Annotated in this window: 55 protein-coding genes, 1 tRNA gene and 3 pseudogenes (1 of these 59 only partly in view); 31 read left to right on the top strand and 28 right to left on the bottom strand. The window is 67.1% G+C overall.

What is annotated here, in order from left to right:
* Both sufC and E3O22_RS08855 read left to right on the top strand, forming a co-directional pair.
* Positions 1-177, top strand: a pseudogene (gene sufC, locus E3O22_RS16345) (Fe-S cluster assembly ATPase SufC); the annotation flags it as partial.
* Between the two features lie 4 nt (positions 178-181).
* Positions 182-511, top strand: a complete 330-nt coding sequence (locus tag E3O22_RS08855) for a metal-sulfur cluster assembly factor (RefSeq protein ID WP_134395521.1) — start codon at positions 182-184, stop codon at positions 509-511.
* 56 nt (positions 512-567) lie between these two features.
* Here the strand turns inward: E3O22_RS08855 and E3O22_RS08860 are convergent, their stop codons facing one another.
* Both E3O22_RS08860 and E3O22_RS08865 read right to left on the bottom strand, forming a co-directional pair.
* Entirely contained in the window at positions 568-2,247 is a 1,680-nt protein-coding gene (locus E3O22_RS08860) for a molybdopterin-dependent oxidoreductase (RefSeq protein WP_241976584.1), read from the bottom strand.
* Positions 2,248-3,085: 838 nt separating this feature from the next.
* Positions 3,086-3,637, bottom strand: coding sequence for an OsmC family protein (locus E3O22_RS08865; protein WP_134395523.1), 552 nt, complete (start codon positions 3,635-3,637; stop codon positions 3,086-3,088).
* 157 nt (positions 3,638-3,794) lie between these two features.
* Between E3O22_RS08865 and E3O22_RS08870 the strand changes: the two genes are divergently transcribed.
* Positions 3,795-4,445: a TetR/AcrR family transcriptional regulator gene (locus E3O22_RS08870; protein ID WP_134395524.1), complete on the top strand. Its 651-nt coding sequence runs from the start codon at positions 3,795-3,797 to the stop codon at positions 4,443-4,445.
* Between the two features lie 59 nt (positions 4,446-4,504).
* A complete protein-coding gene (locus E3O22_RS08875; protein WP_104102190.1) occupies positions 4,505-6,103 on the top strand; it encodes an ABC-F family ATP-binding cassette domain-containing protein in 1,599 nt (532 codons plus the stop codon).
* A gap of 78 nt (positions 6,104-6,181) precedes the next feature.
* Here the strand turns inward: E3O22_RS08875 and E3O22_RS08880 are convergent, their stop codons facing one another.
* Genes E3O22_RS08880 through E3O22_RS08890 form a run of 3 tightly spaced genes read right to left on the bottom strand, consistent with a single transcriptional unit; the run spans position 6,182 to position 7,568 of the window.
* Positions 6,182-7,021 (bottom strand): SURF1 family protein, encoded by an 840-nt coding sequence (locus E3O22_RS08880; protein ID WP_134395525.1) that lies wholly within the window; start codon positions 7,019-7,021, stop codon positions 6,182-6,184.
* Positions 7,018-7,266, bottom strand: coding sequence for a hypothetical protein (locus tag E3O22_RS08885; RefSeq protein ID WP_134395526.1), 249 nt, complete (start codon positions 7,264-7,266; stop codon positions 7,018-7,020). Before E3O22_RS08885 ends, E3O22_RS08880 begins: the two co-directional genes overlap by 4 nt.
* Positions 7,263-7,568 carry a DUF3099 domain-containing protein gene (locus tag E3O22_RS08890; RefSeq protein WP_370448428.1) on the bottom strand — a complete coding sequence of 102 codons (306 nt, stop codon included), beginning with the start codon at positions 7,566-7,568 and terminating at the stop codon, positions 7,263-7,265. Before E3O22_RS08890 ends, E3O22_RS08885 begins: the two co-directional genes overlap by 4 nt.
* Positions 7,569-7,697: 129 nt before the next feature.
* Between E3O22_RS08890 and fabG the strand changes: the two genes are divergently transcribed.
* The gene (gene fabG, locus E3O22_RS08895; protein ID WP_104169936.1) at positions 7,698-8,408 is read left to right on the top strand and encodes a 3-oxoacyl-ACP reductase FabG; all 711 of its coding nucleotides are present in this window, start codon (positions 7,698-7,700) and stop codon (positions 8,406-8,408) included.
* Here fabG and serB read toward each other — a convergent pair.
* Positions 8,405-9,052, bottom strand: a complete 648-nt coding sequence (gene serB, locus E3O22_RS08900) for a phosphoserine phosphatase SerB (protein ID WP_134395527.1) — start codon at positions 9,050-9,052, stop codon at positions 8,405-8,407. The genes fabG and serB overlap by 4 nt on opposite strands.
* Positions 9,049-10,293 carry a glucose-1-phosphate adenylyltransferase gene (glgC, locus tag E3O22_RS08905; RefSeq protein WP_134395528.1) on the bottom strand — a complete coding sequence of 415 codons (1,245 nt, stop codon included), beginning with the start codon at positions 10,291-10,293 and terminating at the stop codon, positions 9,049-9,051. Before glgC ends, serB begins: the two co-directional genes overlap by 4 nt.
* An 80-nt stretch (positions 10,294-10,373) precedes the next feature.
* Here glgC and glgA point away from each other — a divergent pair, with 80 nt between their 5' ends.
* The 3 genes from glgA (at position 10,374) to E3O22_RS08920 (ending at position 12,835) form a co-directional block, all read left to right on the top strand.
* On the top strand, positions 10,374-11,555 hold the full coding sequence (gene glgA / locus E3O22_RS08910; RefSeq protein WP_134395529.1) for a glycogen synthase: 1,182 nt from the start codon (positions 10,374-10,376) through the stop codon (positions 11,553-11,555).
* A gap of 96 nt (positions 11,556-11,651) precedes the next feature.
* Entirely contained in the window at positions 11,652-12,434 is a 783-nt protein-coding gene (locus E3O22_RS08915; protein ID WP_134395530.1) for an ABC transporter ATP-binding protein, read from the top strand.
* 149 nt (positions 12,435-12,583) lie between these two features.
* Entirely contained in the window at positions 12,584-12,835 is a 252-nt protein-coding gene (locus E3O22_RS08920) for a type B 50S ribosomal protein L31 (protein WP_104102169.1), read from the top strand.
* 114 nt (positions 12,836-12,949) lie between these two features.
* Here the strand turns inward: E3O22_RS08920 and E3O22_RS08925 are convergent, their stop codons facing one another.
* A complete protein-coding gene (locus E3O22_RS08925; RefSeq protein WP_134395531.1) occupies positions 12,950-13,636 on the bottom strand; it encodes a 3'-5' exonuclease in 687 nt (228 codons plus the stop codon).
* Positions 13,637-13,832: 196 nt separating this feature from the next.
* Between E3O22_RS08925 and E3O22_RS08930 the strand changes: the two genes are divergently transcribed.
* Together E3O22_RS08930 and E3O22_RS08935 are read left to right on the top strand one after the other, a co-directional pair.
* Positions 13,833-14,732, top strand: coding sequence for an alpha/beta fold hydrolase (locus E3O22_RS08930; RefSeq protein ID WP_134395532.1), 900 nt, complete (start codon positions 13,833-13,835; stop codon positions 14,730-14,732).
* Positions 14,729-15,883 carry a glycosyltransferase family 1 protein gene (locus tag E3O22_RS08935; RefSeq protein ID WP_134395533.1) on the top strand — a complete coding sequence of 385 codons (1,155 nt, stop codon included), beginning with the start codon at positions 14,729-14,731 and terminating at the stop codon, positions 15,881-15,883. Before E3O22_RS08930 ends, E3O22_RS08935 begins: the two co-directional genes overlap by 4 nt.
* On the opposite strand, the gene E3O22_RS08940 is transcribed toward E3O22_RS08935, so the two are convergent.
* Positions 15,871-16,470 carry a histidine phosphatase family protein gene (locus E3O22_RS08940; RefSeq protein WP_134395534.1) on the bottom strand — a complete coding sequence of 200 codons (600 nt, stop codon included), beginning with the start codon at positions 16,468-16,470 and terminating at the stop codon, positions 15,871-15,873. The genes E3O22_RS08935 and E3O22_RS08940 overlap by 13 nt on opposite strands.
* Before the next feature lie 52 nt (positions 16,471-16,522).
* On the bottom strand, positions 16,523-17,383 hold the full coding sequence (locus E3O22_RS08945) for a Sir2 family NAD-dependent protein deacetylase (protein ID WP_134395535.1): 861 nt from the start codon (positions 17,381-17,383) through the stop codon (positions 16,523-16,525).
* 101 nt (positions 17,384-17,484) lie between these two features.
* Here E3O22_RS08945 and E3O22_RS08950 point away from each other — a divergent pair, with 101 nt between their 5' ends.
* Both E3O22_RS08950 and E3O22_RS08955 read left to right on the top strand, forming a co-directional pair.
* Positions 17,485-18,288 carry an RNA methyltransferase gene (locus tag E3O22_RS08950; protein ID WP_134395536.1) on the top strand — a complete coding sequence of 268 codons (804 nt, stop codon included), beginning with the start codon at positions 17,485-17,487 and terminating at the stop codon, positions 18,286-18,288.
* A 26-nt stretch (positions 18,289-18,314) separates the two neighbouring features.
* Positions 18,315-19,547, top strand: coding sequence for a D-alanyl-D-alanine carboxypeptidase family protein (locus tag E3O22_RS08955; protein WP_134395537.1), 1,233 nt, complete (start codon positions 18,315-18,317; stop codon positions 19,545-19,547).
* Between the two features lie 262 nt (positions 19,548-19,809).
* Here the strand turns inward: E3O22_RS08955 and E3O22_RS08960 are convergent, their stop codons facing one another.
* Positions 19,810-20,598, bottom strand: coding sequence for an SGNH/GDSL hydrolase family protein (locus tag E3O22_RS08960; RefSeq protein ID WP_134395538.1), 789 nt, complete (start codon positions 20,596-20,598; stop codon positions 19,810-19,812).
* Positions 20,599-20,654: 56 nt separating this feature from the next.
* Between E3O22_RS08960 and E3O22_RS08965 the strand changes: the two genes are divergently transcribed.
* Positions 20,655-22,469 carry a DEAD/DEAH box helicase gene (locus E3O22_RS08965; RefSeq protein ID WP_134395539.1) on the top strand — a complete coding sequence of 605 codons (1,815 nt, stop codon included), beginning with the start codon at positions 20,655-20,657 and terminating at the stop codon, positions 22,467-22,469.
* An 89-nt stretch (positions 22,470-22,558) separates the two neighbouring features.
* Here the strand turns inward: E3O22_RS08965 and E3O22_RS08970 are convergent, their stop codons facing one another.
* Positions 22,559-23,860, bottom strand: coding sequence for a PLP-dependent aspartate aminotransferase family protein (locus E3O22_RS08970; RefSeq protein ID WP_134395540.1), 1,302 nt, complete (start codon positions 23,858-23,860; stop codon positions 22,559-22,561).
* 106 nt (positions 23,861-23,966) lie between these two features.
* Here E3O22_RS08970 and E3O22_RS08975 point away from each other — a divergent pair, with 106 nt between their 5' ends.
* Complete coding sequence (locus E3O22_RS08975) at positions 23,967-24,446, top strand: Lrp/AsnC family transcriptional regulator (protein ID WP_104102139.1); 480 nt, start codon at positions 23,967-23,969, stop codon at positions 24,444-24,446.
* A 103-nt stretch (positions 24,447-24,549) separates the two neighbouring features.
* On the opposite strand, the gene E3O22_RS08980 is transcribed toward E3O22_RS08975, so the two are convergent.
* Together E3O22_RS08980 and E3O22_RS08985 are read right to left on the bottom strand one after the other, a co-directional pair.
* Positions 24,550-24,753 (bottom strand): cold-shock protein, encoded by a 204-nt coding sequence (locus tag E3O22_RS08980; protein WP_035840308.1) that lies wholly within the window; start codon positions 24,751-24,753, stop codon positions 24,550-24,552.
* Between the two features lie 248 nt (positions 24,754-25,001).
* On the bottom strand, positions 25,002-25,838 hold the full coding sequence (locus tag E3O22_RS08985) for a DUF3097 domain-containing protein (RefSeq protein ID WP_134395599.1): 837 nt from the start codon (positions 25,836-25,838) through the stop codon (positions 25,002-25,004).
* Between the two features lie 126 nt (positions 25,839-25,964).
* On the opposite strand from E3O22_RS08985, the gene E3O22_RS08990 reads away from it, so the two are divergent.
* The 3 genes from E3O22_RS08990 to E3O22_RS16735 all read left to right on the top strand — a co-directional run bounded on the left by E3O22_RS08990 (position 25,965) and on the right by E3O22_RS16735 (position 27,134).
* Positions 25,965-26,678, top strand: a complete 714-nt coding sequence (locus tag E3O22_RS08990) for an SOS response-associated peptidase (RefSeq protein ID WP_134395541.1) — start codon at positions 25,965-25,967, stop codon at positions 26,676-26,678.
* Positions 26,679-26,747: 69 nt separating this feature from the next.
* On the top strand, positions 26,748-26,912 hold the full coding sequence (locus E3O22_RS15905; RefSeq protein WP_158250294.1) for a hypothetical protein: 165 nt from the start codon (positions 26,748-26,750) through the stop codon (positions 26,910-26,912).
* A 117-nt stretch (positions 26,913-27,029) separates the two neighbouring features.
* Positions 27,030-27,134, top strand: coding sequence for a hypothetical protein (locus tag E3O22_RS16735; protein WP_198410590.1), 105 nt, complete (start codon positions 27,030-27,032; stop codon positions 27,132-27,134).
* 9 nt (positions 27,135-27,143) lie between these two features.
* Here E3O22_RS16735 and E3O22_RS09000 read toward each other — a convergent pair whose 3' ends face one another.
* Positions 27,144-27,740 (bottom strand): DUF1345 domain-containing protein, encoded by a 597-nt coding sequence (locus E3O22_RS09000; protein ID WP_241976586.1) that lies wholly within the window; start codon positions 27,738-27,740, stop codon positions 27,144-27,146.
* 196 nt (positions 27,741-27,936) lie between these two features.
* On the opposite strand from E3O22_RS09000, the gene E3O22_RS09005 reads away from it, so the two are divergent.
* Positions 27,937-28,872, top strand: a complete 936-nt coding sequence (locus E3O22_RS09005; RefSeq protein ID WP_134395544.1) for a DnaJ domain-containing protein — start codon at positions 27,937-27,939, stop codon at positions 28,870-28,872.
* Here E3O22_RS09005 and E3O22_RS09010 read toward each other — a convergent pair.
* Positions 28,859-29,767: a hypothetical protein gene (locus E3O22_RS09010; protein ID WP_347232338.1), complete on the bottom strand. Its 909-nt coding sequence runs from the start codon at positions 29,765-29,767 to the stop codon at positions 28,859-28,861. The two genes, E3O22_RS09005 and E3O22_RS09010, sit on opposite strands and share 14 nt — an antisense overlap.
* 280 nt (positions 29,768-30,047) lie before the next feature.
* Between E3O22_RS09010 and E3O22_RS09015 the strand changes: the two genes are divergently transcribed.
* On the top strand, positions 30,048-30,410 hold the full coding sequence (locus E3O22_RS09015) for a hypothetical protein (protein ID WP_134395545.1): 363 nt from the start codon (positions 30,048-30,050) through the stop codon (positions 30,408-30,410).
* Positions 30,411-30,758: 348 nt separating this feature from the next.
* Positions 30,759-32,987 carry an MMPL family transporter gene (locus E3O22_RS09020; RefSeq protein WP_134395546.1) on the top strand — a complete coding sequence of 743 codons (2,229 nt, stop codon included), beginning with the start codon at positions 30,759-30,761 and terminating at the stop codon, positions 32,985-32,987.
* An 8-nt stretch (positions 32,988-32,995) separates the two neighbouring features.
* On the opposite strand, the gene E3O22_RS09025 is transcribed toward E3O22_RS09020, so the two are convergent.
* The 10 genes and pseudogenes from E3O22_RS09025 to E3O22_RS09075 all read right to left on the bottom strand — a co-directional run bounded on the left by E3O22_RS09025 (position 32,996) and on the right by E3O22_RS09075 (position 42,961).
* A complete protein-coding gene (locus E3O22_RS09025; protein ID WP_134395547.1) occupies positions 32,996-34,138 on the bottom strand; it encodes an XdhC family protein in 1,143 nt (380 codons plus the stop codon).
* A 34-nt stretch (positions 34,139-34,172) separates the two neighbouring features.
* The gene (locus E3O22_RS09030) at positions 34,173-34,910 is read right to left on the bottom strand and encodes an SRPBCC family protein (RefSeq protein WP_134395548.1); all 738 of its coding nucleotides are present in this window, start codon (positions 34,908-34,910) and stop codon (positions 34,173-34,175) included.
* Positions 34,910-35,776, bottom strand: a complete 867-nt coding sequence (locus E3O22_RS09035) for a VWA domain-containing protein (protein WP_241976587.1) — start codon at positions 35,774-35,776, stop codon at positions 34,910-34,912. Before E3O22_RS09035 ends, E3O22_RS09030 begins: the two co-directional genes overlap by 1 nt.
* Entirely contained in the window at positions 35,707-37,104 is a 1,398-nt protein-coding gene (locus E3O22_RS16350; protein ID WP_241976588.1) for a MoxR family ATPase, read from the bottom strand. The genes E3O22_RS09035 and E3O22_RS16350 overlap by 70 nt, the downstream gene beginning before the upstream one ends.
* A complete protein-coding gene (locus tag E3O22_RS09045; protein ID WP_370448433.1) occupies positions 37,101-37,595 on the bottom strand; it encodes an NTP transferase domain-containing protein in 495 nt (164 codons plus the stop codon). Before E3O22_RS09045 ends, E3O22_RS16350 begins: the two co-directional genes overlap by 4 nt.
* Positions 37,493-40,609, bottom strand: a pseudogene (locus E3O22_RS09060) (aerobic carbon-monoxide dehydrogenase large subunit); the annotation flags it as partial. The pseudogene E3O22_RS09060 and the gene E3O22_RS09045, both read right to left, overlap by 103 nt.
* The gene (locus tag E3O22_RS09065) at positions 40,606-41,112 is read right to left on the bottom strand and encodes a (2Fe-2S)-binding protein (protein ID WP_134395551.1); all 507 of its coding nucleotides are present in this window, start codon (positions 41,110-41,112) and stop codon (positions 40,606-40,608) included. The pseudogene E3O22_RS09060 and the gene E3O22_RS09065, both read right to left, overlap by 4 nt.
* Positions 41,113-41,116: 4 nt before the next feature.
* Positions 41,117-41,725: a xanthine dehydrogenase family protein subunit M gene (locus tag E3O22_RS09070; protein ID WP_241976589.1), complete on the bottom strand. Its 609-nt coding sequence runs from the start codon at positions 41,723-41,725 to the stop codon at positions 41,117-41,119.
* Positions 41,726-41,807: 82 nt separating this feature from the next.
* Positions 41,808-42,041: pseudogene (locus E3O22_RS16355) on the bottom strand (FAD binding domain-containing protein); the annotation flags it as partial.
* Positions 42,042-42,274: 233 nt separating this feature from the next.
* The gene (locus tag E3O22_RS09075) at positions 42,275-42,961 is read right to left on the bottom strand and encodes a TetR/AcrR family transcriptional regulator (RefSeq protein ID WP_134395552.1); all 687 of its coding nucleotides are present in this window, start codon (positions 42,959-42,961) and stop codon (positions 42,275-42,277) included.
* A 74-nt stretch (positions 42,962-43,035) separates the two neighbouring features.
* Here E3O22_RS09075 and E3O22_RS09080 point away from each other — a divergent pair, with 74 nt between their 5' ends.
* From E3O22_RS09080 to E3O22_RS09095, 4 genes are all read left to right on the top strand, one after another.
* Positions 43,036-44,028, top strand: coding sequence for a nitrilase-related carbon-nitrogen hydrolase (locus tag E3O22_RS09080; RefSeq protein WP_134395553.1), 993 nt, complete (start codon positions 43,036-43,038; stop codon positions 44,026-44,028).
* On the top strand, positions 44,025-45,050 hold the full coding sequence (locus E3O22_RS09085; RefSeq protein ID WP_134395554.1) for an agmatine/peptidylarginine deiminase: 1,026 nt from the start codon (positions 44,025-44,027) through the stop codon (positions 45,048-45,050). Before E3O22_RS09080 ends, E3O22_RS09085 begins: the two co-directional genes overlap by 4 nt.
* Positions 45,051-45,184: 134 nt before the next feature.
* A complete protein-coding gene (locus E3O22_RS09090) occupies positions 45,185-45,685 on the top strand; it encodes a CarD family transcriptional regulator (protein ID WP_104102105.1) in 501 nt (166 codons plus the stop codon).
* A gap of 230 nt (positions 45,686-45,915) precedes the next feature.
* Entirely contained in the window at positions 45,916-46,224 is a 309-nt protein-coding gene (locus E3O22_RS09095) for a hypothetical protein (RefSeq protein WP_104102102.1), read from the top strand.
* Between the two features lie 503 nt (positions 46,225-46,727).
* Here the strand turns inward: E3O22_RS09095 and E3O22_RS09100 are convergent.
* A tRNA-Leu gene (locus E3O22_RS09100) sits at positions 46,728-46,810 on the bottom strand.
* 116 nt (positions 46,811-46,926) lie between these two features.
* On the opposite strand from E3O22_RS09100, the gene E3O22_RS09105 reads away from it, so the two are divergent.
* From E3O22_RS09105 to mshC, 3 genes are read left to right on the top strand one after another with little or no spacing between them, the layout of a single operon-like run.
* On the top strand, positions 46,927-48,252 hold the full coding sequence (locus tag E3O22_RS09105) for a M20/M25/M40 family metallo-hydrolase (RefSeq protein WP_134395555.1): 1,326 nt from the start codon (positions 46,927-46,929) through the stop codon (positions 48,250-48,252).
* An 18-nt stretch (positions 48,253-48,270) separates the two neighbouring features.
* Positions 48,271-49,125 carry an undecaprenyl-diphosphate phosphatase gene (locus E3O22_RS09110; protein ID WP_134395556.1) on the top strand — a complete coding sequence of 285 codons (855 nt, stop codon included), beginning with the start codon at positions 48,271-48,273 and terminating at the stop codon, positions 49,123-49,125.
* Between the two features lie 13 nt (positions 49,126-49,138).
* Positions 49,139-50,419: a cysteine--1-D-myo-inosityl 2-amino-2-deoxy-alpha-D-glucopyranoside ligase gene (mshC, locus tag E3O22_RS09115; RefSeq protein ID WP_134395557.1), complete on the top strand. Its 1,281-nt coding sequence runs from the start codon at positions 49,139-49,141 to the stop codon at positions 50,417-50,419.
* Here the strand turns inward: mshC and E3O22_RS09120 are convergent.
* The gene (locus E3O22_RS09120; RefSeq protein WP_241976590.1) at positions 50,416-51,360 is read right to left on the bottom strand and encodes a proteasome assembly chaperone family protein; all 945 of its coding nucleotides are present in this window, start codon (positions 51,358-51,360) and stop codon (positions 50,416-50,418) included. The two genes, mshC and E3O22_RS09120, sit on opposite strands and share 4 nt — an antisense overlap.
* A gap of 132 nt (positions 51,361-51,492) precedes the next feature.
* On the opposite strand from E3O22_RS09120, the gene E3O22_RS09125 reads away from it, so the two are divergent.
* The 4 genes from E3O22_RS09125 to E3O22_RS09140 all read left to right on the top strand — a co-directional run.
* Positions 51,493-52,161 (top strand): HAD-IA family hydrolase, encoded by a 669-nt coding sequence (locus E3O22_RS09125; RefSeq protein ID WP_174722054.1) that lies wholly within the window; start codon positions 51,493-51,495, stop codon positions 52,159-52,161.
* 25 nt (positions 52,162-52,186) lie between these two features.
* Positions 52,187-53,218, top strand: a complete 1,032-nt coding sequence (locus tag E3O22_RS09130) for a tRNA (adenine-N1)-methyltransferase (protein ID WP_134395559.1) — start codon at positions 52,187-52,189, stop codon at positions 53,216-53,218.
* 80 nt (positions 53,219-53,298) lie between these two features.
* On the top strand, positions 53,299-54,267 hold the full coding sequence (locus E3O22_RS09135; protein ID WP_134395560.1) for an FKBP-type peptidyl-prolyl cis-trans isomerase: 969 nt from the start codon (positions 53,299-53,301) through the stop codon (positions 54,265-54,267).
* A gap of 34 nt (positions 54,268-54,301) precedes the next feature.
* Positions 54,302-55,203 carry the 5' portion of a YafY family protein gene (locus E3O22_RS09140; RefSeq protein WP_241976591.1) on the top strand. 160 nt of this gene lie beyond the right edge of the window, so 902 of the gene's 1,062 nt are visible here — the first part of the coding sequence; the start codon lies at positions 54,302-54,304; its stop codon lies beyond the right edge, outside the window.

Below are 55,203 nucleotides of genomic sequence, written 5' to 3' on the forward strand. Positions count from 1 at the left end.
ACCGGCCTGGGTCTGCTCCTGATCACGCACTACACCCGCATCCTGCGCTACATCAAGCCGGACTTCGTGCACGTCTTCGTCGACGGCCGCATCGCCGAACAGGGCGGCCGCGAACTCGCCGACCGCCTCGAAGACGAGGGCTACGATCGCTTTCTCACCGAAACGAACGTAGGTTAGGCGCATGGTTTCCACGCTGCCCCCGGCGCGCTTCGATGAAATCGAAGAGGCGCTCAAAGACGTCATGGACCCGGAACTCGGTATCAACGTGGTCGACCTCGGGCTCATCTACGACCTGGGCTGGGACGATGAGAACAATGCCCTGATCATCCACATGACCCTGACCTCGGCCGGCTGCCCGCTGACCGATGTCCTCGAGGAACAGACCGCCGAGGCGTTGGACGGCGTCGTCGACCAGTTCCGCATCAACTGGGTCTGGATGCCGCCGTGGGGTCCCGAGAAGATTACGGACGACGGCCGTGACATGATGCGAGCCCTCGGCTTTTCTATCTAATCTTCCCCGAACGCACGCGAAAACCCCGATTTCCTCCGGAAATCGGGGTTTTCGCGTTAGATGGACTGCCGGTAGCCGAAGAACTCATGGTCGTTGTGGTAACCACCAAACCCCGCACCGATCTCCGAGAAGTCCTCAACGAACTCGATTCCCTTGATCCACTTCACCATCTTGAAACCCAGCTGCGTTTCGTTGCGCAACCGAAGCGGTGCTCCATGCCCGAAAGATAGGGTCTGCCCGTTGAGGTCATAGGCGAGCATGGTCAGCTTGTAACTCATCTGCTCGATGGGTTGGGCGTCGTAGTACGTGCCACCGTCCGGACCCGCGGCGAAGGAATAGAAAATGACCCATTTCGCCTCGGGTTTCGGCTGCACCAGATCCAGGATCGTCTGCATGGAGATTCCGCCCCACTTCGCCACCCCTGACCACCCCTGAATACAGAAGTGCTGGGTGATCTGATCGTGATAGGGGAGACCCTGCAACTGTGCGAGGTTCAAATCGACGGGGTTCTCGACGAGCCCGTTGACCCGCAGTGTGTAGTCCGCGAAGTTGCCCGCTCGAAGCGCCTGGTATTCCTCGGAGTCCGGGTATTTGCCGTTGTGCCAGAAGTACGGCGAAATGTCCTTCTCCGTGTATTGGCCGGGGTTCGCGTCGATGTGTTCAAATAGGCGCTGCGCGCGACCGATCAGCGCGAAACCGACCTTCTGCACCACACGAGGATGCCGATAGGTGAAAGGCGTGGCTGCGAGCCATCCTCCGATGACGACGACCATCGAAGCCGCGAAGATCCCGATGCCGACCCACGATTCACTGTCCTGAGACGCATACATGTGATTGAGGTTGCGCAGGGCCCCTGTGGTCATCACCAGGGTGACGTGCACAACGATGAACATGACGAACCAGCAGAGCACGAAGAAGTGCAGCGAACGGGCCACCTGGATGCTGAACACCGAGCTGATTCTACGGAAGCGGGTCGACAGCGCGGGGGACATGCCGAGGCCGGTGACCAGGGCGAGAGGCGCCGCGATGAAAACGGTGATGAAGTAGGCGATCAGCTGCAGACTGTTGTAGTTGGTCCACCCGCTCTCGGCCGGCCAGTCCAAAGACAGGTACTGAAGGGCGGCCGACGCGGCGTTGGGGACGACGTCCCAGCTCAGCGGGACCAAGCGCATCCACTGCCCCGTCGCAAAGATAAGAACACAGAAGATGATTCCGTTGAGCAGCCAGACCGTATCGACGCCGAGGTGCCACCACCGTGCGAGACCGATGGAGTGACGGCGCCCCGGCAGGCCGACACCATCGGGCAAGGTGATTGAGTCCTCCTTCGCCGTGTAGAGCGGATCGCTCGGCACCGGCTTCTGCATGCGAAACCAGTCCTTACCCGGTGTCGAGTGCCGGGTCCAGTACAGCCGCGGATGGTCAGCCATGATGCTGACACCGGACCGGATGATGAAGATCATCATGAAGAGGTTCAGGAAGTGTTGCCAACCGACCCACGCCGGGAACCCGACCGGGGCGTTGTCGGGCAGTGCAGTCGCACCCGGATACTGGCTCATGAAGTCCTGCACCGCGGGCATCTCCCGCAGCCCCTTGGCAATGGCGATCCCCACGATCAGCAGGACCAGTCCAATGGGAATCAACCACAGCAGATTGAACCACTTGTCCGTGCCGATCCGCACCCGCGGGGCAACGCCGTACTGGGCAGGGACCCGGCCGGCCCAGTGGTCATCCACCACGTGGTACCGCGTCGTGTCCAGTTCCTCTCGAAAACTTCTCCGCGTCCCCCCTGCTCCAATGTCTGTTGCAGGAATATTTCGATCAATCGAGTTTGTATCCATACCGTCCCCATTTGAGAAGCAGGATGCCTCCCCAACCGTGTCGGGAGTGCGATATACAGCACCGTTATGCCCATTTCCTGCTTGCTGCCTGCAAGTATCCTCCTATTAAACGGAATATATTCCGCATTAATCCGGTTAAGGCCCCGAACGAGTCGATCCGTGCCCTCGGTGTCTCCCTTTGATCCGCATTTGATCCGCATCCGATTTAGTCCTGATCCACCCACGTCGACGGGGCACCGGCCATCTGGCCGGCGCCCCGTCGACGTGTCCTGGTCGATGATCCGATCCTGGTCACTCGGACGATGTATTCTCCTCAGCGCCCGTTTCCCGAGCGCCCGTTTCAGCGGACGACGCCAACTCAGACGGCTCCCAATTCTCCAAATCGATCAGGGACGGGTGCGGCCCGATGTCGGTTTCACCCTCCTCGAACATGTCGCCCACAGGGCTGGCGCTTTCCTGTTCCTCATCTGAGTCGGACGGGGGAGGCCCGTCCGGGTTCGGTGGGGTGGTGTGGCTGATTCGTGGTCCATCGTCGACCTCCTCGCATTCGTGCAGCAACCGGTGCGGCTGCAGCTGCAGCCGACGGTAGGCCTCCGCCCTGTTCGCCGCTAGACGAGTGGGTGACTGCGTCACGGCGCACGTCCTGGAGGCCGGCGGACGGCCTATCGTGCGCCAGCTTCCACACGGTGCGCCGCGGGACGCGACAGGCCTGGCCACCGGTCGGCTTCGGATCCGGCTACGCCTTGGTGACGATGACGGACACGGGAGTGGGGTTCGCGAACAGGTCGAGAACCGGGCAGTGCGCGTCGACGGTTGCCCGCAGCTCCTGGTAGCGCTCATCGGATTCGGGACCGGTGATGGTGATGTGCAGGCGGATCGCTGCGAAGCCGGCCCGCACGTCCTCGCTCATGTCGAACAGCCTCCGAACGTCAAGGTCGCCCTCCGCGACAATCTCGATCTCGTCGACCCGGATGCCCAGCCCCTGGGTGTAGAGGCGGTAGACGACCACCTGGCACGAGAGCAGGGCGCCGAGCGCAATCTCGACGGGGCTGGCTGCCACATCGTCTCCGGCCAGGGCTCCGGGCTCGTCGACGAGGAAGACATGCTTGCCGGCCGTGATGCGGGTGGCAACCGAGCCCTCGCCGGCGGCCGTGACGCGGTAGGTCAGCTTCGCTTTCGACGCGTCAGCGCTGATGCGCTCACTCCAAGCGGTTCCGGCGGCGATGAGGCGGCTGGCACAATCTTCGGCACGGGGGGAGAGGGCGGCGGGCGTCTGCACGAGTGTCATGCCGAAACCATAGGAGGCCAGTCCGGCCCGGGCACCCCTCCCGATCACACAACGTCATGGTCGAACGCTGCCGCATGGTCCCCGAACCGAAATACCGCCTGCTAGAACACCATTCCAGTGTGTAGAATAACATTCTAAAAAGAAGGTTGAAGTCCTGATGAGCATCGAATCCCGCCGGGAGGCCCAGTCGCAAGAGACCCGCACCTTGATCGTGCGGGCCGCGCTCCAGCTAATGCTTGAGCGGGGGTACATTTCCACCACTCTCGGCTCGATCGCCGCCGAGGCAGGCGTCGCGGTGCAGACCATCTACAACTCGGTCGGTGGCAAAGCCGCCGTTCTCTCCGCCGTGCTCGACCGCGCGGCCGCACGTGCGTACGAACCGCAAGCCGGCCCCCCACCGCTGCGCAGTCAGATCGCCGAAGCGCGCACGGCCGCCGAGATCGTCCGAATCCTGACCGGCTGGATCGCCGACCTGAACGCCCAGACGTCCGGGGTGCACCGCGTGATCGCCCAGGCGGCCGGAGTCGATGCAGACATCGCGGAGCTGGAGATGCGGCGTTCCGCCCAGCGACTTCTCCAGTACGGCGAGGTCGCGAGCGCGCTGCGCTCACGGCACAGCCTGCGCGGGGGAGTGAGCGACCACGAGGCGGCGGCAACGGTGTGGGCGCTCGGGCATCCACAGGCCTACCGGTCTCTGGTCCTCGACCTCGGCTGGTCGGATGCCGCTTACCGGGACTGGCTGGCGAAGGCACTTCAGGGGGCACTTTCGCTTGCCGGCGCACACCGAGGCGGAACCGATCAAATATAGTGGAGAGTTGGCCCGCTTCGGCCAGAAAATTCTACGACTCCCCTGAACGGACTGTTGCTGTGCTGAGTGTGCAAAATCTCGAAATCCGAGTTGGGGCGCGCGTGCTCATGGAAGACGTCAGTTTCCGCGTTTCCGCCGGTGACAAGATCGGCCTGGTTGGCCGCAACGGGGCTGGTAAGACGACACTGACGAAGACTCTGGCGGGTGAGACAGTTCCGACCAACGGTTCGATCGACCGCACCGGCGAGATCGGCTATCTGCCCCAGGACCCCCGCTCGGGCGACCCGGACATGCTCGCTCGGACCCGCATCCTGGATGCCCGCGGCCTCGGAACGATCTCCCTGGGTCTTGCCCAGGCCGGTATCGACATGGGCAGCGACGATCCCAAGACCAGCGCCAAGGCCATGCGCACCTACGGCAACCTCACGGATGAGTTCAACGCCCTCGGCGGCTACGCGGCCGAGGCGGAAGCCGCGTCGATCGCCAGCAACCTGAACCTTCCCGACCGCATCCTCGACCAGCAGCTGCGAACCCTGTCCGGCGGACAGCGCCGCCGCATCGAACTCGCCCGTATCCTGTTCTCGGCCGCGGAAACGATGATCCTCGACGAGCCCACCAACCACCTCGACGCCGACTCCGTGGTCTGGCTGCGGGAGTTCGTCAAGAACTATCGCGGCGGATGCATCATCATCAGCCACGACATCGAGCTGGTCGGCGACACGGTGAACCGGGTGTTCTACCTCGACGCCAACCGCATGGTCATCGACATCTACAACATGAACTGGAGGAACTACCAGCGGCAGCGCGTGGCCGACGCGGACCGCCGCAAGAAGGAACGCGCCAACGCCGAGAAGAAGGCGTCGACCCTCCAGCTGCAGGCCGCGAAGTTCGGCGCTAAGGCAAGCAAGGCTGCCGCCGCCCACCAGATGGTCGCGCGCGCCGAGAAGCTCCTGTCCGGACTGGACGCCGTGCGGGCAGTCGACCGAGTCGCCAAACTGCGCTTCCCCGAGCCCGCCCCGTGCGGACGCACCCCGTTGATGGCCACCGACCTCTCCAAGAGCTACGGCTCGCTGGAGATCTTCGCGGCCGTGGATCTGGCCATCGACCGCGGCTCGAAGGTGGTCATCCTCGGCCTCAACGGTGCGGGCAAGACCACACTGCTGCGCATGCTCGCGGGCGTGGATAAGCCGGACACCGGAGAGATCGTGCCCGGCCACGGTCTGCGGATCGGCTACTACGCGCAAGAGCACGAGACGATCGACGTCAAGCGCAGCGTGCTGGAGAATATGGTGTCCTCCTCGCCCAACATCACTGAGATGGAGGCGCGCCGGGTTCTGGGCTCGTTCCTGTTCACCGGCGACGACTCGCACAAGCCGGCCGGGGTTCTGTCCGGTGGCGAGAAGACCCGGCTGGCCCTGGCCATGATCGTGGTGTCAGGCGCCAATGTTCTGCTGCTCGATGAACCGACTAACAACCTCGACCCGGCCAGCCGCGAGGAAATCCTCGACGCCCTGGCGCACTATGCCGGGGCTGTCGTCCTCGTAAGCCACGACGAGGGCGCTGTCGAGGCGCTGAACCCCGAGCGCGTGTTGATCATGCCCGATGGCACCGAGGATCACTGGAACAAGGACTACCTTGATCTGATCATGCTCGCCTGATCACCTTCCTGCACCCAGCACACTGCCCGGGCCCGCTGGCCCGGGCATTCGTGTTTCCGAATCCCTCTGACCTGTCGATCACCTGCCGTCGATGAGCTCATCCTCGATCTCCGAGTCGCTGCGGGGTTTGGCAGCCTGCCGGCGGGCACGCTCGGCGGCGCGAACGCGCTCGTCCGGGTCGTCGAAGTTCACGGCTCGGTACTCCTGCCGGATGGCCCAGCCCAGACCGACGAAGCCCATCAGGGCGAACACGAACCATTGGAATGCGTAGGACAGGTGAGGCCCCTCGTCTTTGACCGGGCGGGTGACCGCCACGGGACGTTCGTCCGGCGTCGGATCTTCGGAAGCCATCAGCCCGTACGCGCCGGTATACGTCGGAAGGTCCAGCCGGGTGGACACCTCGTCGAGGTTGATCGTCGCGATCTGGTCGCCCGTGGCCGACCGCCCGGCCAACGAAGGCTCACCGGCCTTGAGCCGGGCGATGACGGTGACCACCCCCGAGGGGGCGGTTGGCACGGATGCCGGGGCGTCGGGGGTCTGCCCGGTCGGCAACCAGCCCCGGTTCACGATGAAGACCGAGCCATCGGCGAGCAGCAGGGGAGTGAGAACCTCGAAACCCGGGTGGATATTGAGCGGGCGGTTGCGCACGATCAGCTCGTCGTCCGTCAAATACGTGCCGGTCACGACAACGGGCAGCCACTTCTGAGACGCGGAGAACGCGTCCAGACCAGGCAGAGCCTCGGCCAAGGGAACCGGATCCGCCGCATAGTTGGTCTCCACTTTGTCCATTTCAGAGAGGGCATCGGAGCGTCGCGCGAGCTGCCAGAGACCGAGCCCGGAGCACACGGCCGCAAAGAGGATGGTCAGCGCGAGATATCCGGCCCAGCGCCGGGTGAACGCAAACTTCCAGCCGATCACGCCGGCCCGGCTTCCGGGTCTACAGCCTCAAGGAAGACCGGCAGAGGCGAGACGGCCAATGGGAAGTCTCGACTGGCCAGGAAATCGCGGAGGTAATCGACGTGCAGGTCGCAGGCCAGCCAGGTCTTCACGCGGTCTTGAGCGTGAATACGGGGATTGCGCCAGTTCAACCGCCAGTCGGCGTTTTCACGACAGCCGGCGCGAGAGCAATTCGTCGTTTCGAGATCGGCGCCGAGGCCGATCACGTTCCGCTCTCGTCATTATTCGGTCCGCGAGGCGGCGCCCGGAACACCTGCACGGCTCCCGGTCGGACGACCGTGGACGCCACGGCGCTGCTCTGAACATTCGCAAAGACGACCGCGAAGTAGGGAAGGGCGATTGCGCCGACGGCGCAGACGAGAAGCCACCAACCCTGGACGAAGAGCATCAGCACGATGCAGACCATCCGGATGCCCATGGCGATCAAGTATTTGATCATCCGGGCTCGACGCTCCTCCTCGGGTGAAGGGGGGAGCGAGGTGATCGACTGCTGTTTCATGGATGCCATCGATTCGGTCAGTCGGGGAGTTTCTCTCTACAAATTCTACGTCTCGTCGGACATAAACGTAGACGCCCTAAACTGGAAAACACGCGCGTACGGCTGTTCGTTCGCTGAGAAAAAGAGATTGGACCCAGCATGACGACTGGCAGAACTGTCCTTGTCACCGGGGGAAACCGCGGCATCGGATTTTCTATCGCGGAGGAGTTCATCAGGCAGGGACACCGCGTCGCGGTCACCGCCCGCTCCGGGGACGGTCCGAGCGGCAGCTTGACGGTGCGCGCGGATGTGACGGACGCCGCATCCATCGACGCCGCGTTCACCGAGATCGAGGCGGCGCTCGGCCCCGTCGAGGTGGTTGTCGCCAACGCGGGCATCACCAGGGACATGCTGCTGATGCGCATGAGCGAGGACGACTTCACCTCGGTCATCGACACCAACCTGAGCGGCGCATTCCGAGTCGTGAAGCGTGCGTCCAAGGGGATGCTCAAGGCTCGGTTCGGCCGCATCGTGCTGATTTCCAGCGTGGTCGGCCTGTACGGCTCCGCGGGACAGGTCAACTACTCCTCGTCGAAGAGCGGTCTGATCGGCCTCGCCCGTTCGGTGACCCGTGAACTGGGCGGGAGGGGCATCACGGCCAACGTCGTCGCACCGGGTTTCATTGAAACCGACATGACCGCAAAACTCTCCGAGTCGCAGCAGGCCGACTACAAGCGCAGCATCCCGGCGGGACGCTTCGCGACCCCGGTCGAGGTGGCTCGGGTCGTCACCTGGCTTGCCGGGGACGACGCCGGGTACATCTCCGGCGCGGTCATCCCCGTCGACGGCGGGCTGGGGATGGGGCACTAACCGCGCAGACCGAGTATCGGCAGGATCTGGCTGAGATCGCGGGTATCCAGGGCCAGGTCCGCCTGCGCCCTCACGATCGGTTTCGCGTTGAAAGCGATGCCCAGACCGGCTGCCCGCATCATCGTGAGGTCGTTCGCTCCGTCGCCGACGGCGACGGTCTGGGGCAGGGCTACGCCCTCGAGGGCGGCCCACTCCCGCAGGGCCGCGGCCTTGGCGGCGGCGTCGATGACGGGTCCGACCAGGCCGCCGGTGAGGCGACCGTCGGCCACCTCCAGCCGGTTCGCCCGCCAGTGATCGAGGCCGAAGGCGGCAGCCAGCGGGTCGAGCACCTCGTGGAAGCCGCCCGATACCACCCCGATTCTGCTGCCCTGGGCGTGCAGGCCGTCGATGAGTTCCTGCACCCCGGGAGTCGGGCGGACGAGCCGCCCGACCTCCGCGAAAACATCCGTGGACAGTCCGGCCAGCGTCTTGACCCGGAGCCGTAGACTCTGCGCGAAATCGATCTCGCCGCGCATGGCCTGCTCGGTCACCTCGGCGACGAGGGCCAGCGAGCCGGCCGCATCAGCGAGCAACTCAATGACCTCGTCTTCGATCAGGGTGGAATCGGCGTCCAAGACGACGAGGAAACGAACGAACACGGTCACGGGTGGACGTGGACTCCCTTGCCGACGACGGTGATGCCGGACTCGGTGACGCTGAACCCCCGTGCGCGGTCACGCTCACGATCAACGCCGACTTCCGCTCCGGCGGCGACCACCACGTCCTTGTCCAGAATCGCCCGACGCACGGTCGCACCCGGTTTGATCTGCACCCGGTCGAAGACGATCGAGTCCACCACCTGGGCACCGGAATCGATGGCGGCCCAGGGGCCGAGAACGCTGCGTTCGATGTGCGCTCCCGAAATGACGCAGCCGAGGGAAACGATCGAGTCGATCATGGTGCCGAGGAAGCCGCGTCCGTCCCGGACGAACTTCGCCGGCGGAGAGTTGAGCTGCTGGCTGAAGATAGGCCACTTCTGGTTGTAGAGGTTGAAAACGGGCAGTGCGCTGATCAGGTCCTGGTGCGCCTCGAAGAAGGAGTCGATGGTACCCACGTCGCGCCAGTAGTCGCAGTCTCGGTCGGTGGATCCGGGGACGTCATTGAGCTTGAGGTCGTAGACGCCGGCCTCACCGCGGGACACGAAATCGGGAATGATGTCGCCACCCATGTCGTGGCTCGAGTCGGCGCGTTCGCCGTCGCGCAGGACGGCCTCGATCAGCGCCTCCGTGTTGAAAACGTAGTTGCCCATGGACGCGAAGACCTCGTGCGGGGCATCGGCGAGGCCGACGGCATCCTTCGGCTTCTCGCGAAAATCACGAATGCGGTCCGGCGTCGCCGCGTCGACCTCGATGACGCCGAACTGGTCGGCCAGACCGATCGGCTGACGGATGGCCGCGACGGTTGCGGCGGCTCCGGAGGCGATGTGAGCCTCGATCATCTGGCTGAAGTCCATCCGGTAGACGTGGTCGGCTCCCACGACGACGACGATGTCGGGCTTCTCGTCATGGATCAGGTTGAGGCTCTGCAGGATCGCGTCCGCGGATCCGCTGAACCAGCGCTTGCCGAGACGCTGCTGCGCCGGCACCGATGCGATATAAGAGTTGAAGAGGCCACCAGAAACGTGCCAGGTCTGGGAGACGTGACGGTCAAGGCTGTGGGACTTGTACTGAGTGAGAACCACGATCTGGGTGAGGCCCGAATTAATCAAATTCGACAACGCGAAGTCGATCAGCCGGTAATGACCCCCGAAAGGAACGGCCGGTTTCGCACGGTCCTCCGTCAACGGCATGAGCCGTTTTCCTTCTCCGCCGGCGAGCACGATTCCAAAGATCTTCTTTGACTGCATGTCTTTACAGTAGGGCCATTCGTCACGTCGATCCAGCACGAGTGGGTGTGCCTCCGGCCAGCCTGCGATAGCTTTGCCTCATGCGAGTGGATCTGTTGACCAAGGAATACCCCCCGGAGATTTACGGCGGAGCAGGCGTGCATGTGGCGGAGCTTGTGAAGGCCCTTCGCACCGACATCGACGTCTCCGTGCGATGCTTCGGCGCGCCCCGCGACGCCGTCGACACCCACGCGTATGAGGTGCCGGCGGAACTGGCGGGCGCGAATGCGACGCTGGCCACGCTCGGCGTCGACCTCCAGATGGCGCAGGACGTGCACGGCGCCGACATCGTGCACTCGCACACCTGGTACGCCAACGGCGCCGGCCACCTCGCGAAGCTCCTGCACGGGATTCCGCACGTTGTGACCGCGCACAGCCTCGAGCCGCTCCGCCCCTGGAAAGCCGAGCAGCTCGGCGGAGGCTACCGGGTCTCCAGCTGGATCGAACGCAGCGCCTTCGAAGCCGCGGATGCCGTCATCGCCGTCAGCGGTGGGATGCGCCGCGACATCCTGCGCAGCTACCCAGCACTTGACGCGGCTCGGGTGCACGTCGTCTACAACGGCATCGACCTCGAACGGTGGAAGCCCACGGACGACCGGGACACCGTGCGGGCACTGGGCATCGACCCGGACCGACCGGCCGTGGTCTTCGTGGGCCGCATCACCCGGCAGAAGGGGCTTCCGTACCTGCTCCGCGCGGCTGCCCTGCTGCCACCGGAGGTGCAGCTGGTGCTCTGCGCCGGCGCCCCCGACACCCCGGGCATCCTGGCCGAGGTCACGGCCGGAGTCGAGGCCCTCCAGCGCGAACGCTCCGGCGTGGTCTGGATCGATCGCCTCCTGTCGCAGCACGACCTGGCCGCCGTGCTCACTGCCGGCACCGTCTTCGTCTGTCCGTCGGTCTACGAACCGCTCGGCATCGTCAATCTGGAGGCCATGGCCTGCGGGCTGCCGGTCGTCGGAACTGCGACCGGGGGCATCCCCGAGGTGGTCGCCGACGGCGTGACCGGCCGGCTCGTGCCCATCGACCAGGCCACCGACGGAACCGGAACCCCCATCGATGCCGACCTCTTCGTCTCGGACCTGTCGCGCACCCTGATCGAGGTCCTCGCCGACCCGGCCAACGCCGCCGCGATGGGCCGAGCCGGCCGGGTCAGGGCCGAGCAGATGTTCAGCTGGACCCAAATCGCCACCCGCACCCGGGAGATCTACGCCGCACTGCTCTAAGTCGGGCTCTGACTAACCGCCCCAACGGGTGCTGCAGGAATGCGCGGCACCCGTTTCGCGTGTGTGGGCATCGGCGGCGGCAGATAACATGGCCTTATGGTCAACGTTCTCCACTTCACCGACGTCTCCGTCGTCCGGGATGGCACACCCATCCTCGACTCAGTGAACTGGAGTGTTGATGACGACCAGCGCTGGGTGATCCTGGGCCCGAACGGCGCCGGCAAGACCACGCTGCTGCAGATCGCCGCCGCCCTCATCCACCCGTCGAGCGGAAGTGCCGTCGTTCTCGACGAACCGATCGGACGCACCGACCTCTTCGAGCTGCGGCCGCGGATCGGCTTCGCCTCGACGGCGATGGCCCGCCGGGTCCCCGCGAACGAGAAGGTCCTCGATGTGGTGATGACGGCCGCGTACTCCGTCACCGGGCGCTGGACCGAAGAGTACGAAGCCATCGACGAGCGCCGCGCCCAGCGGGTGCTGGGCGAGTGGAAGCTGGATGCTCTGTCCGACCGCAAGTTCGGCACGCTGAGCGACGGCGAGCAGAAGCGGGTGCAGATCGCGCGGTCCATCATGACCGACCCCGAGGTTCTGCTTCTGGATGAGCCGGCCGCGAGCCTCGACCTCGGCGCGCGCGAGGAACTGCTGCAGCTCCTCGGCGGCTACGCGAGCGAGTCGGGGTCGCCGGCGATCATCATGGTCACCCACCACGTCGAGGAAATCCCCCTCGGCTTCACGCACGTCCTGCTCCTGTCCAACGGCCGCATCGTCAGCGCCGGGCCCATCGCCGACGCGCTGACCGCGGAGTCACTGACCGAGGCGTTCGGTCTGTCCATCGAGTTGCACGAGGCCGACGGACGTTTCAGCGCTCGCGCGATCTGACCGCCACCGGATGGCGGTCACAGCCAGTGGATTCTGCTAAACTCGACAGTCGGTCCTTGGACCGTATAGTTTTTCCTGCCGCACCTGGCGAGTCTGTACTCGCTAATCGAAGCGCAACTCACCAATCGAACAGCAATAAGGAAGTCTTCATGAAGTCTGACATTCACCCCACGTACGCTCCCGTGGTTTTCCGCGACCTCGCGTCGGGTGCGACGTTCCTTACCCGTTCGACGGTCTCCAGCTCCAAGACCATCGAGTGGACCGACGGAACCACGTACCCGGTCATCGACGTCGAGATCTCGTCGGAGTCGCACCCCTTCTACACCGGCAAGCAGCGGATCATGGACTCCGCCGGCCGCGTCGAGAAGTTCAACTCACGCTACAAGGGCTTCGGCAAGTAAAACCGCGCCACACCGTAGCATCCTGCACAACGAAAGGGCGACCAGCTTCGGCTGGCCGCCCTTTCGATGTTGCGGAACTGGGTCAGGTGTCGCTGTCGCCCGGGTGCTGCCGGGTCAGCGTTCGGGCCAGCCGCCCGCCGCGACGAACGCGGGGTCGCGTTCGCGGCGCATGTAGGCCTGGAAGCTCTCCGCCTGCTGCAGGGACCACTGTGCCTGGAGCTGGTGCAGCTCGCCGACGGTGACCGGCAGGGTCTTCTCATGCGCCCGGGCGATGGCCTGGGCCACCCGGCCGGCCGCGATCGCATCCGCCCCGGAGTCGTGCGCGTCATCGAGGGGCACACCGTAGAACGCACTGGTCACTGCGAGGGTGCGCTTTCCCTTGCGGTACCGGTCGAGGGCCTTGTCGATGACGAGAGGGTCGACCACCGGCGACGGTGAGACCAGCGGGGCAACCCCGTAGCGGATCGACTCGCGGTTGAGCAGGGTGAGGTCGTAGGGCGCGTTGTACGCCACCAGAGGAAGACCCCGGGTGAGGTGCTCCCGGATCGTCGCGACGATCTCGGCCACCCCGTCGGCGGCGACCCGGCCGTTCGCGGCGGCATGCTCGGTCGTGATGCCGTGCACGGTGGTGGCCTGGGCCGGGATCTCGATTCCGGGATCCAGGAGCCAGTCCACGCGTTCGAGCACCTCCCCGCTCACATCGATGATCGCGACGGTGGCCGACACAATGCGGCTTGTCTCCACGTCGATGCCGGTCGTCTCAAGGTCGAAAACGGCGAGGGTGTCACTCCAGTTGCTCATGGGGAAAGCCTAGGGGCGACCACCGTCATCCCCGGGCGCCTCGGGTTATGGGGAAGGCAGTTCAGGTCCGGCTGGTTCACGAAGAAGCGGTGGTCGGCGAACTGGCGCCGCACGGAGTCGAGGGCCCAGTTCGAGTTCTTCGTGTCTCTGTGGAGGGCGTCCGGCGACAGCCGTCGGCCGGCCTAAACTTGGGACGATGAATGTTCCTTCGCCCTACGATTCACAGCTCGCCCAGATCCCTGTCAGGGTCCGCGACGTCCCGGTGCTGGGCGGCGAAACGCGGTATTGGGAGTACGGCGATCCAACCGCGCACACCACCATCGTGATGGTGCACGGCTTCCGCGGCGACCACCACGGCTTGGAGCCCGTGGTCGCCCAGCTTCCCGGATTCCGCATGATCTCACCGGACCTTCCCGGTTTCGGCGAGTCCGGGGTGCTCCAGGGGTGCCGGCACGACATCGCGGGCTACGGCCGGTGGCTGGCCGAGTTCGTGGCAGCTCTGGGTCTGACCGGGCGCAAAGTGGTGCTCGGGCACTCGTTCGGATCGATTATCGTCGCGGCATCCGTCGCAGGGGGACTGCACGCCGACGATGTGGTTCTGGTGAACCCCATCGCCGCACCTGCCCTGGCCGGTCCGCGCGGCATCCTCACCCGCTTGGCGATGTTCTACTACTGGGTGGCCGCGCGTCTGCCCGAACGGCTCGGCTTCGCCCTGCTGCGCAACCGCGTCATCGTCCGCGTGATGAGCGTGACCATGGCAAAGACGGGGGATCCCGGGTTGCGCCGTTGGATCCACAACCAGCACGACCGCTACTTCTCCGCCTTCGCGGATCGCCGGGTTGTGCTGGAAGCCTTCACCGCATCGGTCGGCTCCGACGTCAGCGAGTTCGCCGGTCGCATCCCGCAGCGCACGCTGCTGATCGCGGCGGAGAAAGACGACATCACGCCGGTCGCAGCCCAGTACCGGCTGCAGAAGCTGTTCCCCGATGCCACCCTGCAGGTGATCCCCGACGTCGGCCACCTGATCCACTACGAGGTGCCGGCGCAGGCGGCGGACGCCCTGCGCCACTTCCTCGGCGAAACGGAGACGAAATGAGAATCGTCTTCGATTGCCGTTACACCCGATTCGACCGGCACGACGGCATCAGCCGGTACACGGCCGGGCTGGTCACGGAACTGGGCAAGCTCCACCCGGTCACCATGCTGATCCATGACCACCGGCAGCTCGACCTGCTTCCGGATCTGCCCTGGCAGCTCGTGAGCGCCCCGACCAGCGTCCGGGAGCCGTTCATCGCCCTCCAGGTCAACCAGCTGAAGCCCGACGTCGTGTTCTCCCCGATGCAGACGATGGGCTCTTGGGGCCGGAAGTACCGGCTGTTCCTCACCGTGCACGACCTGATCTACTACCGCAATCGCACCCCGCCGCGGGACCTGCCCGGTTTGCTGCGCCTGATCTGGCGGCTGTATCACCTGTCGTGGTGGCCGCAGCGGATGCTCCTGAACCGGGCGGACGGCGTCGTCACCGTCTCCGAGACTACCCGGGACCTGATCCGGGACAACCGTCTGACACGGCGGCCGGTCACGGTCGTCCACAACGCCGCCGACACGCGGTCGACGCCGCCCGCCGGACGTGCCGCTGCGGAAACGGGTCGCCTGGTCTACATGGGCTCGTTCATGCCGTACAAGAACGTGGACACCCTGGTGCGCGCAGCCGCGGAACTGCCGGGCCATGAGCTGCACCTGATGAGCCAGGTGAGCGACCGGGAACGGGAACGCCTGACCGCCCTCGCGCCGCAGGCGACGCTGGTGTTCCACAACGGCGTCACCGACGAGGAGTACCTGCGGGTGCTGGGCTCCGCGACCGCGCTGGTCACGGCGTCTCTGGACGAAGGATTCGGCATCCCGCTTGTCGAGGCGATGAGCCTCGGCATCCCCGTCGTGGTGAGCGACATCCCGATCTTTCGCGAGATCGGCGGCGACGCTGCGCTCTACTTCGACCCGGCCAGCACCGACGCGCTCGCCCTGGCCGTTCGGCGGCTGGGCGCGGGGGAGTGGGCGGCCCGCTCCACAGCCTCCGTCATCGAGGCGGAACGCTTCACCTGGCGCGATTCGGCCCGGCGGCTCCTGAAACTGCTTACCGGCACCGATACCGATACCGATACCGATACCGCGGATGATGCCGGTACCCGGACCGAGACGTCTACGGGCCCCGGCATCGACGCGGAGCAGCCGGCTCAGCCTGTGTAGTGCGTGTTCTCGGCTCGGCCGCGCAGTGTGGCGTCGAAATGCGTCAGCTCGAGCCGACCGTCCCGCCAGACGAAGTCGTGCACGGAGCCGTTGGCGATGATCTCGTTCTGGCGCGGCCGTTCCCCGGCCGTGCTATGGCGCAGCAGGGTTCCGATCACCCCGCCGTGACAGACGACCAGCACGGACTGTCCGGGGCGCGCGGCGGCCAGCAACCCGAAGGCCGGCAGCACCCGGTCGAGCACCTCCTGGCGCGTCTCGAGGCCGGGAACGGGCACGCCGTCGGGAAAGCGGCGCTGTCGTTCGGCGAACGTGAGTCCCTCGATCTGGCCGTGATGGCGCTCGGTGAGTTCCGGGATGACCTCCGGGCTCGGCAGGCCGAGCTCACCGGCGATGATCCGGGCCGTCTCGTGGGCACGGTCCAACGGGCTCGTCACGATGGTGTCCCAGCGCCGGGCTCGCAACCTCAGCCCCGCCTCGGCGGCCTGCGCCCGGCCGGTCGAGTTGAGGGGGATGTCTGTGCTGCCCTGGATCCGCGTGCGCAGGTTCCACTCGGTCTGTCCGTGCCGCACGATCGAAAGTCTGGTCATCCTGCCGTTTCCGTTGTCGCGGGGGTGGGAGTGGTGATGGACCGGGTCTGTTTCACGCCGATGCGCCGGCGAGGCGGTCGGCCAGCCCCGCCAGCGACTCCGACGTGCCCGCCTCCAGCTTGAGCAGTGCCCGGCCGTCGCCCTTGGTCTCGCCGCGGTTGATCACGACGATCGGCAGCTTGCGGCGCCGGGCCTGTTCCAGCAGACGGATGCCCGAGTTCACAAACAGGGACGAGCCGGCGATGACCAGGGCCTCCGCACCGGTGACGAGCGCCGTGGCCTCGGTGAACTTCACTGTCGGCACCAGCTCGCCGAAGAAGACGACGTTGGGCTTGAGCATACCGCCGCAGACCGTGCAGTCGGGAATGGTGAAACCGTCGATGTCGGACACCTCCGCATCACCGTCGGGGGCTGTGCGCACGTCACCCGGTAACATCAGTGTCGGGTTGGCCGCTTCGAGGCGCGCGGCCACGCTGTCGCGGCCGAATGCCTGACCGCAGTCCAGGCAGACGACGAGGTCCAACGACCCGTGCAGGTCCACGACGTGCCGCGACCCGGCCCGGGTGTGCAGGCCATCCACGTTCTGCGTGATGACCCCGCTGATCAGTCCGCTCTGCTCCAGCCGGGCGAGGGACCGGTGCCCGAGGTTGGGCTCCGCAGAGCGGAACCGGTGCCAGCCGAGGTGGCTGCCGGCCCAGTAACGCTTGCGCGCCCGCTCGTCGCCGATGAAGGTCTGAAAGTTCATCGGGGTACGCACGGGGGCCCCCTTCCCACGGTAATCGGGAATGCCGGAATCGGTGCTCAGACCGGCTCCGGTCAGCACCGCGATGTGGCGACCGCGGAGCACCTCGGCCACGGCATCCAGAGCGGCGGCAGTGGCGCCGACGGCGACCGGAAGCGTTTCGGTGGTCATGAAGCTCCATCCTGTGTACACCGAGTCTAAACTCGCCGGTTTTCGACTGGGGGAGGGAACTGGCAGGCTGGACGGATCATCCCCGTGAAAGGCGTCCCGCTGTGCAGATCGTCCCCATCGAAAACCTTGACCTGCCCGGTCTCGCCGACTACTCGCGCTTGACGGATGTCGCGCTCCGCCGTGTCTCCGAACCGGCCGGCGGGCTGTACATCGCCGAGTCCAGCAAAGTCATCACCCGCGCCCTCGCGGCCGGCCACCGCCCACGGTCCGTGCTTCTGCAGCAGCAGTGGCTGCCCGACGTGCTGCCGCTGCTCGTCGACTGGCCGGACGTGCCCGTGTACGTCGGCGCGGCATCCGTTCTCGAACGGCTCACCGGCTATAACCTGCACCGCGGTGCGCTGGCGGCGATGCACCGCCCGGATCTGGCGCCGGTGCACGAGGTGATCCGGGACGCGCGGCGCATTGTGATCCTCGAGGACATCGTGGACCACACCAACGTGGGCGCCATTTTCCGCTCGGTTGCCGGCCTCGGCGCGGACGCCGTCCTGATCACGCCGCGCTGCGCGGACCCGCTCTACCGGCGCAGTGTGCGGGTGAGCATGGGCACGGTGCTTCAGGTGCCGTGGACCCGACTGCCGGAATGGAGCGAGGCCGCCCCGATGCTGCACGGGGCCGGTTTTCACCTCGCGGCCCTGGCACTGTCCGACGACGCCGTCAGCCTCCCGCAGTTCGCCGGGAACGCGCCGGAACGGCTGGCCCTGATTCTCGGCGCCGAGGGCGACGGGCTCAGCACCCAGGCTCTCTCGGCCGCCGACACCGTCGTGACGATCCCCATGCTCCACGGCGTCGACTCGCTCAATGTGGCCTCGGCCAGCGCCGTCGCGCTGTACGCTCTGCGCGTCTGAACGCGGGCGCTTGGTAGAGTCGTCGGATGCCACTGACCCGACGCCAAACGTTCCTTCGCCGTCGGGTTGCCTTTGCGGCGGCCCTGGTTCTCACCCTGGGCGGGATCGGCTACCTAACCGGCACGGGGTTGGCCCCGGTTCCGGCCGCGGCCGTCGAACTGATCGAACCGGCCGCGCTCACCCAACCGGCCGCCGAGCTGATCTGGCCGGATGCCGGTGCGGGCGCCATCGGTGCGGTCGGCTACCCGGGGCTGCTCGGTTCCACCGGCGACCAGGAGTCGATGCCGATCGCGAGCATCACGAAGATGGTCACCGCACTCGTGCTGCTCGAGGAGAAACCCCTGAGCCTGAACGAACCCGGCCCGGACATCCGTTTCACCGACGACGACGTCGACATCTACTACGACGTGCTGGCCGAGGACGGCTCGGTCGCGCCCGTGTCCGCCGGCATGGTGCTCAGCCAGCGTGAGGCCTTCGAGGCCATGCTCCTGCCCTCCGCGAACAATTACAGCATTTCATTGGCGATCTGGGCATTCGGTTCCGTGGATGCCTACCTGGCGGAGGCTGAAACCTGGCTGGCCGCGAATGGTCTGACCGACACCACGGTGGCCGACACCAGTGGGCTGTCGCCGGCCAGCGTGAGCAGCCCGGGCGACCTGGTCACGATCGGCGAGCTTGTCTTGGCCGAACCCGTCCTGGCCGAGATCGTGTCCATGGAGACGTCCGACCTGCCGACCATCGGCACGGTCACCAACACCAACAAGCTCCTCGGCACCAATGGTGTCACCGGGATGAAGACCGGAACCACGGACGAGGCCGGCGCCTGCCTCCTGTACTCGGCCGAGTTCACGGTCGGCGGCGAGACCATCACCCTGGTCGGCGTCATGCTCGGCGGCGACACTCATCCCGAACTGAATGCGTCGATCGTGGACCTGCTCGACAGCGTCGAACCCGGTTTCCGCGCGGTAAGCCTGGCCGACAAGGGTGCCGCCTACGCGACTTACGCCACCCAGTGGGGGCAGAAGAGTCGGGCGGTCGCCGCGGAGGCGGCATCAGCCGTGGTCTGGTCGGACACGCCCATCACGGCCCTTCCGGCGGCGCGCCCGGTCACCCTCGGGGAGGTCGGCGACTCGGCCGGTGCAATTGACTTCCAGGTGGGGGAGACCACGGTGAGCGTGCCGCTGGTGCTCGAGCGCGAGCTGACCGACCCGGGGGCCGCCTGGCGCTTCACCCACCCGGCCGAGCTGGCCGCGGGCTAGTCGCACGTGAGGCCGGGCCGAGCCAGCGCGTGTGGCCAACTCAGGACATCCGTCGCCCGCACTCACCGGCCACTGCGGACCAGTGCGGAGCCGGTGCCGATGCCCGTCCCAGCCGGTCGGATCTCCTGAGTTAGCCACAACACCGGCCGGATCCGAGGCAGCGCCTACCGGGAACCCGCATTTTCTTCAGAATCTCCGTCGAATTGGTTCGACACCGGATGCTGGTGACCGAGCGGCGCCGGCTCGCCGCCGCCGAGCCGGTCTAGTGCCGGGGCTGGCTGAACGGCCGTGCATCTGGGCGCTTGGGCAGCACGTGGTCGCCGGAGGACTGGTGCCGGATACGGCGCAGAACCCACGGCAACAGGTACTCCCGCGCCCACTGCATGTCCTCCGTGCGGGCCTCCCGGAAGGTACGCCCTGGCATTGGCTCGGGCTTCCGGGGTTCGAGGGCATTGAGCACGTTGAGATCGGAAAGCACCATCCGTGCGACGGTGTGGTGGCCGAGAGCGTTCAGGTGCAGCCGGTCCGCAGACCACATGCCGGCATCTTGAATCTCGGTCAGCGACCAGAGGTCGGCGACGACGCAGTCATACTTCGTCGCGACCGCGCGCAGGTTCTCGTTATAGATCGCAATCTTGCCCCGAATACCACGGAATACGGGGGAGAAGCCCACATCGGCGCCCGTGAACAGCACGATGGTGGCGTTATCGCGACTCAGCCGGCGCACCTGCTCCTCGACCTGGGCGGCGATGTGGTCGGGGTCGGATCCCGGCCGGAGGACGTCGTTGCCGCCCCCGGAGAAGGTGATCAGATCCGGATGCAGAGCGAGCGCCGTCTCCACCTGCTCCACGCTGATCTGGCGGATCAGCTTGCCGCGCACGGCGAGGTTCGCGTAGGCGAAGTCCGGTGTGCCCTGGCTGAGCACCTCGGCGACCCGGTCCGACCAGCCCCGGTTCCCACCCGGGCTCGTCGGCTCGGGATCACCCACCCCCTCCGTGAAGGAGTCGCCGAGGGCGACATAGCGGGACCACGGATGCATCGGCGTCGTCATTGCTCCATTCTCCCCCCGCATCCCGGCAGTCCGTTCACCGGGTAAGTTCGTATGACGTGAATACTCCACCCCCTTTCGGTCCTGCCCAGGGGACGAGTGCAGCCGAGCATCTCTCGCCTTCGTTCCCGGAGCGTGCCGCGTGGGGCACAGCCGGCAAATTGCGGGCCTGGCAGGCGGAAGCGCTGGAAGCATATTTCGTGCACCAGCCACGTGATTTCCTCGCCGCGGCGACGCCGGGCGCCGGCAAGACCACCTTCGCCCTGCGGCTCGCGGCCGAGCTGAAGGCCCGCCGACTGATCGACAGCATCACGGTAGTCGCGCCCACCGAGCACCTCAAGCGCCAGTGGGCGGATGCCGCGGCGCGGGCGGGCATCCGGCTCGACCCTAACTTCAAGAACGCCAACGGGCGCTACGGCAACCACTACCACGGCATTGCCGTCACCTACGCCCAGGTGGCCAGCCGGGCAGCCCTGCACCGGCAGCTGACCCAGTCCAGCCGCACCCTTGTAATCCTGGATGAGGTGCACCACGGCGGGGACGCGCTGAGCTGGGGTGACGCAATCCGGGAGGCGTTCGAGCCGGCCACCCGCCGCCTCTCGCTCACCGGCACCCCGTTCCGATCGGACACCTCGCCGATCCCGTTCGTGAGTTACCTGCCCGACGAGCACGGCATCCGCCTGTCCCAGAGCGACTACAACTACGGGTATGGCCGAGCCCTCGAAGACGGCGTCGTGCGCCCGGTCATGTTCATGGTCTACGCCGGACATATGAAGTGGCGCACCCGCGCCGGCGACGAGATGGAAGCCAAACTCGGCGAGGGTAACACCAAGGACATCACCTCCCAGGCCTGGCGCACCGCCCTGGAACCCACCGGGCAGTGGATCCCCGCAGTGCTGCGCGCCGCCGATTTGCGCCTCACCCAGGTGCGCCACGGCATCCCGGATGCCGGTGGCCTCGTCATCGCCACCGACCAGACCATGGCGCGCGCGTACGCGGCCGTCCTGCAGGAGATCTCGGGGGAGTCGGTGACCGTCGTACTCTCCGATGAGAAGGAGTCGAGCGACCGGATCGACGAGTTCGCGCACAACACCTCGCGCTGGATGGTGGCCGTGCGGATGGTGTCGGAGGGGGTCGACGTGCCGCGCCTGGCCGTGGGCGTCTACGCGACCAGCGCCTCCACACCGCTTTTCTTCGCGCAGGCCATTGGCCGGTTCGTGCGGGCCCGGCGCCGCGGTGAGACGGCGTCCATCTTCCTGCCCAATGTGCCCAGCTTGCTCAGCCTGGCCAACGCGCTCGAGCTGGAGCGCGACCACGCCCTCGACCGCAGCAACCGCGACGACGGCGACGACGGCATGTACAACCCCGAAGACGCCATGGTCGCCGACGCCAACACGTCGGAGAAGGCCTCCGACGACCTCGGCGAGGAATTCACCTGGCAGGCCATCGACTCCCAGGCCACCTTCGACATGGTGATGTTCAACGGCGACGAGTTCGGCGAGCTGGCGGAACCGGGCACCGACGAGGAGTTCGACTTCATCGGCATCCCCGGTCTGCTCGAGCCCGAGCAGGTCTCCGAGCTGCTGCGCCAGCGCCAGCACCGGCAAGCCAAGCGCTCCACCGACCGACGCAAGGATCCCGTCACCGGCGAGGTCACCCCGGTGGACCCGCCACCGCTCTATCGCACGCTCAAGGAGCAGCGCACACTGCTGGCGAGCCTGGTAGGCATGTGGTCGAAGCTCGCCGGTGAGCCCCACGGCATGGTGCATGCCGAACTCCGGCGCGAGTGCGGCGGGCCCGCCGTCGCGCAGGCCAGCGTCACGCAGCTGCAGAACCGGATCGACTTGCTCCGCCGCCGCCTCGGCCGCAGCTGACCCGCGGCGGAGCCGCATCTGATCATCGCGGGTGCCCGTTCCGGGCGGGAGCGCCCCGCTGAACGGCTACTCTCGACCGAAACGGCCGCTCAGACAACGGCGTCCTGAGGTTCGGCAGCCGCGGTGTTCGGCACCCCGACCTTCGCCACGTCGGGAGTGACATCCATCGCCACGTCCAAGGCGGCGAGGATGTCGGCGAGCAGGTCGTCGACGTGCTCGAGGCCGATCGAAAGGCGCACGATCCCGGCACCGGGCCGGGCGCCGGCCTCGACCGGGCGGTGGGTCAGGGAGGCCGGATGCTGCACGAGTGAGTCCACGCCGCCGAGGGAGACCGCGTGCGTGATCAGCGTGCACGCCTCGGTGAACCGCACGGCCGCATCGAAGCCGCCCGCGAGGTCGAGGGCGATGATAGACCCGGCCCCGTTCGCCTGACGGCCCAAAAGCCCCAGCGGGTCCTGCCCGGGCAGCCCCGGGTACAGGACCCGGGCCAGTGCGGGGTGACCCGCGAGGCGCTCCGCGACGGCGCCCGCGGTTGCTTGCTGGGCGCGCACACGCACCGGCAGCGTGCGCAGCCCCCGGTGCAGCAGATACGCGGCGAACGGATGCAGCACACCGCCGGTCAGGGCCCGCACCTGGCGCAGGCGCGCCATCCAGTGCTCGGGGCCGGAGACCGTGCCGCCCATCACGTCTCCGTGGCCGCCCAAAAATTTGGTCGCACTGTGCAGCACCAACGCGGCGCCCGAATCTACCGGGCGCTGGAGCACCGGGGTGGCGAACGTGTTGTCGACCAGCACCGGCACGCTGCCGGCCGCCGCGACCACGGCACGGATGTCGGTCAGCGCCAGCGTCGGGTTCGCTGGGGACTCCAGGATGACCAGTCCGGTGTCCGGCCGGATTGCCTGGGCAACCCCGTCGGGATCGACCCACGACACGGTCGTGCCGAGCAGACCGGTGGCGAGCACATGGTCGGTACCGCCGTAGATCGGCCGGAGGGCCACCACGTGGGGCGTGCCGCCGGCCACGGATGCGATCAGCACGGCCGCCAGCGCGGCCATTCCGCTCGCGAAGGCGACGGTGCCCTCGGTGCCCTCCAGGGCCGACAGTGCCGTTTCGAACCGGGCGACTCCGGGCTGCCAGAGTCGCTGGTACACCGCGGAATCGCCCTCGCGGATCGTACCTCCGGTGGCGAGGTTCTCGTAGGAGTCCCCGCCGCACTCGACTCCCGCCAGCGGATTGGTCGTGGAGAGGTCGATCACGGGCACATGCGAACCGGCCGCTGTCAGCCCGGCCATCCCGCCGTGCACGGCAACCGTGTCCGGGTGCGGGGCCGATGGCCGCAGGGCAGGTCCGCGGGGAGGCAGGGGCGGCAGCAGCGGAAGCGTTGGCGTCATGCACAGACCCAAACAGAATCTGCCGCACGGCGCAATCATCCTTGCAGACCCTTGCGAATCAGCGGAAGCTTTCGCATAAACTGCTCACGGAAGAAAGAGTAGGCCGATGGAACCGAAGAAAGCCGAAATCGACCGGGTCGACCGGGCGCTCCTGCGTGCGCTGTCCGTGAACGCCCGTGCCTCCGGTGCGGCGCTGGCCGCGGAGATCGGCGTCGCCGAGTCGACCGTGTCGCTGCGTCTGCGCCGGCTGCAGCAGCTGGGGCACATCCGAGGCTATCGCGCGAATATCGATCTGGCCGCGCTGGGCGCGTCCCTGCAGGCGTTGATCTCGGTTCGCCTGGTCAAGCACGCCCGCGTGCAGATCGACGCGTTCCGGGCGGCGGCGCCGCACTGGCCCGGGGTGATCGGCCTGTTCCACACCGCCGGCGCCGACGACTATCTGCTGCACGTGGCCGCGGCGGACGCGTCGGACCTGCGGGACTTCGTCCTGCAGCATCTGGCGGAGCATCCGGCGGTTGCGCACACCGAAACCAACCTTATCTTCGAGTACGTCGACGGTGACGGCTGGCAGGACCTCGTCAAGTAGTTCGCTTAACGCAGACAACGCCCCTGCCGAAGCAGGGGCGTTGTCGAAGCTCGTGAGCTATGCGACTCGGAAAGCCGCCTCGCTGGTTGAGCAGTTGCGCACTTTAGAGGGCGCGGATGTTCTCGGCCTGAGGACCCTTCGGGCCCTGGGTTACCTCGAACTCGACCTTCTGGTTCTCGTCGAGAGACTTGTAGCCGTTCGATGCGATCGCGGAGTAGTGCGCGAACACGTCGGCGCTTCCGTCGTCGGGAGCGATGAAGCCGAAGCCCTTTTCAGCGTTGAACCATTTCACGGTACCTGTTGCCATTATGAAACTCCTCCAGGAGTGTTAGAAAGGCCCCGACTTTCGAGGCCGTTCGTCGCGGTATTCGTCGTCCGCTTCCGAAAGGAATACGCCGCGGCGACCGGGGTCACCGCGTTTTAAGACGTGCAAGCACTACAACTACTGAGATAACCCTAGCCCACATCGCCGCGGTGCATCCAGATTCCGTGGCAATTCGGTTCCAAAGCGTTACGTTGATTGCAGGTGATGAGTCGATCGGGGCGCACCCTGCACTACTCGGTCGTGACGAAGTCGATCAGTTGTTCCACCCGGCCCAGCAGTTCCGGCTCCAGATCGGCGAATGTGCGCACCCGTCCCAGGATCCGTTGCCAGGCCCGGGCGATATCGGCCTGGTCCTCGTGAGGCCAGCCGAGGGCCTCGCAGATCCCGTGCTTCCATTCGATGCTGCGCGGAATCGCGGGCCACGTCGTGATTCCCACGCGGTTCGGCTTCACGGACTGCCAGACGTCGATATATGGATGCCCGACCACGAGCACATTCCGGCCGTGCGGTCCGCGCGCCACGGCGTCGGCGATCCGGCTTTCCTTCGATCCGGGCACCAGGTGGTCGACCAACACCCCGACCCGCCGGGTGGGTCCCGGGCGGAACTCTCGCAGGAGCTCCTCGAGGTTGTCGACGCCCTCGATGTACTCGACGACGACCCCCTCGAGCCGTAGATCGGCTCCCCAGACCTTCTCCACAAGCTCGGCGTCGTGCCGGCCCTCGACGAAGATGCGGCTTGCTCGGGCCACCCGCGCCGGGGCATCCCGCACGGCCATCGATCCCGAGGCGGTACGGGCGCGGCCCTGCGGCGCCGCCCTGACCGGGACGACGAGCACCACCGGGTCGCCGTCAATCAAGAATCCGCCGCCGAGCGGAAACAGGCGTAGTTGACCGTGGCGGTCCTCCAGGGTGACGATCTTCTTCTCGATCCGCACCACGGCACCGCAGAAACCGGTCGCGACCTCCTCGACGACCAGGTCGGGCGTGGCTTCCCGCGGCGGGATGACCTTCCGGCCAGCGTCCCGCCAGCCGGGGGAGAGTACATCCGCACTGTACCGATCCTGCATATTCCGCTCGTCCATCGACGCTTCCTCGCTCCTACGCCTCGCCGACGCCGGAATCGACGCTAGCGGATGCCGGCACGGTCTGCGCTCTCAGACCGGGGTGTCGGCGTCCGGTAGTAACCTGTCCCCATGTGCGGTCGATTCATCATCACGGACACGGCGTCCGATCTCGCCGCGATGTTCGACGTCGAGCACGAGGGCGAGAACCTGCCGGAACCGTCGTGGAACATCAAACCCACCGAAAAGATCCCGATCGTGCTCGAGTCAGCCAAGGCCGGGCCGGTCGTGCGCCGGCTCGAGGGCGCGCGCTGGTCCCTGGTCCCCTCATTCGCGACCGAGCTGCAGTCGTCCTTCGCCACCTTCAACGCCCGTGCCGAAACGGCGGCGGAGAAGCCCACCTTCAAGAGTTCGGTCGCGTCCCGGCGCGCGCTGGTCCCGGCCACCGGCTACTACGAGTGGCACACGGACGGCACCGTGAAGACTCCGTACTTCATCCACTCAGACGACGGTCTTCCACTGGCCTTCGCCGGCCTCTACTCCTGGTGGCGCAATCCGGCCCTGGCCGACGACGACCCGGCCCGGTGGGTCCTGTCCGCGACGATTCTCACCCAGGACGCCGAGGGTCCCCTGGCCGCCCTCCACAACCGGATGCCCGTGATTCTGGCGGAAGAGTGGTGGGATCAGTGGCTTGACCCCCATACTCCGGGTGACCAGGCGCTGGTCGACGCCGCGGTGGCCGCCTCGCGGGAGGCCGTCGAGAGCCTGAGCTACCACGAGGTCGCCCCGGTGCGTGGTGACGGTCCGGAACTCATCGAGCCCGTCGGGGCGCCGTCGCCGGTCTGACGCTCGACCGGGTACGCTCGACTCATCGGCCCGGCGTTTAGTGCGGGCATCGCTCGAAAGGACCGCACCATGAACGCCGTCGCCTTCACCGTCGCAATGGCCATCTTCGTCTTCGGTCTCTGGCTGTTCGGGTTCGCGTTCGAGGTGACGGCCTGGCAGTTGCCGATCTTCCTCAGCGGCATCCTCTGCGTTTCGCTGGCCGTGGCCATCCCGGTGCAGATCCTCCGCGACTAGGTCGCAGCCCCCGGCACCGCGTCGGCTCGATCGCGGAGGCCCTCCGGCCCCGAAGTGTCGAAGGAGCCGTCATCGCGCACGAACGAGGGTTCGCGCTCGAGGGAGGTTGCGACCCGGATGGCCGGCTCCCCCGACGGGCTGACCGTGGACAGCGACGGTGGCGTGTGGGTGGCCGTCGACAGTGGGAGTGCCGTGCGCTCGGTCCGGGAGTGCGCCGGCTGACGGGCCGCGTCAGCGCAACAGGCCGGCCACCAGGTTGATCAGGGTAGCCAGAATGAACGAGCCGAACAGGTACGAGAGCAGGCTGTGACGCAGCGCCGTCATCCGAATTGCGTGCGTTTGCAGACTGGTGTCTGAGACTTGGAACGTCATCCCGATCGTGAAGGCCAGGTAGGCGAAATCCCCGTAACTCGGTGGCACCGCCTGGTTAAAATCCACCCCGCCGTCGCGCCCGGAGTAGTAGAGCGAGGCATAGCGGAGCGTGAACAGGGTGTGCACCAGAATCCAGGAGAGTCCGACGCTGAGCACCGCCGCCGCCGCCAGGATTCCCGGTGCGGCGACCGAGGTGGTGTCGGTCCCCACCAGTAGGAACACCAGAGCGCCGAGGCTGCCGAGGCTGCTGAGAACAATCAGGATGTCCGCGGCACCTCGGGACGAATCCTCCCGGGTGGCATGGCTGGCTGTGTTCTGGACGTCCATGGGGCCGATGGTGATCCACACCCAGGTGACATACGTCACGCAGGCGGCCGCCCAGCCCGCGATCGGAGCCAGGGTCCAGCTCCCGTACACCCCGGCCAGAACGGCCACGACGACACCCGCCGCCAACATGCCGATAAGTCGGGTACTCGAGCGGTGGAGGCGTTGGCCGTGCGTCGTCATATGCTGATCGTGCCATGAAGTCGGGTCTCTGCGGGCCGAGGCCCTGGGAGCATCCGGTGTTATGCCAGCCAGGGTCGGTAGTGTGAGGGAACGATTGGCTGGCTGTTCCATTGCCGGCCGCACTAACGCTGAAAGAGAACGCTGGATGTCAGATAGCCCGGCCGCGGCGTCGCCCTACGAGGTACTCGGCGTCAGCCCGTCGGCGAGTGACGACGAACTTCGTCGTGCCTACCGTCGCCTGCTGCGCCACACGCATCCGGATGTCGGCGGAGACGCCGCCGCCTTCCACCTCGTTCAGATCGCGTGGGAGCGGGTGGGAACCCCGGAGGGGCGCGCCGACTATGACCGCCGCCGATACCCGGACGCGGTCCCCGACCCGGAGCGCCCCGCCTACGCCTCCGGAGCCGGCCGTGCGCAGGCCACGCAGGCCGGGCCGCGCGCGCGCATGTACGGCCATCCGGGTGGCGAGGCGCGCCAGCGTTACCTCGAACTCCTCCGGGAATGGGCCGGGCGCGGAACCTCCATCGATGACCCGTATGCCCCGACGCTGATCCGTTCGGCGCCGCGGGAGATCCGGCATTGGCTGGCGAAGGCACTGGCCGAGGAATCAACGGCGCAACTCGTCTCCGCCCTCGGGATCGGCTTCACGGCCTGGCATGATGTGGCGGCCGGCACGCAGGGCGGCAAGGTCGATCACGTCGTGCTCGGCCCGGCGGGACTGTTCGCGGTCCTGTCCGAGGACTGGGGCGGGCCGGTGCAGCTTCGGCGCGGGGAGCTCGTCGGTGACGCCCTTGGCCCCGATGCTCGTCCGATTGAAGACGTCGAGGGCGTCGTGCGGGCTCTGGCGAAGTCGGTCCGGGTGAGGTTCACCGCTGTGCTGATCGTGCTGCCCGACGAGGCCCTGGCCGACCCTCTGACGGTCCCCGGCCGTGGCCGGCGCCCGACCGTGATCACGCTGCCGAGGTCACGGCTGATCGGGGTGCTGCGCAGCGGGCTGCCCGGAATGGACCGCGGCAGCTTTGAAAAGGTGTTCGAGTTGCGGAGCCGCCTGCAGGACGGCATCCGCTTCAGTTCGGTGTAACCGCTTCGCGCAGGCCCAGCTTGTCGACCCAGTACCGGAGGAATTCTGCGCCGGCCGCGTCGTGGATCAGGGACCCCTCGACGATTACGGGGTAGGGGCGTTCGAGGATGCCGTCGGACGGCCGCACATCCACATGCGAGACGTCATAGCCGGCGGCATGCAGGTGGTCGGCCATCAGGTAGTCGCTGCGCGAGTCGCCGACCGAGCGCCAGACCCGGGGGAGTGTTCCCGATTCGGAGAAAAAGGCCAGCGCCCGCTCCGCGCCACGGTCCTTGTCCAGGGTGACCGACTCGATGTCGGTCGAGATGATCGTCGGGTCGATCCGGAATCCCACGCTACCGGCCTGGTCCGGAACGACTCGATCACCGAAACGGATGCCCAGCCCGAGTTCAACCATCACCCCGAATGCGGCCTCGTTGAATTCCACCGCGGCGGCCTGGTACCGGCCGTGGTCGGCATCCGTGCGCTGCTCGACCGAGACCATCGCCTGCTTGGTCTCGTCGAAGAACATCGTGTCGCTGAACCGGTCGGCGACGAGGTTGCGCAGCCGATCGACGGCGGCGGCCGGCAGGGCCACGCTGTCATCGACGACGATCTCGCCCATCCCCGCGGCCGTGATCGGAAACCAGACGGCTCCCTTCTCGCAGACCCCGTACATCCGCATCGACTCGGGCAATCCGGCTGCACGGAGCGGTGCGACAACCTGCTCGCGGATGAACGTCGACGACCGCCCGGTGATGAATGCGATCGGAACGTTGGCTCCGGCCAGGCTGATCAGATCCGTGATGATGCTCGGTGTGGCGATGGTCCGGGACACCGGACTGGCGATCGGCCCGTCCACGTCGAGCAGCAGGCCGAGGGGGGAGGAGGTATCGCGCATACCCCAGTGTTTCACGGGCGTGCCCCTTCGACCGTCACCTTCCCGTTGGTGGTCGCCGCGGTGATGGAGCGGCGGAAGGAGGGGGCACTCGGGACCGGCCCGCTGTCACTCTCGCCATTGGTCGTGCCGGCGTCCACCCGGCAGGTCACCCCGTCCGCCGGCAGCCCCACCGTGATCGCACCGTTGGTGCTCCGGTCCTCGGCCGACGTCGGCGGGTCGAGAAAGTCGAGTTTGACGCAGGGAGCGCCGTAAGCGACGAGGCTACCCGGCCCGGGAACGCCTATCCTTGATCGAGATGATTACCCGACGAATGGCCGCCCTACGCCTGGATATCCCGATCGAAATGGCGCAGCGCCACGAACTGCCCTCCCGGATGTCGGAGGCTGAACTGGCCGAGATCGAGCGCAACCCGCCGGCGTGGCTCGCGCAGTCTCGGGCCAACCGCACCGGTAAGAAACCGGTCTGGGTGGAACTTCGTTGCGATGTCTGCGGGTTCTCCGAAGCCGCGCGTCCCAAGAAGTGGTGGCCCGCCTTCACCTATCTGACCTGTGACTACCACGGATCCGAGGAACTCCCAGAAGCCGCCGCCGGCCTCAGTCGCACCGAGGTCGACGGCATCGGCAACGCATTCATCGGCATCGTCGACGAGGCACCCTAGGTGAGTGTGAGTCCTCGTCGTATCCGGTCTCGAACCAATTCGACGGAGATTTTGGGTCAAACTCCCGTTTTTTAGCCCACAGGCGCTGTTTTGAGCAGAATCTCCGTCGAATTCGTTCGGGATGAAGTTGTCGCAGAGCCCCGGACTCGACCGACAAGGATCTTGCGGCGCACGTTCGTCCCAAGTGGCAGCGATCAGGCCAACCCGGATTATACCCCCATGGGTATCCGGGGCATGACTCCGAGCGTACACCTCGCGCGGTGTGTCCCGGCACCCGACAGGTGTCGGTCCGCCGGCGCCGGGTGGAGTAATTTGGCGGTAGCCGCCTGAGACCGGAGGACTTCTGCCATGCTGCGCACACTGGGCGTTTTCATCGCCCGTCACCGGTTCACCTCTCTGCTGGTGTGGGCGCTCACGATCGCCGCGTGCGTGGCGACGGCACTGATCGGGGTGACGGGGGAGAACCTCTTCCAGCGGCTCGCCAGCGCCGGCCCCACCGTTGAAGGCGAGGCCAGCCAGGCCGCCGATCTGCTGCAGGGAACCGAGGGCGCGGACACGGAGTCTCTCTCTCTGCTGATCCACGACGTCGACCTGTCCTCCCCGGACCTGGGCTTGATCCTCACCGCGGCCACGACCGATTTGTTGGAAGTCGACGGGGTAACCGAGGTCATCAACCCGCTCGCCATCCCACCGCTCCCTGACGGCTCGCCGAACCCGGCTGCGATGCCTCTCCTGGCACCCGACGGCACCGGACTGTTGCTGAACGCCCAGATGGTGGCACCAGGCGGTGACATCAGTGAGGACCTGCTGGGCGAGGTGGAAGAACGGCTCGGCGTGGCGGCCGACGAGGTCCGGCAGCTGGAGCCGGACGCGACCGTGGAAGTCGGCGGAACCCCGCTCCTGGTGGAATCCCTGGTGGCGGTCGCCGAGGCCGACCTGCAGAAGGGCGAGCTGATCGCGTTGCCGATCGCCCTCCTCGTGATGCTGATCATCTTCGGTGGATTCCTGGCGGCCGGCATCCCGCTGATCGGGGCGCTGGCCTCGATCGCCGGCGCTCTCGGGGCCCTCTTCGGCTTCAGCTACCTGATGGAGATCGACACCACGGTGCTCAACGTCATCACCGTGATCGGGCTGGGGCTCTCCATCGACTACGGGCTCCTGATCGTCAGCCGGTTCCGCGAGGAGTTCCGGGCACTCGTGGAACGGGCCGGCGACAGCGAGACGCGTACGGAACGTCACGAGCTGATGCTGCAGGCGGTGGGCATCACGGCGGACACGGCCGGCCGCACGGTGCTCTACTCCGGTCTGACCTTCGCCATCGCCACGGTGGGCCTGCTGGTCTTCGAACCGGCGATCATCCGTGCCATCGCCATCGGCGCGGTATCCGTGGTGCTGATCGCCATCCTGACGGCGCTCGTTCTTGTTCCGGCTCTGCTCGGGTACTTCGGCGACCGGCTGCTGACGCCGGGCCTGCTGACCCGCATCCCCGGCCTCGGTCCCCTCCTGACCCGTTTCGGCGACGTCGCCCCCCGGGAGGGCGTCTTCTCCCGGCTGACCCGCCGCGTGCAACGGGCGCCCGCACTCGTGGCGCTCGGCGGCATCGCCGTGCTCCTCCTGCTCGGCAGCCCCGCGCTGAACATCAACGTGTCCAGCGGCGGCGCCGACGCCATCCCGAAGGCCTCGACCCAGTACGGGTTCGTCACGGCGTTGAACGACCACTTCCCCGTCGCCACGGCCCCGCTGGTGCAGCTTGTCTCGGACACCGCTGAGGCGTCCGCCGCGGCCTGGGCCGCGGAGGTGGCGACGCTGCCGAACGTCACCGGCACGACACCACCGGCCCTGGTGAACGGACATTGGGTGTCGCGCGTCGGCGTCGACCAGAACGAGGGCCCGGCCGTTGTGCGGCAGATCCGGGACGACCGGCCCGACTTCGACCACTGGGTCGGTGGCACGGATGCCGCGTCGGTCGACTATGTCGACTCACTGGTCGCCGGCGCGCCCTGGGCTGCCCTGATCATCGCCGGGGCCACGTTCCTGCTGCTCTTCCTGATGACCGGTTCCGTGGTCATCCCGCTCACCGCCCTCGTGATCAGCGTCATCTCGCTCGGCGCCTCCGTGGGCATCCTGGTCTGGGGTTTCCAGGAGGGAAATCTCGGAGGCCTGCTCGATTTCGATGCCGATACGATCGCCGGGGTGGACCCTCTGGTCCTGACCCTCGTGCTCACCTTCGGCTTCGGTCTGGCCATGGACTACGAGATGTTCCTGCTCGCCCGGATCAAGGAGCACTACGAGGCGGGTGAGGCCACGCGGCTCGCGATCGAGACAGGTCTGCAGAGCTCGGGCCGGATCATCTCCTCCGCGGCCCTGATCATCGTGATCGTGTTCGCCGGGTTCGCGACCGGCAATCTGCTGCAGATGAAACAGATCGGCGTCGCCCTCGCCGTGGCCGTGCTGCTGGACGCGACCCTCGTGCGCACCATCGTGGTTCCCGCGGTGATGACCTCGCTCGAGAAGTGCCTCTGGTGGGCGCCGAAGTGGTTGCATCCGATCTACGCCCGCTTCGGGATGCGGGAGTAGGGCGGCGGCTACACCGAGGCCTGCTCGTCGAGGTCGTCGTGGTGGATCCGGTCGGCCAGGTTGCCCAGCGGATCTCCGGTGCCGCCCCACTGCTCGGCGATGATCTCCGCGGCGATGGACACGGCCGTCTCTTCCGGGGTTCGGGAGCCGAGATCCAGCCCGATGGGGCTGTGCAATCTCGTCAGCTCCGCCTCGTCCACACCTGCCTCGCGGAGCCTGGCCAGTCGGTCCTCGTGAGTGCGCCGAGACCCCATCGCACCGATGTAGGCGAACGGGCCGCGGGTCAGGGCCACCTTGAGGAGCGGCACGTCGAATTTCGGGTCGTGGGTGAGCACGCAGACGACGGTGCGCTCATCCACGAGCCCGGCCGCGACCTGCTCGGCCAGGTAGCGGTGCGGCCAGCCGACGATGACCTCGTCGGCCTCCGGGAACCGGGCCGGCGTGGCGAAGACCTCGCGGGCATCGCAGACGGTGACATGGTAGCCGAGGAAGGAAGCCAGCCGGGCCAGGGCGGCCGCGAAATCGATGGCGCCGAACACCAGCATCCGTGGGCGCGGGGCGTAGCTGTTGACGAAGACCCGCATGCCCTCACCGCGTCGCTCACCGTCGGGACCGTAGGTGAGGGTGCTGTTGCGACCGGCGGCCAGCAGCCCGCGGGCATCGTCACCGATGGCCCGGTTCGCCCGTTCGGAGCCCAGATCGCCGTCGAAGCCGTGCGGCCGGATGATCAGGTGTCGGCCCAGACGGCTGGGATCGGGGTGCTCGATCACGGTCGCGACCCCCACCGGAGCTGATCCGGTGATGTCCTGCTCCACAGCGGACAGCTCCGGGAAGCTCACCTGGCTGACGGGCTCCACGAAGACGTCGAGGATGCCGCCGCAGGTCAGACCAACGGAGAAGGCGTCGTCGTCGCTGATGCCGTAGCGCACCAGCACCGGCCGCCCGTCATCGATCACCTGGGTCGCGAGGTCGTAGACGGCACTTTCGACACAGCCCCCGGAGACTGAGCCGACCACCTCCCCGTCGGCGGTGACCAGCATCGACGCGCCGGCCGACCGGGGGGCGGACTGGAAGGTGCGCACGACGGTGGCCAGGCCGGCAATGCCGCCGGCCTGCCATCCCGTCAGCAGCGGATTCAGAACCTCACGCACAGGTGGTGACCCTTCCGGTTTCGCTCATTCGAGTCTACCGACCGCCGGCGCGGCGGCCGATCCGATAGGCGACAAACGCCACCGCGGCGATCACGCCGAGCAGCCTGGGCAGGCTGCTGAGCTGATCCATCACGATGCCCTTGGCCAGATCGAGGGCGTTCAGGCTGGTCTCGGCGCCCGGCCGCGGCGCTCGGGAGGCAGGCGCCGTCGTGAGGGGCCCGGCCGGCGGTGCGGCGGGCAGAGCCGTCGCGGTTCCCGACCCACCGACGGTGTCGGCGGTCTGCCCGGTTGTAACCCCCGCAGCAGGCACCGCCGGATCCGGAGCCGGAGCCGTGACCATGGCCTGCAGGTTCTCGGCGAAGAGGGCCATCATCTGGTCCGTGACGCTGCCGATGATGCTGCGCCCCATCGCGGCCACCTTGCCGGAGAGCGCCACATCGGCACTGACCGTGCCCTGAGTCTCGCCGTCCGCCTCGACGAGCGTGAGGGTGGCCGTACCCTGCGCCGTGCCTTGACCGCGGGTCTCCTGAGCACGCCCCTCGAACACGGCGCGGTGCGCGGTCGCATCGCGTTCGAGAACGGTCATCTGACCTCTGTACTGCATGGTCACCGGACCCAGTTTCACTTTCATTCCGACCTGATAGGCGTCATCCGAAAGCTTGTTCAGCACCTGTGCCCCCGGAACGCAGCCGGCGACACGCTCGAAGTCCATCAGAGTCTTCCACACCTCGTCGATCGGTGCGACGACGGAGAACGTGCTGTTGATGTCCATTATCGGGTCCTCGTATTCTCGTGTGGGTCCGAACGGTCGGCGCGAATCGCCGCCGCCACTTCTGCCAGGGCCGCATAGCTGTGCCCGCTGACGAACGCGTCGACAAAGGGCAACGCGGCCGCCATTCCGCCCGCCACCGGCTGGTAGTCCAAAGCGACCTTCCTGGGGTTGACCCAGATGATGCGGTAGGCCAAGCGCCGCAGGCGGGCCATTTGGGCGTGCACCGATTCCGGGTCGTCCAGCGCCCACCCGTCCGAGATGATCACGACGACGGCCCCGCGGGCGAGGCCACGTCGACCCCAGGCATCCGTGAAATGGCGGATGCTCTCTGCCAGCCTGGTGCCGCCCGCCCAGTCCTGGGTGCTGGCGGCAGCCCGTGCCAGAGCCTGGTCCGGGTCGCGCACCGCGAGCTGACGGGTCAGCCGGGTCAATCCGGTCGAGAAGATGAAGGCTTCGGCCTCGGCCCCCGCGACCGCGCCCTGCAGGAGCGACAGGTACACCCGCGTGTACGGCTCCATCGACCCGGACACATCGCACAGCAGGATCAAACGGCGCAGTCGCGCGCGCCGTCGCCGGTAGACCAGGCGCACCGGCTCCCCGCCGGTGTGCTGCGCCGCCCTGACCGTGCGGCGCAGGTCCAGCTTTGGGGTGGTCCGGGAGCTCTTCCGGGTGCGGCTGCTAACGCGTTCCGGCGTGGCGAGGGCGATCCGGGGCACCAGGCGACGCATCTGGGCGACCTCGTCCGGAGCTAAGTCGGTGAAAGACATCTGGTGCAGGCGCTCCTCGTCCGCCGCCGTCACCAGGATCGTTTCCCGCTCCGGCGCATCCGTGTCAGTGTCCCCGGAATCGTCCCCGCCCGGAGCCATGCCCGGCGCCTGAGGCAGCGGCGCCTGGTCCGCCGCGATCGCCGGCCGCTGGTCGGTCGCGGTCGGCCGGGTGCGTGGTTCGGAGCCGATTGACGGCGGAGCGTTCTGGTCACCGCGGAAGTCGGCCGGGTCGAGGGTGCCGGCGAACACTGCGTCGAATACCGCGTCGAACACGGGTACCTGTTCCCGGGCGGAGACCAGAACCACCCGGCACGTCCAGTACAGCGGCTCTCGCTCGTGCGGCGGAACCAGCCGGAGGGCCTCCGCCAGTCGAGCGGATCGGTCCGGGGAACTCGGGACGCCCGCTCGGCGCAGCGCCGTGCTGAACCCGACCGCCAGTGCGGCCGCTTCGACGTGGGAACGGCCCGCCCCGACGTGATCAATGCTCCGGAGGCCCAGTGACCCCCGGTCAGCCATGATCGCCCACCAGCCACACGGCGCCTGCCGACCGCCAGGTCAAGGTCGTCGCGGTTCTTCAGAATCGACCCGCAGGTCTGATCCACGCGGCCGGGGTCGAGTTTGTCGACGCCGAGCACGGTCAGCGCCGAGACCCAGTCGATGGCCTCGGCGACGCCGGGCGGCTTCGCGAGGTCCAGCGAGCGCAGCCGCGTGATGGCCGACGCCGCCTGCAGTGCGATCTGTGCGCCGCTCTCCGGCACCCTGCAGCGCACGATCTCCGCGATCCGCTGCGGCGTCGGGTAGTCGATCCAGTGGTTCAGGCAGCGCCGGGTCAGGGCGTCGTGCAGGTCGCGGGTGCGGTTGGACGTCAGGATCACGATCGGTGGATGCGTCGCCCGCACCGTGCCCAGCTCCGGGATCGTTACGGCCGCCTCGGCCAGCAGCTCGAAGGTGAACGCCTCGAATTCGGCATCCGCCCGGTCGATCTCATCGAGGAGAAGCACCGCCGGCCGCGGACCCTGGTGCTCGATCGCCTGCAGCAGGGGGCGGCGCAGCAAGTATTCCGGGCCGAACAGCTCCGTCTCGGCCAGGCTGGCCTGGCGGGCCTCGGCCAGCCTGATCCCCAGCAGTTGGCGCGGATAGTTCCACTCGTAGAGGGCCTCGCCCGAGTCAATGCCCTCATAGCACTGGAGCCGGAACAGGGGAGTGTCGAGCAGCCGGCCCGCCGCCTTGGCTGCCTCGGTCTTGCCGACCCCCGGCTCACCCTCCAGCAGGATGGGTTGCGGCAGGCGCACCGCCAGGAATAGAGCCGTGGCGAGGCCCTCGTCGGCCAGGTAGTCGACCTCGTCCAGTGCGCCCAGCAGGGCGGGCACGTCCGGGATCATTCGGCGAACGTCGTCTTCCGCTCCCGTGCGGGCGGCGCGGGTCACCGTAACTTCCTTAATGCGGCGAGCGCCCGCTCGTAGTCCACCTCGGTGTCGATGTCCGGGGGCATCGGGCCCGCCACGACGACCTCGCACACCTCGGCGGCACGCTGCTCGAGGAGCCTCCAGAACGCCTTGTCGCCGTGGAGCCGGGCCAGGTCCGGCAGTACCGTCCGGTCGACGGCGAACGGATGCCCCACGCCGTCGTCGTAGCGGCACACGGCGATCTGGTGGAGCCCGCAGGCCCGTGCCGTCCTGAGGACGGCGTCCAGGAGGACCCCGTCGCCGTAGGGCAGGAGCTGCCTAGGTCGGCCCAGGCGGCGCGAGGCCCCGGCGGCCAGGACCAACCCCGCGATGCGCGGCTCAGGAGGCGACGACATATTTGCTCCGGATCGGCGAGAAAGCTGCGCCGGCAGGACTCCGAGCAGAAGTAGAGGGTTTTCCCGTCGCGCGGGACCCGCGGCGCCGCGTCCCCGATGGCGACGGACATGCCGCATACCGGGTCAACCGCAACCGCAACCGCAACCTCAACCGGGCCAGTGGCGGTCGTCGCCGCCGCAGGCCGCTTGGCCCTCTCGGCGACGAGCTGCGCCAGGATGGACAGCGCGATCTCGGCGGGGGAGCGGGCGCCCAACTGCAGTCCGGCCGGACTGTGCACGTGCGCACGCTGTTCCTCCGAAACGTTGAGGGAGGCCAGCACGACTGCCCCCCGGGCGTGGCTGGCGACGAGAGCGATATAGGGCACCTCGGCTCTCAGGGCGACCTCCAGGGCAGGCTCTTCGTCACGCCCGTGCGAGGCCACGATCAGCGCCGCGTCGTCCGACCGAGGCGTCGCGTCTGCTCCCACCGTGAGGTGCATGTCAAGACCGAGCGGGCCACCCATCGCCACCAGGGCGTGCGCCACCGGCGTCATTCCGACGACCAATATCCGGGGTGCCGGCACGGACGGCTCGAGGAAGATCTCGATGGCCCCGCCGCTGAGGCACGGGTTGGACACCTGCACGGCTCCCTCCTCACGGACATGGGATCGCTCGCCCGCCACAACGCGCAGTAGGAGAGGCTCGTGGGAGGCCAGGCTCTTCAGACCGTATTCCCGCACCGACGCCTGAACGCAGGCGCCGCCGACAAATCCCTCCAGAGTGCCGTCCGCCAGCAGCAGACCGGTGTCCCCGGCCTGGGCGCTTGTCGGATGTTGGGCACGCACCACTGCGGCGCGCACGAACGGTTCCCGGTTTCCGGGCGGCGACCCCACGGTGGCGGACTCGCCGATACCCTTCGCTCCGATCGGGTGGTGCGGCGATGGGGTCACGGTGAACCCGGTTTCCCAATCCGGCACCTCCAGGGCCGTGGGGATGAGGTAGTCCATGAAGGTGCCGCCGAGGTTGTTGCCCTCTTTGTCGAACTCAATGAACTGCATCAGGACCATACCGACCCCATCGGTAAGACCACCGTGCACCTGCCCCTCGATGATCATCGGGTTGATCCGGGTGCCGCAGTCGTCAACGGCGATGAACCGGCGCACCTTGACGTGGCCGGTACCGGGGTCGACGTCGACCACGCAGATGTAGGCGCCGAAGGGGAAGGTCAGGTTTGGGGGATCGTAGGTGACCTCGGCATCCAGGTTGCCGTCGATCCCTTCCGGCAGGGTGACGGTTCCGTGCGCGCCCATCGCGATTTCCGCCATGGTCTTGCCGATGCTCGGGTCGCCCTTGACGAACCAGCGTCCCTTCTCCCACTCGAGGTCCTCGGGCCGGGTTTCGAGCATGGCGGCGGCGATGAACTTCGCCTTCTCCCGCACCTTGCGGGCGACGAGGGCCACGGCGGCGCCGCTGACCGGGGTCGACCTGCTGCCGTAGGTGCCCAGGCCGAAGGGGGTCTGGTCGGTATCGCCGTGCACGACGTCGATGTCTTCCGGCGGGATGCCGATCTCTTCGGCCACGATCTGGGCGAAGGTCGTCTCATGGCCCTGCCCCTGGCTCTGCACGGAGATCCGCACGACGGCCTTGCCGGTGGGATGGATTCGCAGCTCGGCGCCGTCCGCCATGCCCAAGCCGACGATGTCCATGTGCTTGCCCGGCCCGGCACCCACGGTCTCGGTGAAGAACGAGATTCCGATCCCCATCAACTCGCCGCGAGCGCGCTTCTCCTGCTGTTCGCGCCGAAGGTCGTCGTAGCCGGCCATCTGCATCGACTTGCGCAGCGCCTGCTCGTAGTTGCCGGAGTCGTACTCCCACCCGGTCTTGTTCTTGTACGGGAACTGTTCGGGCTTGATCAGGTTCTTCAGCCGCAGTTCCGCGGGGTCCATCTCCAGCTTCCGGGCCAGCATGTCCACAAGCCGTTCGACCAGGTAGACCGCCTCGGTGACACGGAAGGAACAGGCGTAGGCGACTCCGCCCGGAGCCTTGTTGGTGTACACGCCGGTCACCTTGCAGTGCGCGGCCTGCAGGTCGTATCCTCCGGTGAAGATGTGGAAGAATCCGGCCGGGTACTTCGAGGGTTGCGCCGTGGCATTGAAGGCGCCGTGGTCCGCGAGCACGGTCGACCGCACCGCGAGGATCTTGCCGTCCTTCGTGGCGGCGATTTCGCCCTGCAAGATGTAGTCGCGGGCAAAGGAGGTGCTCATCAGGTTCTCGGAGCGGTCCTCCATCCACTTCACCGGCCGCCCGGTGACGATCGACCCGACAACGGCGAGGATGTAGCCCGGGTAGATGCCAACCTTGTTGCCGAAGCCGCCGCCGATGTCGGGGGAGACGATGCGGATCTTGTGTTCAGGGATGCCCGAGACGATCGCGAACAGGGTTCGGTGCGCGTGCGGGGCCTGACTGGTCTCATACAGAGTCAGCGCGCCCTCGATCGGCTCATAGTCGGCGACGGCCCCGCAGGTCTCCATCGGTGCCGGATGCACGCGAGGATAGACCATCTCCTGGGACACGACGACGTCCGCCGAGGCGAACACCGCCTCGGTCTCGGCCGCGTTGCCGGCCTCCCAGTCGAAGATGTGATTGTCGGTGCGGCCCTCGATGTCGTCTCGGATGACCGGGGTACCGGGGTTCAGCGCCGTGCGTACGTCGATGACCGGCGGCAGCACGTCGTAGTCGACCTCGATGAGTTCGAGTGCGTCGCGCGCGGCGTAGCGGTCCTCGGCGATCACGAAAGCGACTTCCTGCCCCTGGAAACGCACCTTGTCGGTGGCGAGCACCGCCTGCACGTCGGCGGAGAGGGTCGGAGCCCAGGCGAGCTTGAGGCCGAGCAGGTCCTGGCCGGTGATCACGGCCACGACACCCGGGTGGGCCAGCGCAGCGCTCGTGTCGATCGACACCAGCCGGGCGTGCGCCACGGTGGAGCGCAGAATGGCGCCGTGCAACATCCCGGGCAGCACGATGTCATCAACGTAGTGCCCCTTGCCCCGCACGAAGCGGGGGTCCTCCTTGCGCTGGATACGGCCGTAGCCGATCGGGCGGTTGTCGTCTCCGGCCGCCGGGTTCGCGGCCCGCTCCTCGATGATGGTCATGCCGTTACCTCTTCTTCCGCGGTCTCGTCCAACCCGTCCTGCGCCGTGGGATCGGCCGCGGCCCACTGCACCGAGCGCACGATCGTCGCGTAGCCGGTGCACCGGCACATCTGGCCGAAGATCGCCTCGCGGGTTTCGCCCTCGTCCGGATGCGGGTTGTGGTCCAGCAGGGCCCGCGCGGTGAGCATCATCCCAGGCGTGCAGAACCCGCACTGGAGGCCGTGCTCCTCCATGAACCCCTGCTGCACGGGATCGAGCGTGGCCCCGGTGGCGAGCCCCTCGACCGTGGTCACGGAGTGGCCGTCGGCCATCGCCGCGAGCACCGTGCAGGATTTTACCGGCTGGCCGTCCATGAGCACGACGCAGGTTCCGCAGTTGGAGGTGTCGCATCCCCAGTGCGTGCCGGTCAGCCGCAGCGGGTCGCGAATAAAGTGAACAAGCAACACCCTCGGTTCGATCTCTTCGGTGATGTCGGTGCCGTTGATGGTCACGCTGATCTGCATGGACTTAGCCTTCCTGTGCTTCGCCGGCGCGAGCGGCCGCGCGGCGCAGCACCCGGCGGGTGAGTTCGTCGGCAAGGTGCCGCTTGTAGTCGATGGGGCCCCGCTGGTCGGTGACCGGGTCGCTCGCCAACGCGGCGAGCCGCCCGGCCTCCACGAACAGGTCTTCCCGCGGATGCTGGCCGCGCAACATGTCCTCGGCCTCGGCGACCGTGCCGGCCACACCGACGGCGGTGAGGCCGATGGTGACGTCGTCCATCGTTCCGTCGATGGCCAGGGAGATCGCCGCTCCCGCCGCCACGACCGCCCAGTCACCGAACCGCCGTTCAACCTTCTCGTAGGCACTTCCCGAGCGTGCACGGATCGGGAAGCGCGCCTCGACGAGGAGTTCGTTGTGCGCCACGGCGGTCTCGTAAGCACCACGGTGGAAGTCGTGCATGCTGAGTACGCGCTCGCCGCCGGGCCCGCGCACGACCGCTTCCGCCCGCAGAACCTTGCAGACCGTGGAGAGATCTTCGGCCGGGTCGGCCTGGCAGAGCGACCCGCCGATCGTGCCACGGTTGCGCACGGTCGGATCCGCAATCACGCGCTCCGCGTCGGCGACGATCGGAAACAAGCGGGAAATCTCGGGGGGACGCCAGCAGTGTCGCGTGACGGGTCATGGCGCCGACCCGCAGCGTGTTGCCGTCGCGCAGCACAAAGTCCAGTTCGAAGAGCTCGTTGATGTCGATCAGCCACTCGGGTCTGGCCAGACGGAGTTTCATCATCGGCAGAAGACTGTGCCCGCCCGCGATGACCCGGGACTCCGGACCGTGGTGCTCGAGTAGGGTGATCGCATGGTCGACCGTGCTGGCGCGCACATAGTCGAAGGACGCTGGAATCTGCACAGGGGCCTCCACCTCGAAAAGGTACCCGGCAACAGCGACAGGCACGGAATTGTGTCACATAGCGCTACGGGGCCGCCGGGTTGTCAACGCGAATCGGGACGGCTCCGGGCCGCCGGAGAGTCGGCCGCCGGAAACGACCGTCCCGCAGCGGAGTACGTCGAGGGTTCAGTGGCGGTCCCGCAACGAAAAAGGCCCCGGCGACGAATCGCCGGGGCCTCATGCACTGTCTCAACCAGCGCTCGTCCGTGCACAGCAGAACCGTGACCGGAAGTCTGTCTCTAGCATACAGGCACGGTAATCGATGCCGGGGGAGGGTCAGGTTCGGGTCGGCGGCCGGAGTCGTCTCCGGGCCCGAGGGCCCCGGAGCGCAGCCCCAGCTCGTGTTCGGCGACGGTGCGCACGAGACCGCGCAGCCGCTGCGCTTGGCCGTAGCGCACGATGGCGTGCGCGTTCAGCCCGTCGATGATCGCCAAAAGCTGCCAGGCGACGGCGTCCGGGTCGATCGCCCGGAATTCACCGCGCGCGCAGCCGGTGTTCAGCAGGACGGCCAGGAACGCCTGCCAGGCGTCCATCTGAACGCCCACCTCCACGGCGAGCGCAGGGTGGCGTCGGCCGAGGCTCCAGGCATCGAGCCAGACCGCGGTCACGGTGCTACGTGCGGGTCCGAGCAGAGTGTCGATCAGCGTCTGCAGGGCCGCCACGGATGTCTCGCAGGGCGCCAGCTCCTCCGCCACCTCGCCGATCTCGGCGGCCACGATCGCCCCGAAAGTAGAGGCCACCAGGGAGTCCATGCTCGGCTGGTAGTGACTGACCAGGGCCGGGGTCACCCCGATCCGGGAGGCGACCGCACGCAGTGTGAGGGCCGACAATCCCTCGTCAAGGGCGATCTCCCGGGCGGCGCGAGCGATTTCCGCCGCCCGCTCGATCGGTGCTTTGCGCCGCGATGCACTCGGATCGGTTGACATGAAACCTGAGTCTATATATCTTTAGCCAACGGTTATTGATCAAGTGATCAATTATTCCACAGGGAGGTCACGTCATGCTCTTGATCAACGCGCCCGGCATCGCCGAACCGCTGACCCGCACGTCGGACGAGGCCGGGCCGCCGCTCCGGGTCGGGCTCGTGCAGCACCGCTGGCACGTCGACGAAAACGCGCTGCGCGCGGAGCTGGCCGAGGGCATCCGTCTGGCCTCCGAGCAGGGTGCCCGCGTCGCCTTCCTGCCCGAGCTGACGCTGCGCAAATACCCCGGCAACGCACGGGCACAGGGTGTGCCGAAGCTAACGGCCGAGGACCTGCTGACCGGACCGACCTTCGCCTTCGCGGCTGAGCAGGCCGAAGTGCACGGCATCGTCGTGCACGCCTCCCTCTACGAGAGACCGGACGCAGAGGATGCACCGGAGGACCCGCGCGGTTACAACACGGCCATCCTGGTCTCGCCGACCGGTCGGCTGCTCGGTCGCACGCGGAAACTGCACATCCCGGTCACCGAGGGCTACTACGAAGACACCTGGTTCCGACCGGGCCCAGCCGAGGACGCGTATCCCGTCTATGCGCCCGAGGAACTGGGCGGTGCCCGGATCGGGCTGCCCACCTGCTGGGACGAATGGTTCCCCGAGGTGTCGCGGCTGTACGGCCTCGGCGGCGCCCAGCTGCTGGTCTATCCCACGGCGATCGGCTCGGAGCCCGGCTTCCCGACGTTCGACACCCAGCCCCTCTGGCGGCAGGTGATCGTGGCCAACGGGATCACCAGCGGCCTCTTCATGGTGGTGCCCAATCGTCACGGCGACGAGGGCGACCTGACCTTTTACGGCTCCTCTTTCATTTCTGACCCCTACGGTCGTGTGCTCGTGCAGGCTCCCCGTAACGAGTCCGCGGTGCTGGTTGCCGACCTCGACCTGGCACAACGGGAGGAGTGGCTCACGCTGTTTCCCTTCCTGGCCACACGACGGCCGGACAGCTATGCGGGGCTGACCACGCCGGTCGACCCGGCTCATCCGTTCGGTGCGATGGCGACGTCGGGGGAGTCGTGACCTGGCTGATGCCGGCGGAGACGGCGCCGCAGGACCGGGTCTGGATGGCATTCCCGGTGGACGGCTACACGCTCGGCACGGATGCGCATTCCGCCGACGAGGCGCGCGGAACCTGGACCGCGGTTGCCCACGCGGTCCTCGAATTCGAACCCGTCACCATGGTCGTCGACCCGGCCGAGGTGGCGACCGCTCGGCGGTACCTCTCCGCGGAGATCGAAATCATCGAGGCACCACTTGACGACGCCTGGATGCGCGACATCGGCCCGACCTTCGTGCTGGGCGATGACGGGCAGCTGGGGGCGGTGGACTGGGCATTCAACGGTTGGGGTGCCCAGGACTGGGCGCGCTGGGGCAAAGACGCGGAGGTAGGCAGGCTCGTCACCGCCGCCTCTGGCGCGAGTGTGATCTCCTCGGTGTTCGTGAACGAGGGCGGCGGCATTCACGTCGACGGCGCGGGAACGGTGCTGGCCACCCAGACCGTTCAACTGGATCCGGGTCGGAACCCCTACGTAGACCGAGCGAGGATCGAGGCCGAGTTCGCCCGCACCCTCGGGGCCACCCGCCTGGTCTGGCTGCCGCGCGGCCTGACCCGGGACCAGCAGCGCTACGGAACCCGCGGCCACGTCGATATGGTGGCCACCCTCCCGTCGCCCGGAACGATGTTGATGCACGCGCAAAACGACCCGGCCCATCCGGACTATGCAGTGACCAGGCAGCTCCGCGCCGTGCTCGCCGAGGAGACGGATGCCGCGGGCCGGCCGTTCACCATCGTCGACCTGCCGGCACCGGCCGCACTCACGGACGAGGACGGCTTCGTGGACTACAACTACGTCAATCACCTCGTCGTCAACGGCGGCGTGATCGCCTGCGGCTTCGGCGAGGAACGGGCCGACCAGGTCGCCCGGGAGATCCTGGCCGCGGCTTATCCGGGCCGAACGGTCGTGTCGGTCGAGGCGCGGCCGTTGTTCGCGCGCGGCGGCGGCATCCACTGCATCACCCAGCAGCAGCCATCGGCCGGCTAGTACGCCGCGCCGCGCTTGCTGTCGCAAGGTGAACGTTCAGGGGACTGTGGCACGATTGACAGGTTGGCCACCGGGAATTCGGCTAGTCGGCGCCACCGGGACGCCGCATGCAGCACGATCTGAATCGAGTCAGTTTGAAGTTCATCGTTGGGGAAACCCTCGTCTATCCGCACCACGGTGCGGTCACCCTTACCGAGCTCTCCACCATAACCCTGAAGGGCGTCGCCCAGCCGGCGATGACGCTGCGCGTGCATTCGTCGCAGCTCACCATCCAACTTCCCATCGCGAACGCGGGGCTTGTCGGAGTGCGTGACGTCATCGATGCCGCTGGGCTGGAAGAGGTCTACAAGGTTCTGCGCGAGCCGTTCACGGAGGAAGCAACGAACTGGAGCCGCCGGTTCAAAGCGAATCAAGAAAAGATGGCGAGTGACAGCGTGACGCGCGTCGCCGAAGTCGTCAGGGACCTGTGGCGCCGCGAGCAGGACGGCGGCGTGTCCGCCGGAGAGAAGCGGATGCTCGCCAAATCCCGTCAACTCCTGGAGTCTGAGCTGGCGCTGGCACTCGGCACATCGCCGGAAGACACCGTCCTGGCTTTGGACGAGGTTCTCTCCGGGGCCCTCACCGAAGCGGTCTAGCACCGCTTGGCGGTTCGACGCCCACGCGAGCCACCGCCACGACGACGTGTCGGATGCGGATCTTGGCCTGCCTGGGGGGAACGAGCGGTTCACGCCGTCATGGATGGCTTTCCGCATGTGTCTTCCGCCCGTTGTCCAGATAGCCGCCGAGGAGTATCTTCCGCAGAGGTGGGGCGGGACGCTGGCTCACCCGATGCCAGGCGGGTCGTCCCTTGTTGAGAGGATTACTCATGAAACGCATGGTCCTGGGGTGCGTTGTCGCACTCGGACTTGTTTTCGTCGGCGCCACTTCGGCTCAGGCTGGCGAGACCAGTGGCAATGGCAGTCCGGTCCCGGGCGCAACGAACGCGAGTTCGGCGTGCGCCTATTCGGGCCGGGACCTCCCCGATGCTGAGGAGAACCAGCCGCCCCAATTCAACGACGATTTCGTCACGGACGGGCGCGTGCAGAGCTACGGGCGGTTCGTCAGCCACGGCTTCAAGGATCTGGTACCCAGCCCGGGCGAAGCCTGCCGCGGCAACGTGACGTTTGAGGAATAGGCTGCCAAGCCGCGACCTCGGGCAACTGCGAGCACAGCCCCGACGATCTTCCCTCGGTCGCTGACCTCTGGTCGCGACGCGGCCGGTCAGGGGATGATCATGATCGTGAGGGCTTCGCGGTTGCCCCTGTCACGGTTGGCGACGGGGACTGTGTCGAGGTTCACCGTGCGGTCGAGGACCCTCCGGGAGTGACGGTCCCGTCGAGGATCGCCGGCATGAGGTGTGCACTGTGGGCGCGCACGGGAGAGGGGCCGATGACCGCATGACAGATGGTGGCATCAACCAGTTCTCCAGTAGCGATCGCCTGCGGGAAAAGCGGGCGGCGCCGAGCATGTCGGCGGTGAGGCTGCCGCCGGCGGACGTCCGATACGGGGCGATGGCGAGGAGACTACGTTCAAGCCGGAGACACGTTCGACCATAAAAAAAATAGGCCGCGCAACCAGTATCGATTGTCGCGACCTATTTCCATGTGACGAGTCGGAAGGATCCGAATCTCATTTCTGTGCCCGAGGGGGGACTTGAACCCCCACGCCCATAAGGGCACTAGCACCTCAAGCTAGCGCGTCTGCCATTCCGCCACCCGGGCCGAGTGTTTCAGCGGCCGTTCCCGGCCGCCGAATAGATAATCTAGCACGGATTTCGAGGCCCTCCAGCCGCGCCCACCGTCGCCGGGCGGCGGCGAGGCCCGGTAGCGTGACACGCATGCTTTCCTCTGCTGACAACACACCGGCCGACGCTGCACTGGACCTCACGGCCACGATCGCTCGCGACCTCATCCGTTTCGACACGACCAACTATGGCGAGGGCCGTTCGAACGGCGAAACGGATGCCGCCGAGTACGTCGAGGCGAACCTGCGGTCTCTCGGCCTCGCCCCGCAGCTGTTCGATTCAGAACCGGGCCGCACGAGTGTCGTCGTGCGCGTTCCGGGTCGCGACAGCAGCCGCGGAGCGCTGGTGGTCCACGGCCACCTCGACGTCGTTCCCGCTGACCCGGAGGCCTGGTCGGTGGACCCGTTCGCCGGCGTGATCAAGGACGGCCTCCTGTGGGGTCGCGGAGCCGTTGACATGAAGAACATGGACGCCATGATGCTCGCGGCGCTCCAGAACATCCTCGGCTCCGGCCAGGAACCGGCTCGTGAACTCATCGTGGCGTTCTTCGCCGACGAGGAGGCCGGGGGAGTGCTCGGCTCGCACTACCTCGTCGACACCCGCCCGGAGCTCTTCCAGGGCGCCACCGAGGCCATCAGCGAGGTCGGGGGCTACTCAATCACGCTCGGCGGTCAGCGTGCCTACCTGCTCCAGACGGGTGAGAAGGCGCTGATCTGGATCAAGCTTGTGGCGCGGGGCGAGGCGGCCCACGGGTCCCGGCTGATCCAGAGCAACGCCGTGACCCGGCTCGCCGAGGCTGTCGCCAAGGTCGGCCGGCGTGAGTGGCCGATCCGCCTGACCGAGACCACCACCCAGCTGTTGGCGGAGCTGGCACGGGTGCTCGACGTCGACCCCCAACGTGTCGGTCCCGACGAGCTGGCCCTCGCCACTGGCACGGCATCGGGCTTCATCCAAGCGAGCCTGCGCACCACGACCAATCCCACCGTTCTGCACGCCGGGTACAAGCACAACGTCATCCCGGACCGGGCGGAGGCGCTCATCGACATCCGCACCCTGCCCGGAGACGAGGATTCCGTACTCGCCGAAGTGGCAGCGCTGGTCGGCCCCGACATCGAGATCGTGATCATGCACCGCGACATCGGTCTCGAAACAGAATTCGGCGGGCCCCTCGTCGACGCGGTCGTCGAGACTCTCGGCCGACACGATCCGGGCGCTCCCGTGCTGCCCTACCTGCTCTCCGCCGGCACGGACAACAAGGCCCTCAGTACTCTCGGGATCAAGGGTTACGGTTTCGCCCCGCTCAAGCTCCCCGCCGACCTCGATTTCCCGGCGATGTTCCACGGGGTCGACGAACGGGTGCCTCTCGACGCGTTAGTGTTTGGCAGGCAGGTCCTGACCGACCTGCTCTCGAACTATTGATCAGCAAAAGGGCACTTCGTGAATTTCATCGACGCACTCATCCTGGGACTCGTGCAGGGACTGACCGAATTCCTCCCGGTTTCCTCCAGCGCCCACATCCGTATCGTCGGGGAATTCCTGGGGACCGGAGATGACCCGGGAGCCCGCTTCACCGCGATCATCCAGATCGGTACCGAGGCTGCCGTGGTGATCTTCTTCTGGCACGATATCGTGCGCATCATCGGGCAGTGGTCCAAGTCCCTTGTCGGCAAGGTTCCGCGCGCCGACCCGGACGCGCGGATGGGCTGGCTGATCATCCTCGGATCACTGCCCATCGTGGCGCTCGGCCTGCTCTTCCAGGACCAGATCGAGTCCTCGCTCCGCAACCTATGGATTACCGCCAGCGTGCTGATCGGCTTCGGCGTCCTGCTCGGAATCGCCGACTACGTCGGGGCCAAGCGCCGCCGGCTGGGCGACCTCACCGTTCCCCATGGCATCGTCTACGGCTTCGCCCAGGCCCTCGCGTTGATCCCCGGCGTATCCCGTTCGGGAGGCACGATCACCGCCGGCCTGTTCATGGGGTACGAGCGCGCCGCCGCCGCCCGCTACGCGTTCCTGCTCGCCATCCCGGCCGTTCTCGGCAGCGGGCTGTTCCAGGTGTACAAAGCGATCGCCAAGCCGTGTCTGGAGGGTGCGACAAACTGCACCCCGGAGATTTTCGGCCCGTGGGATACCCTGGCGGCCACGGTCGTCGGCTTCGTCGTCGCCCTGTTCGTGATCAAGTTCTTCATGAGCTACATCTCCAGACGTAGCTTCCTGCCGTTCGTGATCTACCGCATCGTGCTCGGCCTCATGCTGATCGGCCTGCTGGTGACGAACACCATCTCCGCCTAGTTAGGCTGGGACGATGCGTGCCTGGCAACGACCCGAAATTCCGCAACTCCCCGGTCAGTCCGGCGCACCCTGGCTGCACGACACCGCCACCGCGGCCCTGATCGAGGCCAAACCCCAAGACGTCGCCCGGCTGTACGTGTGTGGGATCACCCCCTACGACGCCACGCACCTCGGCCATGCGGCCACCTATTTGGCCTTCGACACCCTGCAGCGGGTCTGGCTGGACGGCGGCTACCGGGTGCACTATGCCCAGAACGTGACGGATGTCGACGACCCGCTCCTCGAGCGAGCGGCCGCCACCGGCGTCGACTGGGAGGTTCTCGCCGAGTCGCAGGTGGACCTCTTCCGCACCGACATGGAGGCACTAGGGATCATCCCGCCGAACGACTATGTCGCCGTCACCGAGGTCATCGACGAGATTGCGGATGCCGTGGCCCAGCTCTGGGACGCCGGCCTCGCGTACCCGGTCCCCATGGACGCGGCCGCCGCAGGCGCGCCCGAGCCGACGGAGGCGGCCGGTTCCGACATCTACTTCGACATCGAGGCCGCGCAGCGCGCAACCTCGTGGACGCTCGGCGACGAGAGCAATCTCGACTCCGAGGCCATGCTCACCCTGTTCTCCGAACGCGGGGGAGACCCGGCCCGTCCCGGCAAGCGGGATGTCCTCGACCCGTTGCTCTGGCGCTCGGCCCGCCCCGGGGAACCGTCCTGGGCGTCGCGCGTCGGCGCCGGCCGTCCGGGCTGGCACATCGAGTGTTCGGTCATCGCACTGAAGGAACTCGGCACGGACTTCACGGTGCAGGGCGGCGGCAGCGATCTGATCTTCCCGCACCACGACATGAGTGCGGGGCACGCGGCAGCCCTATCCGGGCATCCGCTGGCCGGCGTCTACAGCCACACCGGCATGGTGGCCTATCAGGGCGAGAAGATGAGCAAGTCGCTCGGAAATCTGGTGCTCGTGTCCAAACTGCGCACCGCGGGAACCGACCCGCGAGCAATCCGCTTGGCCCTGCTCGACCAGCACTACCGCACCGACTGGGAGTGGACGAACGCGCACCTTCGAGTGGCGGAGGCCCGCCTCGCGGCCTGGACCGCGGCCTTCGGGGCAGCGGGCACGGCCGGAACCATCGACACGCACGCGATTATCGAACGGCTGCGCGCTGCCCTCGCCGCCGACCTCGACACCCCGGGCGCGCTGGCGGTCGTTGATGCCGCCGCAGCAGACTCCGACAGAGTCGACGAGCCGGCACTGCTGGCCCGAGCGGTCGACGCGCTGCTCGGCGTGGCTCTTTAGGGCTGCCGGGGCGAGTCGGTCGGCGGGCGCCCCTCGCCGGGGCCGTCCCGGCCATCGCCGCGCTTACGCAGGTATTTCTCGAATTCCTGGGCGATAGCTTCGCCGCTGGCTTCCGGGGAATCGACCGTGTCGCGAGCCTGTTCGAGCTGCCCGATATAGGCCGCCATCTCGTCGTCCTCGGCCGCCAGCGTGTCGATGCCGCTCTGCCATTCATCGGCCTCGCTCACCAGGTCGCCGCGCGGGATGACGACGTCGATGATCTCCTCGAGCTTGTCGATCAACGCCAGCATCGCCTTCGGCGACGGCGCGTTGTGCACGTAGTGGGGAACGGATGCCCAGATCGACAGGGTCGGAATGCCGACCTCCTCCGCGGCGATCGCGAGCACGCTCAGGATGCCGACGGGGCCTTCGTAGGTGCTGCGCTCAACCTGAAGTTCGGCCCGTACCTGCGGGTTGTCGCTGGAGACGAAGATGGAGATAGGCCGGGTGTGGGGAACATCGGCCAGCATCGCCCCGAGGAAGACGATGCCGCCGACATCCGCGGCGAGGGCGGCGTCGAGGATCTCTGCGGCGAATCCCTTCCAACTGCGAGACGGTTCCGTTCCAAGGAGCAGATAGATGTTTCCGGCGTTCGTGCCGCTGACGCGCAGCTGCGCGTCGTCGGCCAGGGGAGCCCCGGCCTCGGCGGGGGTCGTCGGTCCGTAGAGTACGGCACCCGGCCACTCCAGTTTGCGCCGGCCGTCTTCGCCGGCGGCCGAAATGGTGGGCCGGTTGAACTGATAATCGAAGTAGATCTCTGGGTCGATTTCTATGACCGGGGAGACATCCAGCAGATCCTTCAGGGTGCCCACGGCGCCGGTCGCCGCCTCGCCGGCGTCGTTCCAACCCTCGAACGCCACCACCAGGAGGCGACCGTTGAGGAACCCATTAGCCTCTGTCACTGTCTGAAACCTCTTTCGACGGGGTGCCCCGCACGGCGCACCATCCATCAAGGATAGGCGGTGCCCCTACACTTGAACTCCGTGAACGCGATCCGAATCAATTCCCCCCTGCCTGCGGCCGTGCTCTGGGACATGGACGGCACCATCGTGGACTCCGAGCCGTACTGGATGCAGGCCGAGACGGAACTGGTCGAGTCCTTCGGCGGCGTCTGGTCCCACAGCGACGCCATGCTGCTGGTCGGCTCCGGTCTCGAGGGTTCCGCGGTCATCCTGCAGGATCGGGGCGTCGACCTGGCCGGCGACGCCATCGTGCACCGGCTCACGAGCCGGGTCCAGGAACTCCTGAGAGTCTGCGGTGCCCCGTGGCGGCCCGGCGCGCTCGAACTGCTCGCCGAGCTCAAGACCGCCGGCGTCCCCATGGCGCTGGTCACCATGTCGCAGCAGCGGATGGCGCGACAGATCGCCGAACTTGTCGGATTCACCGCCTTCGACACCATTATCGCCGGCGATATGGTCACGCACAGCAAGCCGCATCCAGAGGCTTACCTGACGGCCGCCGGGCTGCTCGGCGTCGACCCCGAGCACTGCATCGCGGTCGAGGATTCCGTTCCGGGGATCGCGGCCGCCGTGGCATCCGGGGCAGTCGTCGTCGGCATCCCGCATATGGTGCCCCTACCCGAGAGCGCGCACTACGATCTCTGGCCGACCCTCGCCGGTCGCACTCTTCACGGTTTCACCTCGCTGTACACTGCACGTCGCGGATCCCTCGGCCGCAGGCCGGCCCCGACCGACCCACACTGACCCAGAGCAAGGACATAACCCACGCATGAGCGACAACCAGGTCATCCAAAACAGCGGCCCCTTCCGGATCGGCGACCGGGTACAGTTGACCGGACCCAAGAACAAGCTGAACACGATCACCCTGGAACCAGGCAAGGTCTTCCACACCCACCGGGGAATTCTGGCGCACGATGACGTCATCGGTGTCCCGGACGGCTCGGTCGTCACGAACAACGTCGGCGTGGAGCACCTCGCCTTACGGCCGTTGCTGAACGACTTCGTTATGTCGATGCCGCGCGGTGCTGCCATCATCTATCCCAAGGATGCCGCCCAGATCATCGCGCAGGCCGATATATTCCCGGGGGCGACTGTGGTGGAGGCCGGCGTCGGTTCCGGCGCCCTGTCGCTCTGGCTGCTGCGCGCCATCGGCCCCGCCGGGAGTCTGGCCTCATTCGAACGCCGCAGCGAGTTCGCGGATGTCGCGCGTGACAATATCGCGACCTTTCTCGGGTCTGATCCCGCCAACTGGAGCATCACGCTCGGCGACCTCGCCGATACCCTGCCCGACACGATGCCGGCTCAGAGCGTCGACCGGGTCGTGCTCGACATGCTCGCGCCCTGGGAGTGCCTGGGCTCTGTTTCGGACGCGCTCAAGCCCGGCGGAGTGCTGCTCTGCTACGTGGCCACGGTGACCCAGCTCTCGCGGGTGGCCGAGGCCATCCGTGCGACCGGTCTCTACACGAACCCGGACTCGAACGAGACCATGGTTCGCGGGTGGCACGTCGAGGGTCTCGCCGTGCGGCCCGATCACCGGATGATCGGGCACACGGGTTTCCTGATCACGGCCCGCCGTCTCGCCCCGGACACGATTCTTCCCGAATTGAAGCGCCGTCCGTCGAAGACCGACTTCTCCGATGCCGATGTGGAGGCCTGGACCCCGGGCGCGCTCGGCGAACGCAGTGTCAGCTCGAAGGTCATGCGCAAGCGCGTGCGGATGGCGGAGACAGGCGCGGCCATCTCGAAGGCTCGCGGGCTCGACGCGGGCGAACCAGACGACGTCGCACCCAACGCCCGTTAGAATTGGGATCGGCCTGCCATCCGGCCCCGAATTTGCCCCTGTCCCGCACAATCACCTGCCCCACACTGAAATGAGATCCCGTGCGTAGAGCTCCTGCACTCATCGCTTCCGCTGGCCTGCTGGTCGCGGTCCTCACCGGCTGCAGCACCCCCGTCGACGCCGCAGACTGCCAGGCGCCGGTCACGAAGGGGGCGGCGTCGAAGCTCGTGTCGGTGTCGGGAGAATTCGGCTCCGCGCCGACGGTGGACTTCCCGACCCCGCTGAAGACGGACACCACCCAGGCCAGTGAGATCATCGCCGGCACGGGTGCCGGTCTCGTCCCGGATCAGCTGGTCAAGCTTGACCTCAGCCTCTACAACGGTACGACGGGTGCGTTGATCAGCGCGGGCGAGTACGACGGGGTCAACCAGGCCAGCATCGTCCTGGACGACGAGCAGTCGCTCCCGGGCCTGGCGATGGGCCTGGAGTGCGCCCAGGTCGGATCCCGGCTGGCTCTCATCGTCTCCCCGGAGGACGGGCTCGGTCCGGCCGGCGGAGACCCCAACAGTGGCATCGGCGCCGACGACTCGCTGGTCTTCGTGATCGACGTCGTGCGAGCCAACCTGCTCCGGGCCAACGGCGCCAACCAGCCGGTCGCGAGCGGGCTTCCGTCCGTTGTCCTTGCGACTGATGGAACCCCCGGCCTCACCATTCCGTCGAGTGAGCCGCCGACCGACCTACAGATCGGCGTCCTCAAGAAGGGCAATGGCAAGCAGGTCCCGGAAGGCGACACTGCGACCCTGCACTACACGGGCGTGCTCTGGAACGAGAACACGGTCTTCGATTCCAGCTGGCAGACCGGGAAACCGGCCGAGTTCCTGATCGTGGACGGTTCCAAGACCGAGGGCGGGCTGATTCCCGGGTTCGCCCAGGCCATCATCGGGCAGACCGTCGGTTCGCAGGTAATCGCCGTCATCCCGGCCGATCAGGCTTACGGTGATGAGGCCTCGCAGAAGATCCCCGCAGGCTCAACGCTCGTGTTCGTCGTCGATATCCTCGGCGTGAACTAAGTCTCGGCCTGCAAGCGGCGGATAGACTCGCAGCGTGCCGTCCACCATTGAAAAGAACAGCCGTGTTTCGGTAGAAGAACGCCTGTTCAGCCTGGTACTTGCGCTCATCGCAACGGAAGTCGGGTTGACCAAGGCCGATATTCTGTCCACCGTGCAGGGGTACCGCCAGCGCTACCTCCCCGGCGGCGCCAACGCGAGCCTGGAGCGGCAGTTCGAACGAGACAAAGACGACATCCGCGAACTGGGCATTCCGCTCGAGTTGGTTGAGCCGCCGGACGATCCCGGAAGCAACCACCATTTGCGCTACCGCATCCCCAAGGGACTCTACGAGCTTCCGGTGGACGTGACTTTCAGCCCGGACGAGCTCATGCTGCTGAAGCTAGCCGCGACGGTCTGGCGGGAGGGCTCCCTGTCTGCGGAGTCCAGGCGTGCGATGACGAAACTGCATGCGCTGGGCATCGACTCGAGCGATCCCGTGCTCGGTTACTCGCCGTCCCTGCGCGTGCGGGAGGCGTCCTTCGAACCGCTCAGCAAGGCAATGGATCGCGGTCAGGTTGTCGCATTCCTCTATCTGAAGCCCGGCGAGGCGGCGGCGCGCCGCCGTCAGGTCGAGCCCCGCGCCATGGTGTTGCACGACGGACGATGGCACCTGTTCGGCACCGACCAGGATGCTGCGGCAACCCGCACGTACCTGCTCTCCCGGATCGTGGGCCCGGTGGTGACGGTCCCCGGAGCTTCGTTCGTGGCGCACGGTGACGGTCAGGGGCAGGAAGCGCTCAGCGAGCTCGAGGCGCTGTGGACCGCCAACATCGCCGTGATCGCCGCCCGGCCGGGCAGCGATGCCGCGGTGAGACTGTCGAAGCGAGACGCCCCGGGAGAGATTCGAACGAACGCGGACGCATCCGCTCTGCACCTGAACTTCACCGATCTCAACGT

The organism is Cryobacterium sp. TMT2-18-2, assembly GCF_004402245.1.
In the GTDB taxonomy this organism is placed as follows: domain Bacteria; phylum Actinomycetota; class Actinomycetes; order Actinomycetales; family Microbacteriaceae; genus Cryobacterium; species Cryobacterium sandaracinum.

What these genes read in the sequence shown, in the direction of transcription:
- E3O22_RS08855 (WP_134395521.1), top strand. Translation starts at nt 182, where the DNA reads ATGGTTTCCACGCTGCCCCCGGCGCGCTTCGATGAAATCGAAGAGGCG.
- E3O22_RS08865 (WP_134395523.1), bottom strand. Translation starts at nt 3,637, where the DNA reads ATGACACTCGTGCAGACGCCCGCCGCCCTCTCCCCCCGTGCCGAAGAT.
- E3O22_RS08870 (WP_134395524.1), top strand. Translation starts at nt 3,795, where the DNA reads ATGAGCATCGAATCCCGCCGGGAGGCCCAGTCGCAAGAGACCCGCACC.
- E3O22_RS08890 (WP_370448428.1), bottom strand. Translation starts at nt 7,568, where the DNA reads ATGGCATCCATGAAACAGCAGTCGATCACCTCGCTCCCCCCTTCACCC.
- fabG (WP_104169936.1), top strand. Translation starts at nt 7,698, where the DNA reads ATGACGACTGGCAGAACTGTCCTTGTCACCGGGGGAAACCGCGGCATC.
- glgC (WP_134395528.1), bottom strand. Translation starts at nt 10,293, where the DNA reads ATGCAGTCAAAGAAGATCTTTGGAATCGTGCTCGCCGGCGGAGAAGGA.
- glgA (WP_134395529.1), top strand. Translation starts at nt 10,374, where the DNA reads ATGCGAGTGGATCTGTTGACCAAGGAATACCCCCCGGAGATTTACGGC.
- E3O22_RS08915 (WP_134395530.1), top strand. Translation starts at nt 11,652, where the DNA reads ATGGTCAACGTTCTCCACTTCACCGACGTCTCCGTCGTCCGGGATGGC.
- E3O22_RS08920 (WP_104102169.1), top strand. Translation starts at nt 12,584, where the DNA reads ATGAAGTCTGACATTCACCCCACGTACGCTCCCGTGGTTTTCCGCGAC.
- E3O22_RS08925 (WP_134395531.1), bottom strand. Translation starts at nt 13,636, where the DNA reads ATGAGCAACTGGAGTGACACCCTCGCCGTTTTCGACCTTGAGACGACC.
- E3O22_RS08930 (WP_134395532.1), top strand. Translation starts at nt 13,833, where the DNA reads ATGAATGTTCCTTCGCCCTACGATTCACAGCTCGCCCAGATCCCTGTC.
- E3O22_RS08935 (WP_134395533.1), top strand. Translation starts at nt 14,729, where the DNA reads ATGAGAATCGTCTTCGATTGCCGTTACACCCGATTCGACCGGCACGAC.
- E3O22_RS08940 (WP_134395534.1), bottom strand. Translation starts at nt 16,470, where the DNA reads ATGACCAGACTTTCGATCGTGCGGCACGGACAGACCGAGTGGAACCTG.
- E3O22_RS08945 (WP_134395535.1), bottom strand. Translation starts at nt 17,383, where the DNA reads ATGACCACCGAAACGCTTCCGGTCGCCGTCGGCGCCACTGCCGCCGCT.
- E3O22_RS08955 (WP_134395537.1), top strand. Translation starts at nt 18,315, where the DNA reads ATGCCACTGACCCGACGCCAAACGTTCCTTCGCCGTCGGGTTGCCTTT.
- E3O22_RS08960 (WP_134395538.1), bottom strand. Translation starts at nt 20,598, where the DNA reads ATGACGACGCCGATGCATCCGTGGTCCCGCTATGTCGCCCTCGGCGAC.
- E3O22_RS08970 (WP_134395540.1), bottom strand. Translation starts at nt 23,860, where the DNA reads ATGACGCCAACGCTTCCGCTGCTGCCGCCCCTGCCTCCCCGCGGACCT.
- E3O22_RS08975 (WP_104102139.1), top strand. Translation starts at nt 23,967, where the DNA reads ATGGAACCGAAGAAAGCCGAAATCGACCGGGTCGACCGGGCGCTCCTG.
- E3O22_RS08980 (WP_035840308.1), bottom strand. Translation starts at nt 24,753, where the DNA reads ATGGCAACAGGTACCGTGAAATGGTTCAACGCTGAAAAGGGCTTCGGC.
- E3O22_RS08985 (WP_134395599.1), bottom strand. Translation starts at nt 25,838, where the DNA reads ATGCAGGATCGGTACAGTGCGGATGTACTCTCCCCCGGCTGGCGGGAC.
- E3O22_RS08990 (WP_134395541.1), top strand. Translation starts at nt 25,965, where the DNA reads ATGTGCGGTCGATTCATCATCACGGACACGGCGTCCGATCTCGCCGCG.
- E3O22_RS15905 (WP_158250294.1), top strand. Translation starts at nt 26,748, where the DNA reads ATGAACGCCGTCGCCTTCACCGTCGCAATGGCCATCTTCGTCTTCGGT.
- E3O22_RS16735 (WP_198410590.1), top strand. Translation starts at nt 27,030, where the DNA reads ATGGCCGGCTCCCCCGACGGGCTGACCGTGGACAGCGACGGTGGCGTG.
- E3O22_RS09000 (WP_241976586.1), bottom strand. Translation starts at nt 27,740, where the DNA reads ATGTTGGCGGCGGGTGTCGTCGTGGCCGTTCTGGCCGGGGTGTACGGG.
- E3O22_RS09005 (WP_134395544.1), top strand. Translation starts at nt 27,937, where the DNA reads ATGTCAGATAGCCCGGCCGCGGCGTCGCCCTACGAGGTACTCGGCGTC.
- E3O22_RS09015 (WP_134395545.1), top strand. Translation starts at nt 30,048, where the DNA reads ATGATTACCCGACGAATGGCCGCCCTACGCCTGGATATCCCGATCGAA.
- E3O22_RS09020 (WP_134395546.1), top strand. Translation starts at nt 30,759, where the DNA reads ATGCTGCGCACACTGGGCGTTTTCATCGCCCGTCACCGGTTCACCTCT.
- E3O22_RS09030 (WP_134395548.1), bottom strand. Translation starts at nt 34,910, where the DNA reads ATGGACATCAACAGCACGTTCTCCGTCGTCGCACCGATCGACGAGGTG.
- E3O22_RS09035 (WP_241976587.1), bottom strand. Translation starts at nt 35,776, where the DNA reads ATGGCTCCGGGCGGGGACGATTCCGGGGACACTGACACGGATGCGCCG.
- E3O22_RS09045 (WP_370448433.1), bottom strand. Translation starts at nt 37,595, where the DNA reads ATGCGGCATGTCCGTCGCCATCGGGGACGCGGCGCCGCGGGTCCCGCG.
- E3O22_RS09065 (WP_134395551.1), bottom strand. Translation starts at nt 41,112, where the DNA reads ATGCAGATCAGCGTGACCATCAACGGCACCGACATCACCGAAGAGATC.
- E3O22_RS09075 (WP_134395552.1), bottom strand. Translation starts at nt 42,961, where the DNA reads ATGTCAACCGATCCGAGTGCATCGCGGCGCAAAGCACCGATCGAGCGG.
- E3O22_RS09080 (WP_134395553.1), top strand. Translation starts at nt 43,036, where the DNA reads ATGCTCTTGATCAACGCGCCCGGCATCGCCGAACCGCTGACCCGCACG.
- E3O22_RS09095 (WP_104102102.1), top strand. Translation starts at nt 45,916, where the DNA reads ATGAAACGCATGGTCCTGGGGTGCGTTGTCGCACTCGGACTTGTTTTC.
- E3O22_RS09105 (WP_134395555.1), top strand. Translation starts at nt 46,927, where the DNA reads ATGCTTTCCTCTGCTGACAACACACCGGCCGACGCTGCACTGGACCTC.
- mshC (WP_134395557.1), top strand. Translation starts at nt 49,139, where the DNA reads ATGCGTGCCTGGCAACGACCCGAAATTCCGCAACTCCCCGGTCAGTCC.
- E3O22_RS09125 (WP_174722054.1), top strand. Translation starts at nt 51,493, where the DNA reads ATGGACGGCACCATCGTGGACTCCGAGCCGTACTGGATGCAGGCCGAG.
- E3O22_RS09130 (WP_134395559.1), top strand. Translation starts at nt 52,187, where the DNA reads ATGAGCGACAACCAGGTCATCCAAAACAGCGGCCCCTTCCGGATCGGC.